The organism is Shewanella sp. NKUCC05_KAH, assembly GCF_019345585.1.
GTDB lineage: Bacteria > Pseudomonadota > Gammaproteobacteria > Enterobacterales > Shewanellaceae > Shewanella > Shewanella oncorhynchi.
Genome location: NZ_JAHKQZ010000013.1, coordinates 115344 through 156396, shown reverse-complemented (window position 1 = coordinate 156396; position 41053 = coordinate 115344). Strand labels below are relative to the sequence as shown.

28 protein-coding genes (1 of these 28 running past the window's edge) are annotated in these 41053 nt (G+C 45.0%); 11 read left to right on the top strand and 17 right to left on the bottom strand.

Features of this window, described 5'->3' with window-relative positions; all coding sequences use genetic code 11:
* Positions 1-226: 226 nt before the first annotated feature.
* The 5 genes from KO533_RS13310 to fkpA form a co-directional block, all read right to left on the bottom strand.
* Positions 227-469 carry a YgjV family protein gene (locus KO533_RS13310; protein WP_028761593.1) on the bottom strand — a complete coding sequence of 81 codons (243 nt, stop codon included), beginning with the start codon at positions 467-469 and terminating at the stop codon, positions 227-229.
* A gap of 82 nt (positions 470-551) precedes the next feature.
* Positions 552-989, bottom strand: a complete 438-nt coding sequence (locus KO533_RS13305) for a PaaI family thioesterase (protein WP_028761594.1) — start codon at positions 987-989, stop codon at positions 552-554.
* 105 nt (positions 990-1094) lie between these two features.
* A complete protein-coding gene (locus KO533_RS13300) occupies positions 1095-1550 on the bottom strand; it encodes a hypothetical protein (protein ID WP_173497347.1) in 456 nt (151 codons plus the stop codon).
* Between the two features lie 110 nt (positions 1551-1660).
* Positions 1661-4273 carry an extracellular exonuclease ExeM gene (gene exeM / locus KO533_RS13295; RefSeq protein ID WP_219250324.1) on the bottom strand — a complete coding sequence of 871 codons (2613 nt, stop codon included), beginning with the start codon at positions 4271-4273 and terminating at the stop codon, positions 1661-1663.
* A gap of 624 nt (positions 4274-4897) precedes the next feature.
* Positions 4898-5665 (bottom strand): FKBP-type peptidyl-prolyl cis-trans isomerase, encoded by a 768-nt coding sequence (gene fkpA, locus KO533_RS13290; protein ID WP_131524662.1) that lies wholly within the window; start codon positions 5663-5665, stop codon positions 4898-4900.
* A gap of 154 nt (positions 5666-5819) precedes the next feature.
* Here fkpA and KO533_RS13285 point away from each other — a divergent pair, with 154 nt between their 5' ends.
* The 7 genes from KO533_RS13285 (at position 5820) to KO533_RS13255 (ending at position 14960) form a co-directional block, all read left to right on the top strand.
* Positions 5820-6770 (top strand): hypothetical protein, encoded by a 951-nt coding sequence (locus KO533_RS13285; protein ID WP_173246498.1) that lies wholly within the window; start codon positions 5820-5822, stop codon positions 6768-6770.
* Between the two features lie 9 nt (positions 6771-6779).
* A complete protein-coding gene (locus KO533_RS13280) occupies positions 6780-6992 on the top strand; it encodes a SlyX family protein (RefSeq protein WP_006080410.1) in 213 nt (70 codons plus the stop codon).
* A gap of 65 nt (positions 6993-7057) precedes the next feature.
* Positions 7058-7615, top strand: coding sequence for a peptide deformylase (def, locus tag KO533_RS13275; protein ID WP_173246501.1), 558 nt, complete (start codon positions 7058-7060; stop codon positions 7613-7615).
* The gene (locus tag KO533_RS13270) at positions 7615-9018 is read left to right on the top strand and encodes a hypothetical protein (protein WP_113939848.1); all 1404 of its coding nucleotides are present in this window, start codon (positions 7615-7617) and stop codon (positions 9016-9018) included. The genes def and KO533_RS13270 overlap by 1 nt, the downstream gene beginning before the upstream one ends.
* 69 nt (positions 9019-9087) lie before the next feature.
* Positions 9088-9681: a penicillin-binding protein activator LpoB gene (lpoB, locus tag KO533_RS13265; RefSeq protein WP_173246506.1), complete on the top strand. Its 594-nt coding sequence runs from the start codon at positions 9088-9090 to the stop codon at positions 9679-9681.
* Between the two features lie 256 nt (positions 9682-9937).
* On the top strand, positions 9938-12571 hold the full coding sequence (gene pepN / locus KO533_RS13260; RefSeq protein ID WP_219254575.1) for an aminopeptidase N: 2634 nt from the start codon (positions 9938-9940) through the stop codon (positions 12569-12571).
* Positions 12572-13067: 496 nt separating this feature from the next.
* Entirely contained in the window at positions 13068-14960 is a 1893-nt protein-coding gene (locus KO533_RS13255; RefSeq protein WP_173246509.1) for a methyl-accepting chemotaxis protein, read from the top strand.
* Between the two features lie 134 nt (positions 14961-15094).
* Here the strand turns inward: KO533_RS13255 and KO533_RS13250 are convergent, their stop codons facing one another.
* Complete coding sequence (locus tag KO533_RS13250) at positions 15095-16522, bottom strand: diguanylate cyclase (RefSeq protein WP_173246513.1); 1428 nt, start codon at positions 16520-16522, stop codon at positions 15095-15097.
* A 291-nt stretch (positions 16523-16813) separates the two neighbouring features.
* On the opposite strand from KO533_RS13250, the gene KO533_RS13245 reads away from it, so the two are divergent.
* Positions 16814-17767, top strand: a complete 954-nt coding sequence (locus KO533_RS13245) for a DUF72 domain-containing protein (RefSeq protein WP_219254573.1) — start codon at positions 16814-16816, stop codon at positions 17765-17767.
* Between the two features lie 337 nt (positions 17768-18104).
* On the opposite strand, the gene KO533_RS13240 is transcribed toward KO533_RS13245, so the two are convergent.
* The 3 genes from KO533_RS13240 to KO533_RS13230 form a co-directional block, all read right to left on the bottom strand.
* Entirely contained in the window at positions 18105-18953 is an 849-nt protein-coding gene (locus KO533_RS13240; RefSeq protein ID WP_219254571.1) for an isocitrate lyase/phosphoenolpyruvate mutase family protein, read from the bottom strand.
* 134 nt (positions 18954-19087) lie between these two features.
* Positions 19088-20557, bottom strand: a complete 1470-nt coding sequence (locus KO533_RS13235) for an inorganic phosphate transporter (RefSeq protein WP_105252986.1) — start codon at positions 20555-20557, stop codon at positions 19088-19090.
* A 248-nt stretch (positions 20558-20805) separates the two neighbouring features.
* On the bottom strand, positions 20806-21621 hold the full coding sequence (locus tag KO533_RS13230) for a helix-turn-helix transcriptional regulator (protein ID WP_173248684.1): 816 nt from the start codon (positions 21619-21621) through the stop codon (positions 20806-20808).
* Positions 21622-21705: 84 nt separating this feature from the next.
* Between KO533_RS13230 and KO533_RS13225 the strand changes: the two genes are divergently transcribed.
* Positions 21706-22422 carry a type 1 glutamine amidotransferase gene (locus KO533_RS13225; RefSeq protein WP_219254569.1) on the top strand — a complete coding sequence of 239 codons (717 nt, stop codon included), beginning with the start codon at positions 21706-21708 and terminating at the stop codon, positions 22420-22422.
* 77 nt (positions 22423-22499) lie between these two features.
* On the opposite strand, the gene KO533_RS13220 is transcribed toward KO533_RS13225, so the two are convergent.
* The 4 genes from KO533_RS13220 to KO533_RS13205 form a co-directional block, all read right to left on the bottom strand.
* A complete protein-coding gene (locus KO533_RS13220; protein ID WP_219254567.1) occupies positions 22500-24188 on the bottom strand; it encodes a glucan biosynthesis protein D in 1689 nt (562 codons plus the stop codon).
* A 376-nt stretch (positions 24189-24564) separates the two neighbouring features.
* Positions 24565-24999, bottom strand: a complete 435-nt coding sequence (locus KO533_RS13215) for a PaaI family thioesterase (protein ID WP_028761608.1) — start codon at positions 24997-24999, stop codon at positions 24565-24567.
* 170 nt (positions 25000-25169) lie between these two features.
* Positions 25170-27335: a catalase/peroxidase HPI gene (katG, locus tag KO533_RS13210; protein ID WP_219254565.1), complete on the bottom strand. Its 2166-nt coding sequence runs from the start codon at positions 27333-27335 to the stop codon at positions 25170-25172.
* Positions 27336-27648: 313 nt separating this feature from the next.
* On the bottom strand, positions 27649-29121 hold the full coding sequence (locus tag KO533_RS13205) for a carbon starvation CstA family protein (protein ID WP_105250058.1): 1473 nt from the start codon (positions 29119-29121) through the stop codon (positions 27649-27651).
* Between the two features lie 954 nt (positions 29122-30075).
* Here KO533_RS13205 and KO533_RS13200 point away from each other — a divergent pair.
* A complete protein-coding gene (locus KO533_RS13200) occupies positions 30076-30516 on the top strand; it encodes a DUF2846 domain-containing protein (protein WP_105250059.1) in 441 nt (146 codons plus the stop codon).
* 243 nt (positions 30517-30759) lie between these two features.
* Here the strand turns inward: KO533_RS13200 and lysS are convergent, their stop codons facing one another.
* Both lysS and prfB read right to left on the bottom strand, forming a co-directional pair.
* Positions 30760-32262, bottom strand: a complete 1503-nt coding sequence (gene lysS, locus KO533_RS13195; protein ID WP_168824901.1) for a lysine--tRNA ligase — start codon at positions 32260-32262, stop codon at positions 30760-30762.
* A 28-nt stretch (positions 32263-32290) separates the two neighbouring features.
* A protein-coding gene (gene prfB / locus KO533_RS13190; RefSeq protein ID WP_168824900.1) for a peptide chain release factor 2 occupies positions 32291-33389 on the bottom strand; the annotation gives its coding sequence in 2 pieces (ribosomal slippage) (positions 32291-33313 and positions 33315-33389; 1098 coding nt in all).
* 549 nt (positions 33390-33938) lie between these two features.
* Here prfB and fdhF point away from each other — a divergent pair.
* Positions 33939-38204 (top strand): formate dehydrogenase subunit alpha, encoded by a 4266-nt coding sequence (fdhF, locus tag KO533_RS13185; protein ID WP_219254563.1) that lies wholly within the window; start codon positions 33939-33941, stop codon positions 38202-38204.
* A 140-nt stretch (positions 38205-38344) separates the two neighbouring features.
* Here fdhF and KO533_RS13180 read toward each other — a convergent pair whose 3' ends face one another.
* On the bottom strand, positions 38345-40009 hold the full coding sequence (locus KO533_RS13180) for a methyl-accepting chemotaxis protein (RefSeq protein ID WP_105250062.1): 1665 nt from the start codon (positions 40007-40009) through the stop codon (positions 38345-38347).
* Positions 40010-40136: 127 nt separating this feature from the next.
* Positions 40137-41053 carry the 3' portion of a chromate efflux transporter gene (chrA, locus tag KO533_RS13175; protein WP_219254561.1) on the bottom strand. It continues 232 nt past the right edge of the window, so 917 of the gene's 1149 nt are visible here — the last part of the coding sequence; its start codon lies off the right edge, out of view; the stop codon is at positions 40137-40139.

The following is a 41053-nucleotide window of genomic DNA, read 5'->3' as shown; positions in this document are numbered from 1 at the left end:
AAGCATTCCAGCGAAACAGAAAAGAGCTTGGATGAAACCTGAATATTTAGAATCGGTTCTATTAGCAGGGTTGCAGCTGGACGAATTTTAAACACTCATGCGGTTGCCCTGCACAGCCAATGGTCCGCTCACATCACTTAAGATGCTGTTGAAAAACCAAATAGCTGCTCAGGACAATGGAGCGAAGTGCGGTGCGAGAAAGCGGAGTTAAGCTGATACACTGCCATTAACTGCTGGATAAGTCGGCTTCACGATAAAGCTTAACCAAGTAATAAGTGTCAATCAGCACGATAAAAAAGTTAACTAAGGCAACAGGATAAGCCCCAATTGCCACACCGTAGGCCACAAATAAAGCCGCACCAATGAGATTCCACCAGCGCAGTTTCTTAATGTTTGACATCATCAGTGATATTGCAACGACCACTGAAGCTAAATAACCAACCCATTCCCAAATTGTAGCGTTATCCATATCCAATCCTTATCTATATATTATTTAAATCAAACGATTGATACGCCAATCACACCACAGGTAATAAGCTGGCTCATTGCATTTAGCGTTTAACGACAGCCGCCGTCATCCGTGAAATACAAGTCAGTTCACCCGCACTGTTGTGGATTAAAATCTCCCATACAGAGCTGCGCTTCCCTAAGTGGATAGGCTTAGCCGTGGCGGTTAATACCCCATTACGGGAAGCCCGTAAGTGGTTAGCGTTAATTTCTTGACCGACACAATAGTACTGCTCAAAATCCACCGCGAAATTTGCCGCATAGCTAGCAACGGTTTCAGCAAGCGCGACATTCGCGCCACCATGCACTATGCCCAAAGGGTTATGCACCGCCGGACTGGCTGGCATAGTGGCCTTCATGTAATCGTCGCCAATCTCACTGATCTCAATTCCTAAAGTCTGCATCAAGGTGCCTTTGCCACCCATACCGGCGTCTAAACGCGCGCAATCCTCTAACGTTACAGCTCTAAACCAAATACTCATTGCAACTTCCTAGTCAATAAAACCAATCAGCAGTTTACTGTGAAGTGGATGAAGTTCAACTAGTTTACTCTCAGCTAGTCACATCTATATCGGCAAAAATAAGGCTCAAACTAACCAAGATTTAGTGGTACTTAGCTGACTAAACCAGACAAGAAATAATCCCCACACCACGACTACACTTGGCATAATTAACGCGTCGGCTCCTAGCACCACAGCCGCTTGCTGAATGCAAAATACATAGGTCATTTGCAACAAAATAGCGATAAGCGAGGCGACCAACACTTTATAAGCAATTAATTTTCTGAATAACAATAATAGACATCCTAGAACCCCTGAAACTACGGCAAAGCCAAACACAGCATCAACCCAAATTGGCGTTGTTTCATAGAGTGTAATTTGATCTGGGCTCATCTGTGCCAGTGCATCTGGCGTCATAGTCATTTGCATAACAAAAGCCATCAGCCCCATGATATTCCACAACAAACTGAGCGTTGCGACAAAGTAAAACCACAGTGGCGCCTTGATATTCATGGTTTTCAGCGGATTTGAGGTGGTATCCATACTCACTCCTAATAAAAACTGAAAAAAAGAGATAAAAAAGGGATGGTTAACCATCCCTTTGTTTCAGTCTAGCTCACAAATTGCACTTGTGAGTTAACCCCATATACAGGTTAACGGCGACGACGCTGCAAACCAAACAAGGACATCAGTGCTAAACCTAAATAACCTAAAGCACCGCCATCATCTTTAGGCTTTGGCTCAGGTTTTGGCGGCACTACTGGCGCAGGATAACTTAAAGCAACAATCACAGGATCATGATCCGATGCAGAAAAAGCATTTTCAGATTTAGCCAGATCACCAGAGAACTTCTTACCGTATTCAAACAAGCTAGATTCCACTGAGTTGATATGCCAATCTTCAATATCCACTAAACGTTTGGCTAAGCTAGCATTGGCTAAAGCATGATCTAAGTTACCTAACTCGCCGTTATAGCTATAAGAGAAAGTGCTTGCACCGTGGGCTTTCGTGTTCAAGTTGATAAAGCCATAACCTTTTTCAATCTTGCTGCCTTGGCGCTCAAACACTTTGCCGTCGAGCGTCGTCCACGAAGCGGTCAGGATGTCACGCTCTGACTTGCTCGCATCGAAGTCGGTTAGTACACGGATAGGATCCTCCATACCATAGGCATTCATATCACCGATGATCAGTAAGTCGCCTTTCACGTCTTTTAGCGTTTCACCCAAGACTTTGGCTGCAGATACGCGGAAAGCATTACACTTGCCCTGTTGATCGGCAGGATCAACTGACTCTTCGAAGTTAGCCCAATCTTCTAAACAGCCTGAGCCTTTAGATTTCAAATGGTTAACGACTACGGTCAGAGACTCATCATGGATTTTAAAGGTTTGCGCTAAGCTGTGACGTTGATAAGCATCATTGCCAGGGTTAGTCTCAGTTTTGCCATCTTTTGTGCGAGTCACGCTGCCAGCACTGGCGTGCTGTTCTGGAGTACCGATAACTTGTGCTGCCCCCGCTAAAGCCACTTTACCACCACGGTATAACATGCCGACAGTAATCGCATCTGTGCCAAAGTACTTGCCGTCATACTTATCAGCATCGGTGATTTCAACAAAGCTATAGGCGTTTTCAGGCGTCTGCTTGTCATTTAGTGCATCGACTAAATCCTTAATCGCACTCTTCTCACCAAAACCGTTGTTAGCAATTTCCATCAAACCGACGATATCGGCGTTCATGGCGGTAATAGCGCTAACGATTTTAGTACGTTGTAGCACCATTTCTTCCAGCGTTAGGGCGCCACGGTTACTGCCTGATGGATTGGTATCGCCACCATCAACATCGTTAAAGAAGTTCAGCACGTTAAAGCTAGCCACGCGCAGATCTCCCTTAGTTGCAACACTTGGGGCTTCGGTTCTATCGTCACCACGGATAAAATCACCCGCTGTAATAGTATTAGTCGCCACTAAACGATAAGCGCCGTAGCTGTAACCAATCACACCTTGCAGGTTAGTCAGTTGATCGCCAACACGGATGTAACCCGTTTCCACATTGAAATCAGGGAAGTATGGAATAACACCATTGGCAGGCTTGTAATCGGATTCGATAAAGAGTTGGTTTTCGCGGTTAGATTTAACTAATGCCGTTGCTTCAGCAGAAAGCGCTGGATACAGCTGTGTAGGCTTCATCAAAGGTGCTTGATATGACACTAGCATGTTATTGCGACTACCCGCATAGTCGAAGCTGAAGGTGCGGCTGATTTTAAGATCGCTGCCCGCATCTAAGGCCACATTCATGCCTTCATAGCGCTCTAATGCTTGCGCTAAGGTTTCGCCATCGGCCACATAGAAAGGTGCGGCAACAGGGACTTCACCCTTAGCACCAACATCAAATTTCTTATCGGCTTTAATATCGATTTGAGTTAGGCCAAAGTATTCTTTCACTTTACCCTGCACACACACTTCAACCCCTGGTTGAATCGCTTCAGGTGCAGCTTCACCTAAGAATACAAATACACCATCAGAGGTATACGGTGAGTTATCACCCTTAACTTCTTGTAAGTAAAAACCTTTAAACAAGCTTTCACCACGGGAAGTCACTACGCCACGCACAGTCACTTCGGCTTCAGATTCGAATGCCCCTGCTGGTACAAATGGGCTCGACTCGCCCGCACCTTGTACTTGATAAATAGGCACAATTTTAGCGCCAGTACAGCTAAAGAGCGGCACTTCTGGCTCAGCAGGCGTTTCTAGTGAACCTAAACCAGAGAAGGTATCTTTAGGTAATTGTTCCCACTGGGCGGCATTAAATACAGTATTCGCCACTAACGCATCTAATTTACGTTTTAAGGTAACGTCTAATCCCCAACCCGTTGGCGTCGGCACATCACCAATAATATCGATGACGGCATCATCTTTCATTAAGGCAACCGCATCACCGCCATTAAAACTTAAACTACCAGAGTAACTATCAACTCCTTGAGCAACAGTAATAGTACCGCTAGTATTTAAAATAACTTTTGTCGATTTTGCCGCAATAGTTTGACCACCTAAAGCCACCATATCCGACGCAACAGTAGCACCATCTTTATAACGAACCAGTTTATAACCCGCGAGATCAATTGCCGTATCGCCGCTGTTATACAGTTCAATCGCTTTATTATTTGAGCTACCTTCAACATATTCGGTGATCATCACATCTGCGCTTGCCATCATAGGCAAAGCCGCTGCAACAGCTAAAGAAATAGCCGTTAATTTATTAACATTATCCATATCATCAACCCCATTATTATAATATTGCCGCTAACTTCTATTAACGTGCGAGCGGATTATTTCAGAGTTGAATGCGTAAAAAAAGAGGGCAAGATCGCACATTGCCAATGTAACACATTGATGAGTAACTAATTATAGACATCTCACTGTTCACCTAACAGAACAGGATGGTAAATCAAAAGTATTAGCCATGTAAAAACAAACAGTAAGAGCAATACACATAAGCTCAAAGCACTTAGTACTCTGCTTAAATAATAATCAATATTTTAATGTGATATTTTGATGATATTATTCGGTATGCAATACCCAATAAAATATAAGGAACACGGGTCCTTAAAAGGTAATGGATATAATTAAAACTTAATTTAGCATTCATTATTTTGAAATAAACATAACAGTCAAACTGCTAAAGTGGATGATTTATACCCTTGGTTATTGCAGCAGATTAATGTTGATAATGGGTATAAAAATGAAACATAGAGCCAGTCTGAGAACCAACGGCTGTAAGATAGTGAGCTAAATATTAAAACAATAATGCGAATTTTACAGACAAAAAAATACCGCTCATTTAGGAGTAGGAGCGGTATTTTCAATCGCGGCGTATTACACGTCGCAGCTAATCAATTACTTTTTAGCAGGTTCAGCTACTGGCGCCGCAGAAGCTTTCTCGATTGATTTCAACTCAACTTCGAAAATCAACGTAGAGTTTGGTGGAATAGTACCAGTATCACGTACGCCATAGGCTAATTCCGATGGGATCACAAACTTGAACTTAGCGCCAACAGGCATTAATTGCACGCCTTCAGTCCAACCTGGAATAACGCGATTCAAAGGGAACTTAGCCGCTTCGCCGCGTTTATAAGAACTATCAAACTCAGTACCGTCAAGTAAAGTACCAACATAATCCACTTCTACAGTGTCTTCTGCGGCAGGCTTTTCACCCGTGCCAGGAGTTAATACTTCATATTGTAAGCCAGACTCAGTTGTCACTACACCAGGCTTAACCTTGTTTTCTTCAAGGAATTTTTTACCATCTTCGATATTTTTCGCAGAAATCGCTGTTGCTTGTTCCTGACGTTTATCGTTTAACTTTTTATCTAGACCTTGAAGAATGGTTTGCATTTCTTCTTCGGTTAAACTTAATTGGTCATTCAGACCATTAGTGAAACCAGTGACGATCAGAGTGCGATCAACTGGCAGGCCTAATTCTTCTTGCTCTTTGATATGGCCAGACATATAACGACCGATTGAAGCGCCTACACTGTAAGCTTCTTTTTGAGCTTCAGTCGTTAATTCAACATTTGTACTCGTAGCTGCTTTTTCTTCTTGATTACAAGCAGATAGGCCAATAATAGCCAATGCAACTAACGATAATTTATAAATCGATTTCATTAAAGCTTCCTCAGCATCCTCAAGCGGTTACAATAACCTAAGCGTGACAACTTTATACTAGTTATCTCGGTTATACCAACTAGATTCTTTATGGGTTAACAGTGATTAATGTCACTTGATCAAGTCTAAAGACAACAACTTAGGGAGCAAGTTCATGAAGAAAAATCTACTGCTGGTAATTTGCACAGTTTTTCTAATCGCTTGCCACCCCAAAGCAGAAGATATCAGTGTTCTCACGACAGAACCCAGCTATAGCGCGAGCCTATCAAGTAATGGGCAATTCGCCTTAGTTGCCACTCAAAGTAGTGGAGTTCAATGCTGGGATCTCAGCACCCATACCCTCAAATACCAATGGATACATGGCGATATTAATACTGGCGTCACAGGTACGGCGATTTCTCCCAACGGGATATTTGCCGCATCGTTAAGCCGAGATTCAGTTGCTATGTGGAAAATAGCCGACGGTAAGCCTTTGGGCTGGTGGTCCTTACCTTCATCCGGTGAAAGTGTCGCGGTAGCCGATAATGGCGCACTACTTATTGGTTTAAATGATGGTTCAGTCATGTCGCTTAATGCCGAAAAATCTGCCTTAATCAAATTTCTTGGACATAAAGAGCGCGTCAATAGTGTTGCCCTCTCTGCTGATGGCCGATTAGCATTAACGGGGTCAAATGATATGCAGGCGATTCTCTGGCAGGCACAAACTGGCCAACCGCTTCATACGTGGACACTCGGCAGCCGTATAACCAAAGTGGCACTCAACGACAGTGGTAGTTTAAGTTTTACCAATGGCAGCACAGATGAAGCAAAAATCTGGGATAACACAAGCGGTAAGCTATTAAACAAGCTGGATATTACCCGTCGCCAAATGAACTTTTCAGCGGTGAGGTTTATCAAACAAGACAGCCAGCTATTAACAGGTACGCCAGCGCGGGAAGTTATACTCTGGCAACGTGACTCGGGTAAACAAATTGAAAAATGGCAGGTTGCACTCACTAAAAACAGCCAAAATCGAGGAGCCGTTGTATACTCTGTGGCAATTCGAGATACCAATAAAGTCGTTAGTATCAGTAGCCAAGGCTTAGTTGAAACTTGGCAGAAATAGAGGTTAGCCATGCAAGGCGTACAAGCACAGATTGAAGATCTAGAAACCAAATTGGCTTTTCAAGAGCTCACAGTCGAAGAATTAAACCAAGAGGTCATCAAATTAAATCGACTGGTGGCTCACCAGCAACACCAAATTCACATGTTAATTGGTAAGTTGCAGGACATGGAACCGAGTAATATGGCGACTCAGGCTGAAGAAACGCCACCACCACATTATTAACACTGACGCTTTAGATGTTAACTTTGATTAAAAAAACAGTTACTGCAAAATATCCAGGGAATGCGATGTTTAAACATTTAATGCCAAAAGAAACCCCAACTCTATTACCCATAGCGTTAGTGGATGAACCCATTCTAAGGCAGACTGCAATCACAGTGCACCATTTCGATGCAGAGCTCGTGCATCTTGCCGAGCAAATGTCTGCCAGCATGGACGCTGCCAATGGCGTTGGTATCGCAGCCCCCCAAGTTCACAGCCCTTTAGCCTTATTTATTATGGCTTCTCGCCCTAATGAGCGTTATCCCGACGCGCCTAATATGGCGCCTGTGGTCGTGGTTAATCCGCAAATCATTAATGCATCAAGCGAGTTGGTCAGCGGAGAAGAAGGCTGCTTATCTGTACCGGGGCAAAGATTTACGATACAAAGACATCAAGCCATTGAAGTACGCTATCAAAATTTACAAGGCGAGTGGCAAAAAACCGAATTAACGGGCTTTATTGCACGGATTTTTCAACATGAATTTGATCACCTTCAAGGGATCACATTACTCGAGCGTTCACTTATGCCAGAACAGACTCAGGCGATTTCAGCCCAATCCATCAAAAAAGGTGAAGCGCAATAATGAAACTGTCCTTCGTTACACCTTTTTCTCGCGCATTTATTGCACCAACCTTGGCAATGGGATTGGTTTTAAACTTATCGGGCTGCGCTTATAACAGTATTTTCATTAATTATCCTGCGCAGATCGAACCACTCAAACAAGAGCTTAATAGTGCGACTCCCATGGCCGATATCGACAAACTTGCCAGTAATATCAATGGCAATGACGGCTTACTCTATGCCCAAGAAGCGGGACGTATTGCTCAAGTCGCCGGCGATTTTGCTGCCAGTAAAAAATATTATCAGCAAGCAGTAGATGCTTATACCGCCTTTGATGATAAGGCCAAAGTCAGCGTTAGTGACATTGGCGCAACAGCCAGCAGCTTAGTGTTAAACGACAATGCGATTCCGTACAGAGGCCCTGGGTATGAACGCATTATGCTGCACCAATACCAAGCTCTTAACTATTTGTTTAGTGGCGACTATCAGGGGGCTCTCGTCGAAGTTCGTCGCAGTAACGAACTACAGAGCAGCGAGCAAGAACGCTATCAAAAATCACAAAAGTCAGTTCAAGCCATGGCAAACGGCACCATAGATGCCGAGGTTAACAAACTAGGACAAGCCGCGGGCACAGTCACCAGTTCTTTCTTAAACGCTTACAGTTATTACACCACTGGCGTACTGCACGAAGTGCTGGGTGAGCCGAACGATGCCTATATCGATTATCGTAAAGCAGCACAAATCACTCCAGATAACACCTATTTACAGCAAGATCTGGTCCGCCTCGCCAAGCAACTCGGCATGCCACAGTATGATGAGTTTAAGCGCCGTTGGGGCGATGCTAAATTGCCCAACCCCAAAGATGGCCAAGTAATTTTGATGGTCGAGCGCGGCTTTGTGCCAGCAAAACAAGCTCTCACGGTACCTTTTACTATCCATGGTAACTGGCAGACAGTGTCACTCGCTACCTACATGCCAAACAATACTTTTGTGCCAGAGACGCAAGTGCAAGGTTTAGGTACAGTGCTGAAAACTGAACCTATTGCCAATATCGATGCCTTAGCCATCACAGCACTCAAGGAAGATCTGCCCGCGACGCTAGTTCGCCAAGTCGCTAGGGTCTATGCTAAATCTGAGATGGCCTATCAGATTGAGAAGAGTGGTAAACCAGGGAACAATGCTGCCGATATTGGCAGTATAGCGATGCAGATTTTTAACGTAGTAACAGAACAAGCGGATCGTCGTAGTTGGCTGACGCTCCCTAAACAAGCACAGATCGGGCGGCGTTATTTGAGTGCAGGTGAATACACTTTGCAGTTAGACAAAGCGCCACCGGCTAAAATTGATGTTGCAGCAGGCAAAACCACCTTAGTCTGGGCAATTGATACTGGTAATTACACCCGAATTTATTCAATAATCATTTAGCCTAGCGGTTGTGGTATTTGAATAAGACGTGTGTCATTAAGTTTATACAATCACAAAATGGAACTGACTATGAAACAATTTAAACTGATTTTTGTACTGGCTGCCGTTATGGGTCTAGCTGCATGTCAATCTAAAGTCGAATATGGCGATGCCACAGAAGTTGAAACCGTCAATGAGAACTTTGGCTCGACGGATCTACAAGCTATTGCAGCCAAGATGGTGGATAGCATGATGACTTTCCCTCCTATCGTGGCAATAACAGCCAATGACCGCCCGATTTTATTTGTTGATAGCATCAAAAACAAAACCTCAGAACATATCGACACTGAGTCTGTCACTGACTCTATCAGTAACAAATTATTGCGCTCAGGCAAGTTCCGTTTTATCGACATGACTAAAGTAGATTCAGTCCGTAAACAACTGGATTACCAAAACAACACTGGCATGGTTGACCCATCAACCGCCATCAAGTTTGGTCGTCAAATTGGCGCTCAATACATGTTATATGGCAATTTATCTAGCATAGTGAAGCAAGACGGTAGCACTAAAGACGTCTACTATAAGATGACAATGCGTTTAATGGATTTAGAAACAGGCCTTATCGAATGGTCTGATGAAAAAGAAATCCGTAAGATGAAGTCTAAGTCTTTCTTAGGCATGTAATTGTCCTATTGGCACTTAATTCTGCCAAACAGTAATCTCAAGAAGCCAGCGTTAACGCTGGCTTTTTTTTACATTTTTAACATTGGTAATCCAAGGTAAATAAGGTAGTGTACTCGGCCAAAATACACTGCGATGATGATGCTCAAAATTGGCGCTGGCGCGAGGGATAATTTGCCACAAAGGCAAACCTACACACACGATATTGAATGCAAACATCCAAGCAGAAAACAAAACAAATCGTTGAAGGATTTAAGTTGTGAACTTGTTTAAAGCCAGTCTCGTTGCCCTTACCTGCGGCACATTAATGTCGTGTGCAACCCAAAGTACACTCAATACGGGTCCACGTGATGCTAGCGCTTATATTAGCCAATATCAGGCTGCGCTTCGCTCGCAGGTCATCTCCGATATTCACTATGACTTGGATTTTCAGCTCACAGGGGACGCCGAGTTTTCCGCCACCTCCAAAGTGACATTTCAATTAAGTGAAGTGCCAAAACAACTGAGCTTAGATTTAAACAAGGCGCAGATAAAACGCTTTATCATCAACGGTACCGCCGTATACCCCAATTACAATGGCGCTTACATCAGCTTAAATACGCGTTTGCTCACCTCAGGTGAAAATACCATAGAAGTGCAATTTAGCCGTGCCCACAGCACCAATGGTGAAGGTTTACACCGTTTTAAAGATCCAATCGATGGCAAGGTCTACCTCTACTCTCATTTTGAACCCGCTGCAGCTCAGCAGATGTTCGCAGTGTTCGACCAACCGGATCTCAAGGCTAACTATCAAATTACGGTAACAGCGCCCAAAGACTGGCAAGTCATTAGCTCGATGCGTGAAAGCCAAATCACCCCAGCGGGTGCTTACAATCGTTGGACTTTTCCACAAACACCTAAGCTAAGCCCATATAACTTTTCGATGCACGCGGGCCCTTATCACATGTGGCAAGACAACTCAGGCCGCTATCCTATGCGCCTGTTCGCCCGTCAATCCGTTGCTAACCAAGTCACGGAGCAGGATTGGTTTACCTATACAAAACAAGGGTTAACTTTTTTCGATAATTACTTTGGTATTCCTTACCCCTTTAAGAAATACGATCAAATTCTAGTGCCAGACTTCCTTTATGGCGCGATGGAAAACGCGGGCGCAGTGACCTTTTCCGAAGATATCTTCCTTCATAAAGCAGCTATGACAGCAGATCAGAAGCAAAATCTTGCGGGCGTGATCATGCACGAAATGGCGCACCAGTGGTTTGGCGATCTCGTCACCATGAAATGGTGGAATGGCTTGTGGTTAAATGAAAGTTTTGCTTCATTTATGGGCACACTTGCGACTCAAGAAGCCACAGAGTTCACCAATGCTTGGCGTACCTTCTACGCTAAAGGCAAGCAAAAAGCCTATGAGCAAGACAGCTTAGTCACCACGCACCCCATTGAAGTACCAGTAGCAACAACCCAGAACGCCTTCGACAATATCGATGCTATCACTTACCAAAAAGGCGCATCAACGCTGAAACAATTACGCCATTTACTCGGGGACATGGTGTTTCGTCGTGGCGTCAGTAACTATTTAAAACAATACAGTTATCAAAACGCTGAGTTAGACGATTTTATCAATAGCCTAGGGAAAGCCGCTGGCCGCGATTTAAGTGCATGGACTCAAGAATGGCTCTACAGCGCGGGCGTTAACACCATCAAGGCGGAATATCGTTGTGAGGGCAACCGAATCAGCGAATTTAGCCTACGACAGCTCCCTGCAAGCGCAGAGCTACCCACATTACGTGAACAAAAAGTCCAAGTGGCTTTATTTACCCAAGGTCGCTTTGATCTGCGAAATGACATTACAGTGCCAGTGACTTACAAAGGCGAGCGTACTGAAGTTAAACAACTGATTGGTGAGCGCTGCCCTGACCTAGTCTATCCAAACTTTGATGATTGGGGCTTTGTGAAAGTCGAGCTTGATGACAAGTCATTTAATACCGCAAAACAACAACTGAGTAATATTTCCGATCCACTACTGCGATCTATGCTGTGGCAAAGTCTGTGGGACAGCGTCCGCGAAGGTAAATTGAGCTTAGATCAATACCTAAGCACAGTGTTTGTTAACGCGCCTGCTGAGACGGACTACACGATTGTTGGTCAGATCATCGATAGCATGTTGCGCTCGAAGGAATATCTCGCGCAGATCGCCCCTATTCAGCAAAACTACGCTGAAAATGCAATTAAAGGCTTAAGCCAAATGAGTCTGAGAAAAGCAATGGAAAATAAAGGCGATAATGATTTCCAACGGATCTGGTTCAATGCCTATGTCAGTATAGCAAGCGACAGAGATTCACTGCGTCATTTAGCACAACTCATTGATGGTGAAACAAAAATTAAGGGGTTAACTTTAGATCAAGATTTACGATGGGCAATCATCACCCAGCTTAATCGCTATGATTTTCCTAACGCGCTGCAGCGCTTAACCAAAGAAGCTGCCAAGGATAATTCAGACTCTGGTGAAAAAGCGGCACTTGCGGCACAAGTGATCCGCCCTGAAGCGGCCGCAAAACGTCGTTGGTTAAGTAAAGTACATCTAGACAGCCTACCTTTCTCCAAACAGCGGATTATTATGCAAAATCTTTATCCTGCTGAGCAAAAACTATTAAGCGCGGCTACAGCGGAAGAGCGTCTGGCGAGCTTAATGGATATGGACAAAAAAGGGCCTGTATTTATGCGTAATTATAGCCATTTCCTCATCCCAACCGATTGTAATTACACTAGCATAGCGGCATTGGACAAAGTACTTGATCGCCAAACTGGGCTATCTAACCTTACCCGCCGTAATCTACTGGAAACCCGTCAAATAGAGCAGCGTTGTGTGCTGATCAAAAATAAGATGACCCACTAATATTTAGGTCATTTTAAAATTAACAAGGGGCTCCTAGGAGTCCCTTTTTTATGTTCTATTACAGATGAGTCTTAAACTTGAACCAGCACACAAGATGCTACCTGCGCAAAATTAAGCTCACTAACCTTTGATATAAACAAGCCAGCATTCTGAATAATGAATTAATCACACTCACAACCAGTGACATATTTAATTAAATTGTTAGCTTGAGCTTATGTATTTTAACGGCTTACTGACGATAACTAATGTTATTTATCACCTGTAAAATATTATTCATCTCTTCAGTTTAGTCTGCTAAGTTCCATCAGCTCATCAAATAAACAACCGCTGACGCAATCGTTATTGATATAAAAATCTGTAATTATTAAATTCATAAATTATGGGCGTCACTTCTAAATTTATTACTATAATTCTTCAATGATTTAATGTTTTGCCCCGTACTGCCGCTATACTAAAACAACGTTAGAGAGCTAACGGAATATAAAGGATATAGATTATGCGATCGACACTCAAAACGCGGCTGCTGTTTAGCAGTCTTTCCGCTGTACTGATCACTATTGCTGTACTCGTGAGTATCTCTAGTTATTTCATTAGAAATAATGCGTTAGAAAACACCCAACATGAAATTGACCAACTGGCGAAGACTTTTTCATCCGGCATAGGTCAGTGGATACAAGACAGAAAAATGGCCATTACGAGCCTAAAGCAAACCATTGAAGCCGATCCTAGTACCAACGTTACCCCTCATTTGTTGCAAGCGCATACTGCGGTTGACTTTGCCCTCACCTACTATGGTGACGAGCAAGGCAACATGTATCGTCAAGATCCGTCGCTGAATACCGCAAATTATGATCCCCGCGTTCGCCCTTGGTATATGGATGCTAAAACGGCGGGTAAAATGATCATGACGGCGCCCTACGTCAGCGCCACATTGAAAAAACAAGTCGTAACTATAGCAGAACCTGTGATGAGCTCAGGCCAGCTCATAGGCGTAGCGGCTGCGAACTTAACCATAGATCAGTTAACAGATGCAGTGCAGCGCCTCCAAGTACCAGGCAAAGGTTACACTCTGATGGTCGATAATGCAGGGCTCATTATTAGTCATCCCAATAGCCAGCTAAATACTCAACAACTCACTAAAATCGATAGTAATTTTAGTAATAACTGGTTATCACAGCGCACTAATGCCAATACGATGGAAGAGCGAAACCTCGATGGTGCCACTAAGTTAGTCTATGTTGCGGCAATACCCTCAACAGACTGGGCGCTGATTTTCGTAATGGATAAGCAAGAAATCATGTCACAGGCAACCGATCTCGCTTGGTGGATGTCTGCCGTAGGTGTTGCACTATTGGTGCTGTTTGGTTTGATTTTAATCGCCATCTTTAAAATTCAATTCAAAGATCTCGAACGCGTTGCCCAAGCACTCAATGATATTGCCGAGGGAGATGGCGATCTCACTGTGCGCATTCATACTGCCAACAGTCACGATGAAATTGGTATGTTAGCTTCGGGTTTTAACCGCTTTGTAGAACGTCTACACGGTATGATTTCCCGCATGCACAAAATTGCGGGTCAATTGGAATATCAAGCCAAAGGAAGTAGTGCGTCGGCAACGGATAACAGCCAACGCATTGAAGTACAGCAAGATGAAGTGACTATGGTTGCCACTGCGGTGACCGAAATGGCCAGCGCCACCGAGGAAATTGCCAGTAATGCTGAGCATACAGCGCAGACAGCTCAAAATGCGGTCGGACTTTCAAACCATGGCCATAAACAGGTAATGCAAAGCCAGCAATCTATCCGTAATTTAGCCAGTGAAGTCGAAACTGCAGGGCGAATTATCGGTGAACTGAACGAGCACTCACAAAAGATCAACAGCATTTTGTTGACCATTAGTGGCATCGCAGAGCAAACCAACTTACTTGCACTCAATGCAGCCATTGAGGCGGCACGTGCCGGAGAACAAGGTCGCGGCTTCGCTGTAGTTGCTGACGAGGTGCGTGTACTGTCACAACGTACGCATTCATCGACACAAGAAATTCAAGCGATGATCGAAACCCTACAACAAACCGCAGGCAAAGCCGTTAAGTCTATGACTCAAAGTCATGAAATGGCAGAAACCAGTGTGGCCGATGCTAATTCAGCCAGCGAAAGTCTGTTGCAAATCAGCAAAGCCATTAATGATATTTCAGATATGGCGAGCCAAATTGCCACAGCAGCCGAGGAGCAAACCTCAGTCACCAGCGAAATCAACCGTAATACAGAGTCGATTCGTGAAGTGTCAGAGAATCTCTCGATTGAGGCACAAACGTCTATGGTCCAAGCTCAAGAGCTCGCCCATTTAGCCGCATCATTGCAGCAGGAAGTTAATCGCTTCAAACTGTAATCAAAAGCCTTATTTTATATAAAGATTACATCAACAATTCCATACAATAATGCCCGCAAGTGTCAGTGACATTTGCGGGCATTTCTTTACATATTATTTCTTCAAAGACTTACAATGGCTTACCTAAAGCAAGCTTAAATAATCTTCATCGCTTTATTTTCAGGAATATTGGCCTCAGGCCGAAGCTCAGCATGTAAGTTTCTTAATCCTTGATAACCCATTTCAATTCGATTTCCGCCATTCTTTTTAGCTTTATACATAGCAGTATCGGCACAGGAAATAAGCTGTTTCTCATCTTCACCGTGCTCTGGATACAGAGCAATACCGATACTCGGCAGAATATAGATCTGCTGTTCGGCAAGCTCGAAGGGTTGCTCGAATACTTGCAATATTTTTTGTGCGGCCAGCAGGGTATTATGTGCTGAATCGACTCGTTCAAGTAAGATGACAAACTCATCCCCCCCAAAACGCGCAACGGTATCTGAGCCCCTCACACAACTGACTATTCGCTGCGCTGTCACTTGCAGTAATAAATCGCCCACGCTATGACCAAAAGTATCGTTAACCCACTTAAATTTATCTAAATCTAAATAAAGCAAAGAGAAATAACTTGATTCCCTATGGGCTCGAGATAGCGCCTTTTGAAATCTATCGTAAAAAAGCTCACGATTGGGTAACAAGGTTAACTGATCATAAAGTGCAATATGCTCTAATCGCGCGAGCATTTGTCGGCGCTCAATCGCAAAGGCTATTTGCGTAGAAACAAACTCCAATAACTCACGGTCTTGGTGTGTATATGAAGCCGAAGTGGGCAAGCTATGCATAATCAAAGCGCCGATAACGCCTTTCTGTAGCTTTAGCGGCACACCCAGCCAACTTAAACTACCATTACCCAAATCTTCACGAATCGCTTGGGGATAATCAGTTAAGGTCACGGGACACAGGAGTAAAGACTCAGCACTGCGGATCACTTGGTCAGTGAACACACTGAAACTTGCGATATCGATAAGCGAATCCTCGCCAGTAGCGGCTTTATAAGGAAAACTTAATTCATTTAAATCTTGATCGTACAATGCAATAGCAAAGTTTGCTGCAGGCAATAATTTAGCAATAATTTCATGAATTCGACGATATAGGGCTAGCAAGTCCTCAGCGACATGCACAGCCTCTGAAATCTCATATAAGGCTGCTTGTCTACGTTCGGCATTTTTGCTCTTAGAAATATCTCTAGCGACTGCGACACGCTGTTGATAAGCATCGGACCAACGTGCAGACCAAAGAATATCGACGATAACACCATCTTTACGCACATAACGGTTTTCAAAATCGACTTTAAAGCGACCTGCCATAATTTCATTGGCCGTTGCGAGAGTGCGTTCCCTATCCTCTGGAATGACAAGATCTAGCATCTGCATACCCATCATTTCTTCTGGGGTATAGCCAAAAATACGTTCTGCCCCAGCACTGACAAATTCAAACCTCCCCGCTTTATCGACGACACAAATAGCATCCAAGAGAAGGTCGATAAAATTGCTTAAGGAAGTGTAGCCATCATTATTCACGTAATTCTCCAATAAACGTCCGTCTTTGGCTAAGTCCTAAGTTTGATCATAAGCATAAAAATAATAATAACGCACTATTAGAGTAGGTTAATTTTCAATGTCATTCCAGAGTTGGCTAAGTTAAGTCCGACTTTTACAGAGTTAAATTCAAACAAAATCAAACACAATACTTAAGGCCATCGGTGGCACTATTTGACTCTGGACGACAGATATCGGCACAATGCCCTAAAATGTTGGTCAACATCAGGGCGCGGCTTTGGTACGCGCAAATCGCATTAAAGGAATTTATTTTTGGACCGATTGTGCTCTCCGTTACATCAACCCAACCATTTTCGCCTTGGGCTTGCCATGTGGTCGCACTCGAATTGGCAAGAAAGTGTGTATGGTCACGGAACTAAACAAGCGGAGCGACTCGCCCGTTACGCGACAATATTCAATACTGTCGAAGGGAACACCAGCTTCTACGCAACGCCTGCACAGCAAACGGTAATGAATTGGCACAGTGCCACGCCCGATAGCTTTCGTTTTACCTTCAAACTACCGCAAACCATCACTCACCAAAGATTATTGCAACACTGCGGCCAAGAATTGAAAGATTTTTTCCAGATAATGACACCATTAATCGATAAAACAGGGATCTGGAAAATTCAACTGCCCGCCCATTTCGGCCCAGAAAGCTTGCCTGCGTTAGCGCAATTTCTAGATCAAATCCCCCAAGGGTTAACCTATGGCGTCGAAGTCAGGCATGCTGCGTTTTTTGCTAAGGGAGATGCCGAGCGTGCGCTTAATCGATTACTCATCGATAAAAAAGTGAATCGCATCATCATGGACAGCAGGCCCTTGTTTGCACTGCCGCCCTGCAATGTCGCGATTATCGACGCTCACAAGAAAAAACCTCGAGTGCCAGTGCATGCGATTGCCACCGCCAATAATCCAGTGGTGCGCTTTATCGGCCAACCAGACGATGCCGTCGCACAACTCGCACAGCAAGGCGTTGCTGTTTTACCTAAGGATAACGATACCTTTTTTGATAATTGGCTCACCCAACTCCCGCAATGGCTCGCAGAAGGTCGAGAGCCCTATCTATTTATTCATACTCCCGACAATGAAGCCGCGCCTGAACTAGCCATCCGTCTCTATCAAAAATTGCGCAGCCAAATTGCAGCGCACATTCAACTCGCCGAGCTAAGACTACTTGATAAGAAACCTGAGGAGACAAGCACGCAGATGGGACTTTCTTGGTAAAACGGGCGCTAAGTAAAATGGACGTAAGAAGAAACCCACGGCAAACTCGCCGTGGGTATATACCCAAACAACCTGAAGATGCAGGATTCAGCGGGAATTTAACGCACTTTAGGCAAGGCGGTTATTTGCAGGCCTAGCGGGCTAAGTTAAAAATAACCAACGCAGCATAAAGTGCGTTAAAACCCGCCGGGACGGAGCGCCCAGGGCACTCCACTTCCGTGTTGCATCAATTCAAAAGGTGGCCGACATTCTGTCATTAATGCGCCTTGAATTGAAGCACCCTGGGCGCTCTGAAACTCGTATCTTCAGGTAGCTTGGGTATAGATGAAAAACAGCTTTAACTCAGGATAAATAAGTTATTCATTTGCTCAAAACCAAGGGAAATGGCTTTAGGTATTGAATCCTTATCAACGGCAATAACCGCATCTTTTGACTCTCGCTGAAACGGTTTTGCCTTAATTGAATTTAACAAAATTGGATTAAGCAAAGTGCTATAGGCCTGTAAAAATGAAGCTGGGCCAGTGGAAAAACGCTGCACACCTGCGGCAAATAACTCGCCGATATCCATCTGCTCATTCAATAGCATAAAATTCAGTGGCATATCCACAGCGGCAGACAAGCGCTTAGCGGTCTCGACCTGATTCGCGCTAGGGATAAAGCCACCATCAGCACCCGCAGCCTGATATTGAGTTAACCTATCGATAGTCATAACAACAGCGGCCTCACCACTGGCTAAACCCAGTAAATACACATCAGTTCGCGCATTAATAAATAATCCTTGGCAACGAGGATGAGCACGAATAGCTTTAATTTTGGCCACCATCTCAGCAACACCTGCACTGCCATCCTCAATATTAATTCCTGCTACGCCAAGCTCAGCGAGCTTTGCAACAAAAGCAGCAACCTCATCGGGATCTTGGCTATAACCAGATTCAATATCTATCGTCACGGGCACTCGGCTCAGCCGTAGAATATTGTTCACTACGTCCAATAAAGCCGCTTTAGGTAGCACTTGCCCATCAGGATAACCGAGCGACCAAGCCAATGCCGCGCTACTGGTCGCAATCGCACGGGCGCCCGATGCTTGGATGATGGCCGCACTGGCGGCATCCCAAACGTTAGTTAATATCAGCGGCTCTGATTGTTGATGTAGTGCTTTGAAAAGTATTCTAGATTGCTCAGCCATCTTATGTCCTTGTTGGTGTTGAAGGCTCAACTCTAACAAGATGGCTTAGGTAATTATCGCGGGAAACGGCACTGAACCGAAAAGCCAAGCCCTCAAGGCTTGGCTATGTGAGCATTCAACTTGAGTATTCTTGGCTAACCCCAAAGTGCATTGGCAAGGATAAACACACTCGCGGAGAGCAACATAGTAATAGGTAGTGTCAGCAGCCAAGCGAGCATGATTTGCTTAATGGTTTGGATCTGAAGCCCTGAACGATTAGCCACCATAGTACCCGCTACAGCGGAAGACAAAATATGAGTTGTCGATACCGGCATCCCCGTCATACTGGCAATCCCAATAGAGACGGCAGCGGTGACCTGCGCGGCAATGCCCTGGCTGTAAGTCATACTCGATGAACCAATTTTTTCCCCCACGGTATATACAATCCGTCGCCACCCCACCAACGTGCCGCAACCCAGCGCAGTAGCAATGGCAATAATCACCCAAATGGGCGCATACTCAGTAGTTCTAGTGAGATCTTTTCGCCATTTAGCCAATGAACTCAAATCCTTAGCAGGAAGATCCAATTTAGCCACTTGGCGAGCAGTATCATCGATGCACAACAATAAACGTCGTACCTCGCGTCGCTCTTCTACATCCATATCTTTGTAAGTTGAGACTTTTGCTAAGCGACGGTCAAGCAACGACATCGCCGGTAATACATTGGCAGATGAGCAATGGGCCAGCATATATTCGGGAACGTTGACTAAGGCTTTAAAGTCGATAACATCCGCGATAACGGCTTGGTTACGGTCATAAATCGCCATAATGCGACGATTAGCATCTTGAGTTCTTTCTAAATCATAGGGTTGACTGCCCATGTCCAAGGCAAAATAAGCCGGTGCCATACAAATCAGCACTAGCATCACTAAACCTATCCCCTTCTGTCCATCGTTAGAACCATGGGCGAAACTCACCCCCATAGCGGAGATAATTAAACTCGCCCTTGCCCAAAATGGAGGGTGTTTTTTACCATTAATCTGCATCTGCTCATCTGGGGTACGGTGAATTTTATGTTTCTGCCAAACATATTTCATAATGAGCAAAAAAATCCCTGCCATCACAAACCCTAAGGTCGGCGAAATAATCAAGGACAGCATGATCTGCGTTGCTTTAGAGACATTAATGCCCTGTAGGATAGGCTGATGATTTATCCAAGCGAAAGCGCCACCCACGCCCATTATCGAACCAATCAAGGTATGGGAGCTCGATGCCGGAATACCAAAATACCAAGTACCTAAGTTCCAGATAATTGCCGAAAATAGCAGGGAAAACACCATCAACAAGCCTTGGATTGAGTCCATACCGAGCAAGGAGTCTACAGGTAATAAATGCACTATCGCATAGGCCACCCCTAACCCCCCTAACAGCACACCCGCAAAATTAAATAGTGCGGAGGTAACGACCGCCAGATTTGCCGGCATTGCCTTGGTATAGATCACCGTCGCCACCGCATTTGCCGTGTCGTGGAAGCCATTAATAAATTCGTATGCCAGTACAAAAAGTACGGCAAGGACTAAACCCACCGACCACGCAAAGCCTAACGTTGTGAACATTTCAAACATAAAATACTTACCCATGGCGAGAACGCCCACAGGTTACGCCCAAGTTTGGGGTCTTTTACAGTGAAAAATTGTTTAGATTGTCAAAAAGTGAATTAGCCCCCAATAACTCAGTAGCATGCTTGCAATTACAACTGGCTTGATTCTATTCGGCCAAATGAATATTTGTGCCACAAAAAGGTGCAATATATTGATTCAATATTAAATAAGCCAACTAGAAATAGTGTTCATGACCATACGTCGTAACAGGGTTATATCCCATGATCACCTAACCGAAATCGCTGTGGCGTCATCCCAAAACGCTCCTTGAAGGCTTTGATATAGGATGAATCATTTTGATAACCAATTTGGTGGGCCACATTCTGTATTGATAGGTCAGTGGCCAATAACGACAGCGAATAGATCAGCCGCAAATGTTGACGCCATAATACGAATGAAGAACCAAACTCCCTCACAAATAGCCTCGACAATGTTCGTTCCGATGCCCCAACCATCTCACCCCATTTCACTAAAGAGAAATCTAAAGCTGGCGTTTGGGTTAAATGCTCAAAAATCAATTTTAGGCGCCTGTCTTGCGGTATCAGTAACTTGAAAGTCTGTCCTTCCGCACTATTAATTTGATCATATAACACCTCAAGCAAACGCAGTATTGGCGCCTGAACCATTGGATCAACATTCGTTGGGGTATTAAAAGCACATTGTTTTCTGAGCGTTAGCACTAACTCCCTTATAAAAGCACTCATGGCGACGGGCTTAACCATGGCACCATAATCTCGACCATACATAGGATTCAAATAGACACCAATAAAGCAGGTATCTGTAATCGCAACAGACTCATGCATGACACCTGCAGGCACAAAAAGCGCTGTGGTATGGGGGACCAAAAAAAGTGCCTCATTTGCCTCTGTCTGTAACAGGCCTTGAAGCGGAAAAATAAGCTGATGCCAACAGTGCTGGTGTAAAACATCCACATAACCCTTCTGCATCTCAATCGTTTTGACAAAAGAAGGCATATTAGGCGCTTGCTCAATAATGGCGTTAATCGAATCGAGTTGGCGACTTAGCATCATTACTTGTCCATATAACGTTATTCAGCCAAATAAAAAGGATTGTAGCATAGCGTTATCCCATAAAAGACACAGGAAAACTCGATGCGCATTCATTGCATTATCCATGAAAGCTATGAAGGTCCAGGCTATTTTAGCGATTGGGCTGCAAGCAAAAACTACAGTATGAGCTTTAGCAGAATCTATCTAGATGAAGCTTTACCCGACAATAGTGATGGTTTTGATCTATTAATTATCCTCGGTGGCCCTCAGTCTCCCGCGACATGCCAAAGTGATTGTCCATATTTTGATAGCCAAGCAGAACAAAGGTTTATCAGACAAGCTATCCAAAAAAATAAAGCCGTTGTGGGGGTTTGTCTTGGGGCACAGTTAATCGGAGAGGCATTAGGTGCCCGTTATCAAAAGAGCCCGCATACCGAGATTGGTTACTTCCTCATTGAACTGACTGCGGCAGGAAAAAGTGATATTAACCTTAAGACATTTTCGACCACTGAAGTGGTCGGCCACTGGCATAATGATATGCCAGGCCTCACTCCCGATTGCGAAGTGCTCGCCACAAGTGCAGCCTGCCCGCGGCAAATTGTACGTTACACAAATTTAGTTTTTGGATTTCAATGCCATCTTGAATTTATCAGTAGCCAATTAGCGCCATTAATTGCTCAAGAAAATGCTTTTTCTAGCACACAGAAAATGCCATATATTCAAAGCCCTGAGTTCATACTGGGGCAATCAACGGCTAGGATGAATCAGTTACTGGGGCATTTTTTAGATAATCTAGTCCTAACCTATCAAGCCGTATAAAGTAAAAAGTGGCTCAAGCCAAAACAAAAACGCCAGCTAAGTTAGCTGGCGTTTTAGATTAATGACTCACAAATCGCTTATTGCAAATGACCCGCATTGTGCAATTCACGATCATCCTTTGCAGGCGGATTCCACTGATACATCCAAGTCTCAGACAATGGCTGACCATCGACCTCCAAATAGACTCTCAGGTTAATCGGCTCAGTACCGTCTCCAGGTGGCACTACGTCAAACATAGCGCGGTAACCATTAATCGAGGCTAAAGGACGGGCTGATTCAATTTCCACTTTGCCTTCAGATGCTGTGATCACGGCTTTAACTTGGGTGTCTTTACCTATCATAGGTAAAGTTCCGCCCGCGAAATCAACCACAAAACGCTTACTGTAGTATTTGCGTTTCTGGCCAACTACGCCGCCAATCCCGGTGAAGGTATCGACAACCCGAGCACGGGGTGATTGAACCGGTGGAATGCCACCCCAGTACATGTTGTAGCTGTACAGCAGCTCTTGACCAGGAACAATCGGCTCAGCAGGATTCCAGAAAGCCACTATGTTATCAAAGGTTTCATCCAGTGTTGGAATTTCAACCAACTGCACTGAACCTTTACCCCAACTGCTGGTTGGTTCAATCCATAGGCTTGGGCGTTTATCATAAAACACGCCGTCGTCCTGATAATGATCAAAGTTACGATCACGTTGCAGTAAGCCAAAACCTTTCGGATTTTCATCGCTATAGGCGTTGAATCGCAGGTTTTCAGGGTTACCTAGCGGACGCCAAATCCATTCACCATTCCCCGTGTGCATGGCTAGACCATCGGTGTCATGGATTTCTGGACGCCAGTCATAACCGGTGCGGCGATCGTTCTCACCCACCATAAACATACTGGTCAGTGGCGCAACGCCTAAACGTTCAATCGCTTTACGTGGATAAACGGCCACATCCACCTTCATTTTTAAACGTTCACCCGGTTCGATATCAAAACGATAAGCACCCGTGACACTCGGAGAGTCTAGCAAGGCATACACAGTGGTGATATTCGATCCTGGTTTAGGTTTTTCTAACCAGAAATTGGTGAACATTGGAAACTCTTCGGGTTTTGGCAGTGCAGTATCCACCGCTAAGCCGCGAGCCGACAAACCGTACTGCATTTCTTGACCCACTGCGCGGAAATAACTAGCGCCAAGGAAGGCAACAATGTCACGCTGCCAATCGGTATTAAATTGCATACGGAAACCCGCAAAACCAAGATCCTTAGGCAACTGACTACCTTTAACCTTTGACTTGCCGTAATCGAACATTGAAGGTGAATATTCGATTAACTTAGCCTTACCCTCATTTAGCTCATAAATATGAATAGGGGTATCAAAAAACAGCCCAAGATGGAACAGTTCGGCACGAAACTCCGAATCTTGATCGCGCCATAGTGCGGCTTTTTTCTTGAAGTGGAATTGTTGGTAATCATCCCAACTCATGCCCTGAAGACTTTTAGGTAATTCGCCTTTATGACTCTCATAGGGTTGTGCCGCCATAGTACGGGCATAACCCTTTAGCCAAGCGTAACTAAACTCTTCACCTTCTTGTGGTGACGCCTGCTTACCTGCTGCACATGCTGAAAGACTCAGCAATACGCTACAGGTTAACAATACGCCGCCAACCATACGCTGCAAACGGCCGCGACGAGAGGAAGATTGGGCTTCAATCGAGGGTAGTGTCACCCCCGATTCTTGATAAACGTTTCTTTGTTCGGGAAATAAATTGGGTTGCATAAGCAGACTCTGAATTGGTGTAACTTCCTGACACTTCCCTGCAAATCTGACTCAATTGCAGCGATGGCCCTGTGGAGAACTGTTGATGACAGAGGTAACAATACAGCGATCAGCAACAATTCGCCAGAATCTAGCATACTTTCTGTCGAATGGAATATGGCATGCTAGCTATTTTCAATCTTGAGGCCTATTTATGAAAATATGATTAAAAAATTCCGTTATTTACTGAATTCACGCCCATAAAAACTTCACTGCCAGCAAGAAGGCCGTCGACTTAATATCTGAAGATAAAGTGCACCTTCGGCATAGGTTAAGGTTAATTATCTGCTCAGCGTGTTAACTCAAAGAAATAATATCGCCAGCCCGCAAAATCGGTTTATGGCCTTAAAATCATACAAGTCGCCGTAGCAGTGGCGAGCAGTTTTCCATCCTGCGTTTTCAGCGTACCTTCCGAAATACCTAAAGACTTAGATAAATTGATCACCTTGCCCTCAGCCACTAACACTTGATGTTTAGGCACAGGTCGAATCATTTTAATATTCAAATCGATAGTGCCGTAACCGACACCCGCTTCAAGCAATGTATGCACGGCGCAACCAGTAACCGAATCCAGTACAGTCGCGGCAAAACCACCATGAACACCGCCCAATGGGTTGAGGTGCTTATCATCGGCAGTCGCATGGAATGTCACCGTTCCTTCGTCGGCTTGAACCAGCGACATTGGCATAGTGAGAGAGATAGAAGGTGCGGGTAATTCACCCCTTGCCATCGCCTGTAAAATAGCTAAACCCGACATTTGCTGAATATTCATATTCCACCTAAATTGATGAGCGTCAAAGCACATGAATAAAAATGACCGCTTAACCACTTTGGATTAGGCGATCATTTAACTGAAAATCCACTTAAACGCTCGGTCCGCATTAACCCCAGCGGTGCCTAAATTGGATCCATATACCACTAAAAAGACTAATAAATATAAGCTCAGCAAAGATCGAATCTATCTAAGTTCATCACCTTAGTCCAAGCGTCGATAAAATCATCGACAAATCGCAGCTGTGCATCACTGCTCGCGTACACTTCTGCGAGTGCACGCAGCTGCGAATTAGAGCCAAAGATCAAATCAACACGACTTGCAGTCCACTTTTGATGGCCGCTGACACGATCAACACCCACAAACATATCCTCCGCTTTGGAAGTGGGTATCCACGTCGTCCCCATATCGAGCAAGTTAACAAAAAAGTCATTGGTCAAAAACTCAGGACGCGCAGTCAATACACCCGTTTTTGACTGATCAGAGTTCGTATCTAACACCCGCAGACCGCCAATAAGCACTGTCATTTCCGGTGCAGTTAAGGTTAGCAATTGTGCCCTATCGACCAATAACTCCTCCGCCGAAACAGAAAACGGAGTGGGATGATAATTTCTAAAGCCATCTGCGACAGGTTCAAGTACTGCAAAAGATTCCACATCAGTTTGTGCTTGCGTGGCATCCATACGACCCGGCGTAAATGGAATCGTCACTTCAACCCCCGCATTTCTAGCCGCTTGATCAATACCGACACAACCTGCTAGCACAATCAAGTCAGCAAGGGAGATTTTCTTACCTCCTTGATTGAACTCAGACTGAATACTCTCAAGCACTTTGAGCACCTTAGCGAGCTGCTCAGGCTGATTCACTGGCCAATCTTTTTGCGGTGCGAGCCGAATTCGAGCACCGTTCGCACCACCGCGCATATCAGAACCGCGATAGGTAGACGCCGAGGCCCAAGCAGTGGCAACGACTTCTGAAATCGTTAATCCAGAACCAATAATCTTCAATTTGAGATCAGTAACATCCTGCTCATTAACCAGAGGATGATCAACCGCTGGAATTGGGTCTTGCCAAAGAAACGTTTCTGCAGGCACTTCAGGACCCAAATAACGCGTGCATGGCCCCATATCTCTGTGTGTCAGCTTGTACCAAGCTTTTGCAAATACATCGGCAAACTCATCGGGATTTTCAAAGAATCGACGTGATATTTTCTCGTAATCAGGATCGAAGATCAGTGCAAGGTCGGTAGTCAACATGGTTGGCACATGACGTTTTGAAGCATCGTGCGCATCGGGGATCACCCCTTTACCCGCGCCATTTTTAGGTATCCACTGATGGGCACCCGCAGGGCTCTTAGTCAGTTCCCATTCATATCCGAATAGATTTTCAAAAAAATTGTTACTCCATTGGGTTGGTGTTGAAGTCCAAGTCACTTCGAGGCCACTGGAAATAGTATCGCCACCTTTACCGCTTTTATAGCGACTCTGCCAGCCTAGGCCTTGCTGCTCAATACCTGCGGCTTCTGGCTCAGGTCCGACTAATGCTGCGTCACCTGCACCATGGGTTTTACCAAAAGTATGACCACCAGCAATCAAGGCTACGGTTTCTTCATCATTCATCGCCATGCGGGCAAAGGTTTCGCGGATATCTACAGCGGCAGCGAAAGGATCTGGGTCGCCATTGGGTCCCTCAGGATTAACATAAATCAACCCCATTTGGACTGCGGCGAGGGGATCTTCAAGATCTCGCTCTCCCGAGTAACGCTTATCGTCTAACCATTTATTTTCCGCACCCCAGTAAATATCAGCTTCGGGTTCCCAAATATCGACTCGCCCACCAGCGAAACCTAAGGTTTTGAATCCCATAGATTCCAGCGCGACATTACCCGTGAGGATCATCAAATCGGCCCAAGAGATTTTATTGCCATATTTTTGTTTAATCGGCCAAAGGAGCCGGCGTGCTTTATCGAGGTTTACGTTATCTGGCCAGCTGTTTAACGGTGCAAAACGTTGATTACCGCTCCCCGCTCCGCCACGTCCATCACCGGTACGATAGGTGCCAGCACTGTGCCATGCCATACGAATAAATAGCGGCCCATAGTGGCCAAAATCTGCAGGCCACCAGTCCTGTGAATCCGTCATTAATGCGAGGAGATCTTGCTTTACAGCAGCTAAATTGAGGGATTTAAAGGCTTCAGCATAATTGAAGTCATCACCCAAAGGATTAGATAAGGAAGAGTGTTGGTGCAGAATATCGAGCCGGAGCTGTTTAGGCCACCAATCTCGATTCGAGGTGCCACCAGCAGAATGGTGCATAGGACATTTGTTCTCAGACATAACGTGCTCTCCTTCTGTTCGCAAAAAATATTCAAGTAAATAAAATCTAAATGACTTTTGCCGCAAGTTTGTACTGCTTAACGCTCTCTACCACAGACTAATCGTTTCAATAGAGAAATAAAAACCAGTCTAACGACCTTACCTTACCTCTAGATGAAACGCGATGAATCCGCTCATTAAAAAATATTCAGCAAAAATTACCCTTTCTAAAATAAGCTATTAAAGGATAGTAAAATGATACCAATCATAAAAAAACAAGGGCTGCAAAATGCAGCCCTTGTTTTTTTATTGGGTAAAACTATGGGATAACTGACTATTTAACTTCTGCCACAGGTTTGCGTCTATTGTGCGCAATGATCAGGGCAACTAAACAGATAACTCCGACAGCAATACCCACTGGCTGGCTCAAAGGTTGCGGTAAGCCTAAGCCAATACCCGCAGTCATAATATAAGACACAGTAACGCTGGTGCCGCCAATCGCTGGTAAGCTAACAATCCAATGGAAGGTCCCGCGATCGAACAAGTACTTAGTTGCTAACCACAATACACTGGTTGATAGCAGCATATTTGAGAAAGCAAAGTAACGCCAAATCAAAGAGAAATCGATCTTCGTCATAAAGTACGCAATGGTCAGAATAGGCACTGCAACTAATAAGCGATTACGCATACTTTGCGGAATATGGAAGGCATCGATAATAGTCAAACGCAGCGAACGAAATGCGGTATCGCCAGAAGTGATAGGGAAGATAGCCACGGCCACAATCGCCATAATACCGCCCGCAACACCTAAATACGTAGTTGCCACTTGATTAACCACTAAACCTGGGCCCCCTTGGTCGAGCAAACTCTTAAGCTCAACATAACCGCCAGGGAAAGCTGCAATACCCGCCGTTGCCCATACACAAGCAACGATACCTTCAGCAACCATAGCGCCATAATACACAGGGCGAACATACTTCTCATTCGTCAAGCAACGAGCCATGATGGGCGCTTGAGTTGAATGGAAACCGCTAATCGCACCACAGGTAATAGTCACAAATAACAGAGGCCAAACAGGTAGCCCATCAGGGTTTGGTTCGAGTAACTCATTGTTGTAATGGCTGTGGTCGAAATAGGCAAACACATCACCCATTTCAGGTAACTGCGGCGCATTGATCATTAGAGCAACGGCGATAGAAACTGTCATGACTATCATCAACAAACCAAATGCGGGATATAATTTAGTGATGATTTTATCAATCGGCAGCATAGTCGCTAAAAAGTAATAGACTAAAATCACTAACACCCAGAAGGTATTATTGCCAAAGATGGTGTCTTTAAAATAATCGAGATTACTCAGCAAACCTGCGGGGCTCATGATGAAGACCACGCCCACAAAAAACAGCAGCATAGCCGTAAACAGCAACATCACGCCTTTAAAGTAAATATTAAAGTAGTGGCCCGCAATCTCTGGCAGACTCTTACCGTCTTCTTTTATGCTGAGCACGCCAGAAAAATAATCATGTACTGCGCCGCCAATAATATTCCCCAGTACTATCCACACTAAGGCTATTGGGCCGTAAAGTGCACCGAGGATCGGGCCAAATATCGGCCCCACACCCGCGACATTGAGGAACTGGATCAGAAACGCTTTAGCCGGATGAACCGGAACGTAATCGACGCCATCTTCGAATCTCGCCTGTGGTGTTATCGCTTTAGGATCTATACCCGCTTGCCGCTCAACAAAGGGACTATAGAACTTGTATGCAAGCACTAAGAGTGCGATACAAATAAAGAAAATTAACATTATTTAATTATCCATACTTTAGTAGGAGGTGATTTAATGGAGAGTTTCATTGAGTTAGCGACTGAGGTCAAGCAACACACTATTAGACTAATGTCGGGTTGATTATCTGAAACAGCCGTACGAGTGGGTATAGATGAACAAACGCGTTTAAAAATAATCCCTATGAAGTATTCAATTTATCTGCAACAGTACTTATCATACTAAAACTGAGTTCCTCTCATCGTCCTTATTCCATTCCACGATTTAGTAGTACTAAGCTAGTCAGTCAACACCTACTAAGTTAACCATGGACATACAAGTAACCTTAAGTAGAATACTTAAATCATTGCTGATTTAAAACTTCTTTATAAATTGAGCTAAATATCAGACCACTTAACCCCTACCCAAGTAATAAACCTAATCCATTCTATAACTTCATATTGCGATAGAGTCTAATTTAGTTAATCAGCAACATAAACAAAACTACCTTAAGCGCTAGCGACTTATTACTTAATCATTTTACAATTTATAAAAATCGTAAAACCGCAAGAAAAAATCAAAGACCAAAAATAAAATATTCACTAGCTTTTAAAAATAACATCAAACAAAGAAAACTACTATTTGACATCACAAAATTTAAAATAAATCATTAGTAAACCAATAAAACTTAAGTTATATTTAGCAAAAATAAAAACACCATTAATCTGCTTTTTAATGACTTAATAATAACTTATTTTTGGCCGAGTGCTCTTGCGCAAAAATGATAATAGCTGACTTTACCAACATGACATTCCATACATTCTGCCAATGTTATGGCGTTCATGTTGAATGTTCAAACGATCCCAAAGGAGATAACACATTTAAAAACTTTAAAAGTTCAATAAACTAAAACGTTATAAATCAAGATAAATTTATCTAAATAACAAAAGCTTGTATTTTTACAATCAAAATAAGACACTTATTTAAGGACAAATCATGTTAAAAAAACTTCTAACGCCTATGCTGGCTATTTTCCTTCTACTCTCAGGTTGTGCCACAGTACCAATGGCTTCACAAGAGGAAGATGCAAAGCTTAAGACATTCCAGAAGCCAGCTGACAATAAAACAGGGATTTATATATACCGCAATAGTTTTGCGGGTCAGGCTCTAAAGAAAAATATCTATATTAATGGTGAGATGATTGGCGAATCTGCTAATAAAGTCTACTTCTACAAGGAAGTCGAACCAGGTGAGCAAACACTTTCTACCGAATCAGAATTCAGTGAAAATAATTTAAAACTATCGACAGAAGGTGGTAAAAACTACTTTATCGAGCAATATATAAAAATAGGTGTTTTTGTTGGCGGTGCGGGGTTGCAGTCAGTAACTGACGGTGAAGGCATGAAGAATGTTAAAGAATGTAAACTTGCCAAATAGTTTATAGCTAATTTGTGCTTTTATAAAAATTCAGCTGTAACAACATAGCTTATCCAGTTGTATCTTTAATAATCACACCTTTTAAAAAGTTCTAGAAAACAAAAAACCAGCCAAATGGCTGGTTTTTATGGTGCATTTTATCACTATGATTGTCAGCTAATGAGTAAACCTTTTACTGTTTAGCCAATTCCCACTCATTCATCGTCGATAAAATGACTAACCGAAATACCTTGTTCGACTGCATTACGCCTGTGGGCGCATGGCAGGGAACAGGATCACGTCACGGATAGTATGAGTGTTAGTGAACAACATCACTAAACGGTCGATACCAATACCTTGACCTGCCGTTGGTGGCAAACCGTGTTCCAGTGCAGTGATATAGTCTGCATCGTAGAACATAGCTTCATCGTCACCTGCATCTTTCGCGTCAACCTGTGCTTTAAAGCGGTTGTCTTGATCTTCAGCATCGTTCAGCTCGCTAAAGCCGTTAGCCACTTCGCGGCCACCGATGAAGAATTCGAAACGGTCAGTGATGAAATGGTTGTCATCATTACGACGTGCCAATGGTGAAATATCCGCTGGGTAGCCAGTGATGAACGTCGGTTGCATCAATTGCCATTCAGCAGTTTCACCGAAGATTTCTTCAAGCAGCTGACCACAAGTCCAGAATTTCTCAATCTTCATACCTAAGCTTTTCGCCAAATCGCGCATGAATTCAACATCTTTCACTTGCTCATAGGTCATAGCTTGGATAGTGGCGTTATCAGGATTGTACTTCTGAATCGCTTCTAACATGCTTAAACGTGCGTATGGGCCGCCGAAATCGACTGTGTGCTCGCCGTAGGGCATTTGCGCACTGCCGAGCAGTTCGATAGCAATCGAGCTGAGCATTTCTTCGGTGAGGTCCATCAGATCTTTGTAGTCTGCATAAGCCATATAGAATTCCATCATAGTGAATTCTGGGTTATGACGTGGCGACAGACCTTCGTTACGGAAGTTACGGTTGATTTCGAACACACGCTCAAAACCACCCACCACTAAACGCTTCAGATATAATTCTGGCGCGATACGCAGGTACATTGGCATGTCTAAGGCGTTGTGATGGGTGATAAAAGGACGCGCCGAAGCACCACCTGGGATCACATGCATCATAGGGGTTTCAACTTCCATGAACTCTTTTTTGATCATGAAGTTACGAATTGCAGAAACCACTTTAGAACGCATGATAAAGGCATTGCGCGAATCTTCGTTAACGATGAGATCCACGTAACGTTGACGATAGCGCATTTCTTGATCGGCTAGACCATAATAATCCGCAGGCAATGGACGCAGCGCCTTGGTCAGTAGCTCGTACTGTTCCATGTTGACGTATAAGTCGCCTTTGCCAGACAAATGCAGCTGGCCGGTTACACCTATGATGTCACCGATATCCAGACCTTGAAAACGCTCTTTCAAATCAGCTTGTACGCTTTTTTCAGCGTAAGCTTGAATACGGCCAGACACGTCTTGGATCACTAAGAAAGGACCACGCTTTGCCATGATGCGGCCAGCGATGCTGGTCTTAAAACCTAAGGCTTCGAGTTCTTCTTTAGTGCTTTGACCATACTGTGCTTGCAGTTCAGCCGCTTTATGGGTGCGACGGAAGGTATTTGGATGGGCATTAGCACTACAGTTTGGGCGGATGCTTTCTAGCTTGGCACGGCGCTCGGCGATCAGTTTGTTCTCATCAATTACTTGTTCAGTCATCTTATTTCTCGTCTATACCTTGAATTAATTACAGCCCAGATTTCAAACTGGCTTCGATAAACTTATCCAGATCGCCATCGAGTACCGCTTGAGTATTGCGGGTTTCAACGCCTGTGCGTAAGTCTTTAATGCGGGCATCGTCTAATACATAAGAGCGAATTTGACTGCCCCAGCCGATATCAGACTTAGCGTCTTCTGCGGCCTGTTTGTCGGCATTTTGCTTGAGCATTTCTAACTCAAACAGTTTTGCTTTCAGCTGCTTCATCGCAGCATCTTTATTTTTATGCTGTGAACGGTCGTTCTGGCACTGCACGACGGTATTCGTCGGTAAGTGGGTAATACGAATCGCCGATTCCGTTTTGTTAACGTGCTGACCACCCGCGCCCGATGCGCGGTAAGTGTCAATACGCAGATCCGATGGGTTGATATCAATCGTGATATCGTCATCGATTTCTGGATAAACGAACACAGAGCAGAATGACGTATGACGACGACCCGATGAATCGAATGGCGACTTACGCACTAAACGGTGCACGCCCGTTTCGGTACGTAACCAACCGAACGCATATTCGCCAGTGAATTTAATGGTCGCGCCTTTAATACCGGCCACGTCACCATCGGTCACCTCCATCAACTCAGGGCTAAAGCCATGGGCTTCGCCCCAACGTAGGTACATACGCAGCACCATGTTGGCCCAATCTTGGGCTTCGGTACCACCACTACCAGACTGAATGTCTAAATAACAGTTTGACGCATCTTGCGGGCCGGAGAACATACGACGGAATTCAAGATCGGCAAGGCGGCTTTCGAGATAATCCAGCTCTTTACTGGTTTCATTGAAGGTATCTTCGTCTTCCTCTTCAATAGCCAGCTCGAGTAAGCCTTCAACATCTTCAAGACCTGAGTCCATATCGTCTATGGTTTTGACCACAGCTTCTAGGCTGGCGCGCTCTTTGCCTAAGGCTTGGGCGCGCTCTGGGTCGTTCCACACTTCTGAACTTTCAAGCTCACGAGTAACTTCTTCTAGACGCTCATTTTTGGCATCGTAGTCAAAGATACCCCCTAAGAAGCTCCGTGCGCTCGGCAAGCTCCTTAATTTTGAATTTTACTGGATTAACTTCAAACATGAGTTTTCAACTTTCTTTATTTGGCCGCTTTAATTGATCTTCCACTAAAAGGGGCGGTGATTAACAGTATTTGCAACCGCGCATTTTAACCTAACCAGACTGGTAAACCTAGGGGTGCACTGTTCATTAAATGGGATAACAAGGATTATTTTCCAAGCTAAAAGACCACAGCACTAACGCCGAGACTAACAAAAAGCAATGAGTTAAGACTGTGATCTTACTTAAATTTAGCCAAGAATTTAGCCAAGATAGTGCTATGCGCGAGGCCAATGGCTGACACACAAGCGATCTCCTGCCTAAAAAATCCCCATAATATCAAAGGAAACACAACTAAAAAGGCCTGATAACGCCAACCCCATCACGACTAAATTAGAACAAACATTCACCAGCGCACAGTCTGGGCGGGTTTGTGATTCAAGCTGCAATTTTGCAGCAAACTTCACTCGCCCATAAGCGTCTTCTAAAGCTGTCTAGGTATACTCGAAACAACCTAAGCCTGCAGCCCCGCGCTATAGCAGCTAAGCACCCTACATATAAAAAGGCCATGGGATGATAGAACTTCAAATTGATGACCAAGTGTTGTCGGTTAATCCGACCGATAACCTACTGCAAGTGGCGCATGCTGCAGGCATAGCAATACCCAGCTTATGTGATCCCAGCGCAGCCTCGCAGCAATTAGGCATTCACGAACATGCAGACAAGCAAGCCTGCAATTTGTGTGTCGTCCAGATTGAGAACTCCGACGCCAGTTTGCGCTGCGTACGCGCCTGTGAAACGTCCGCCACCGTCGGCATGCGAGTCATAACTCAGTCTGAATTCTTAAGCCAAAAACGCAAACAAGCGCTGACTGAAATCTTGAGCGATCATTTTGCCGATTGCGAAGCCCCCTGCCAACAAGCATGCCCTGCGGGCGTCGATGTGCAGAGTTACCTGTATCACATCGCCCAAGGCAACCATACTGAAGCCGTTAAAGTCATTAAACAAACTTTGCCGCTGCCACTCTCCATTGGCCGTGTCTGCCCTGCTTTTTGTGAAACACAATGTCGCCGCGGGCTGGTCGATGAGCCCATTGCCATACGTCAATTAAAACGCCACGCCGCCGATCTCGACTTAGCTGATGGCGAAAATGGGGGCATGAGTTATGTGCCGCCACGCCAAGCCGACACGGGCAAAAAAGTCGCCATTATCGGTGCGGGTCCAGCAGGGTTAAGTGCCGGATATTACTTATCAAACCAAGGCCATAGCGTTGAGATATTCGAATCTATGCCACAGGCGGGTGGCTGGCTGCGCTATGGCATTCCTGAATATCGCTTACCTAAGGCGATACTCGATAAAGAAATCGAACTCTTGTGCCATAACGGGTTAACCATCCACACAGAAACGCGTCTCGGTCACGAGATACATTTAAATCAATTAGTTGAAGATTTCGATGCCGTTTGTCTTGCCATTGGCGCCCAAAAAGCTGTGCCAATGGATTATCCAGGTAGCACACTCGCAGGTTGCTACTTAGGTGTCGATTACTTAAAAGATCATTGTCTCGAAAAGACACTTATTTTAGGTAAGAAAGTCGCCGTCATTGGTGGTGGCAATACCGCTATTGATTGCGCCCGCACAGCGGTGCGTGAAGGCTGTGATGTCACCCTAATTTACCGTCGTACCCGCGCAGAAATGCCCGCCGAAGCTTACGAGGTACACGAGGCCGAAGTCGAAGGGGTGAAGTTTCATTTTTTAACCAATCCGCTTGAAAACCATAGCGATGCGCAAGGTAGAGTACATTCTGTCACCTTCGCTAAGATGGCACTCGGCGAAGCCGATGCCTCTGGCAGACGCGCTCCCGTTGATACTGGTGAAACCTTTACCCAAGATTTTGATACTGTGATAGCCGCAGTATCACAAACTCCCGATATGAGTTTTATGCAAGATCCCGCGAGCCACTTAAGTAATGGTGAACTCGCTCTCAGCCGCTGGAATACCTTTATTGGCTGCGAGCACACTATGTCATCAGGGGTTGAAAAACTCTTCGTGGTGGGGGATGCGCGCCGCGGTCCTGCCACCGCAGTCGCCGCCATAGGCGATGGCCATAAAGCCGCCATCGCCATAGATAAATTACTCAAACAAGGCCTAAGCTGTGAGCTGCATGCCACTGAATTTAATTCATCAAAAGCAGTCGGTAACACAATAAAACAAGGCTTGCCAACTACCGAGCTCTACCCCTCTGTCGCACGTAAAGCCCGTTTAACCATGCCCGAATTGAACGCGGTGCAACGTTTACTCAATTACGGCGAAGTCGAGCTAGGCTTTGCTCCCGATGCCGCCATGCAAGAAGCTGCGCGCTGCCTCGAATGCGCCTGCCAAGCCAATACGGATTGTAAATTAAGGGACTATGCGACCGACTACCATGTCGAACCTAAGTCACTCAGCACTCAAAGCGTGCGTAAGTTTTCGGTCGATAAATCGAGTCCGTTCATTCAATTTGATGCAAATCGTTGTATTAGCTGCGGTAAGTGCGTCGATGTGTGCCAGTTGCAGAGTGGCCATTGTGCGATTCAATTTGCCCATGATTCCTATCAAGCGCTGCCGCAAGACATAAGTGAAACCGCCACGCGCCGAGCACCGAGAGTCGGCTTTAGCGCTAGCATGGCCGACAGCAAATGTGTGCAATGCGGCAACTGTGTGCAGGTTTGCCCAACGGGTGCACTCGTCGATGCGCGGGATAAACGCCAAGGCGATGAAACGCCACTCAAAACCGCCTCAACGATTTGTACCTATTGCGGCGTAGGCTGTCGGCTTGACCTTAAAATCGATACCAGCACGAATCAAATCCGTCATATCGAGGGCAATAAAGAGTCTGTGGTAAACCAAGGCATGTTGTGTGTGAAAGGCCGGTTTGGTTTCGATTTTATTCACAGTGAAAAACGCCTCACCACGCCACTCATTCGTAAAAATGGCCAGCTCACGCCAAGTAGTTGGCCTGAAGCCATCGCCTATGTGGCCGAACATTTACAGCAAATAAAACAGCAACATGGCAGCAATGCACTGGCAAGCTTGGCCTCGGCAAAAGCCACCAATGAAGAAAACTTCCTCCTGCAAAAATTTGTCAGAAGCATACTCGGCACCAATAACATCGACCATTGCGCCCGTCTGTGCCATTCATCCACAGTCACTGGGCTACAGCAAAGTATCGGCAGTGGTGCAATGACCAATGACATTCCGAGCATTCAAGCATCGGATGTGATTTTTATCATAGGCTCAGACACCAGCAGTGCTCACCCGATCATCGCCTCGAAAATTAAGCAAGCCGTGGCTTTGCATGGCGCGAGACTAATGGTAGCAGACCCTAAACGTGTCGCCATTGCCGACAGTGCACAGCTTTATGTCGCCCACAGACCCGGCACAGACGTCATGCTACTCAATGCGATTATGGCGGAAATTATCCGCAACGACTGGCAGGATAAAAGCTACATTGCCGCACGCACCGAAGGCGTGGATGCTCTCTATGCTGAACTGGCAAAAACAGATTACAGCCTAGAAAACGCAGCCTTGATAACAGGCGTTAAAGCCGAAGATATCGCCCGCATCGCCCAAACCATAGGAACGGCCGATAAAACCGCAATCTACTATGCCATGGGCATTACCCAGCACACGACGGGACACGACAATGTCACCGCCATATCTAATCTACAACTTCTATGCGGCAATATTGGGGTTGAAGGTGCGGGGATTAACCCGCTGCGGGGACAAAGTAATGTGCAAGGTGCCTGTGATATGGGCGCACTGCCTAACTTCTTCAGTGGTTACCAAAAAGTCACCGACATTCACGCCAGAATGCGTTTCGAGGCACATTGGCAAACGCCGTTATCGGGAGAAATTGGCGTGACCGCCACCCATATGATGCATGATATTTCCAAAGGGAAAATCAAGGCTTTATATGTAATGGGCGAAAACCCCGTATTAAGCGACCCAGATCAAGCCCATGTGCTTAGGGCGCTTAATGCAATCGACTTTTTAGTGGTGCAGGACATCTTCCTCACCGAAACCGCCGAGCTTGCCGACGTGGTTCTGCCCGCCGCAGCCTTTGTCGAAAAACGCGGTCATTTCACTAATACTGAACGACGAGTGCAGCGACTCGAACAGGCCCTGCTACCGCCAGGTGAAGCCCTGCCCGATTGGCAGATTGTCCAAGCCATTGCCAATGCGATGGGTGCCGCTTGGGATTACCCTAATGAAGAAGCGATTTGGCAGGAAATCAATGAGCTGATACCACAATATCGCGGCATTACTTGGCAGCGATTAAGCACTGGAGTTGACGGTAAAATTCCCCAAGGTATTCAATGGCCTTGCCCAGATGAAGCTCATCCAGGTACTCCCATTATGCACCAAGGGCAATTCACCCGCGGCTTAGGTAAGTTCACGCCAGTGAGTTATCGCTTACCCGCAGAAATGCCCTGCAGTGAGTACCCGCTCACCCTCTCGACCGGACGTTTACTGGAACAGTTCCACACAGGCACCTTAACCCGTAAAACGGCTGGACTTGACTTACTCGGCTCGCCTAAAGTAATGATTTCAGTCTATGATGCCGAGCAACTCGGCATAGGCAATGGCGATAAAATCAAACTCACTACCCGTCGCGGTGAAATTGAAATCGACGCCTTTGTGACGAAAAGAGCCCAAGCTGGCGTACTATTCCTGCCCTTCCATTTTGTTGAAGCGGCGGCGAATAAACTCACCATCAATGCGCTCGATCCTGTCGCTTTTATCCCAGAATATAAGGTCTGCTCAGTAAGGGTTGAGCGGGTTGCCGAGAAAATTGATTAGAATGAACTAACTAGGCTGGATTGGCTAAAGTAGATGGATTAAGTGCTCTTCAAAAAGGTAAATAAGCCAAATAAAAACGGGAGACTTTAAGTCTCCCGTTTTTAATCAAGATTGCTGCAATTAAATCTTAAACTGTCCCACTAAATCTTAAACTGTCCCACTAACTTGCCCAAGTTAATGCCTTCTTCCGAGACTGTCATACTGATCCTAGCGGCATCTTCGCTGGAATGAAGCAGCTCGTTTACAATCTCTTGGATGGCATACACGTTACGGTTAATTTCTTCGGTTACTGAACTTTGCTCTGTCGCCGCGGCCGCAATTTGGGTACTCATATCATTAATAGCCGTTACCGCTGAAGTGACTGAACCTAAACTATCGGAAATTGTGCGAGAAGAATCCACCGAACGTACACAGCTTTGCTGACTCTCTTCCATGGCTTTCACGGCTTGGGTCACTAGCTTATGCAGTGCCGATAACATCTCGTTAATTTCCAACGTGCTAGCTTGAGTTCGACTGGCTAAATTACGCACCTCATCGGCGACCACAGCAAATCCACGACCCTGTTCACCAGCACGGGCCGCTTCGATGGCGGCGTTTAATGCCAATAGGTTAGTTTGCTCGGCAATACCGCCAATGACAGAAAGCACGCTGTTGATCTTCTGTGATTGCTCGCTGAGTGACTTTATACTGCCCGCCGCATTGTTGATTTGCGACATTAAAGACGCAATCTCCTCAAGCGAAGCATCAACACAGCGCTGAGCATTTGCCACATCACCAGTAGCAGCGTGAGTCGCTTCGGCTACTTGAGTAGTATTCTTAGCCACTTCGTTCGCAGTGGAGGACATCTCAGTGATTGCAGTCACCACCTGATCGGTTTCATTGTTATGACTCACCAACTGGCTCGACATGACTTTAGTTTGATCATGAATCGCATTGGCTGCCGTTTTTACTTTAGCCGTCGCAGTCGCGACATCGCCGATAATATGCTGAAGTTTATCGACAAAGAGGTTAAAGGAGCGCCCAAGTTGGGCAATTTCGTCTTCACCTTTTACGGTAAGTCGCTTGGTTAAATCCCCTTCGCCCTTAGCAATATCATTTAAGTTATCGGCCATATTCTTGATTGGCACGACCATACGGTGGGCGGCAATCATAATGATAAAGCCAGTAATACCCGTAAGGAAAAGCGCTATCAGCAAAATCGCGAAGGATTTTTCTGCCATTTGCTCAGTCACTGTCTCGCGATAATCTTCTACAACAGCTTCAATATCATCGATATATGCCCCAGTACCTAACATCCAGTCAGTACCTGGTATCATCATGGCGTAACTGATTTTTTCAATCTGTTCATTAGTATTAGGTTTTTGATAGTAATATGAAAAACTACCATCGCCACGTTTAGCGGCATCGAGCAGACCGACGATAATTTTAGTGCCGCGGGGATCTGTCATATCCATTTTATTTTGCCCTTCTAAACTCGGTATTAGGGCATGGAAAATATTTTTCCCTTGAGAATCATACATGAAGAAGTAACCCGCACTGCCAAAACGTATGTCTCTTAGCGCTTGATTCACATTCCCTTGTTCTTTTAACGATAATTGGTAATTCACTATACCAGCGGCAATTTCGGTAGCTTCTTTGATTTGTTGTTTACGTTCACCGACGAGCTTAGATCTAAAGGTAACCACCTCATCGGCAAGCGCATCTTGCTCAACATAATAAGAAACCGACATCAACACCAATAATGCGAGGATCAAAGGAAACAGCGACAGCAATAATAATTTATTGCGCAAACTCAACTTAGACATACTTGAATGCTCCAAAGGATTACAACTTGTATCTTCGGAGTATAGCTAAGATTGTTGTATTTCTATGCGCTTAAAGTAACAAAATCTTAATCTTGCTCAATAAACATTCGATTAATAACGACTCAGTTCAAAGCATATTAAGCAGCACACCACATACACTAAAGCCTAATACCAGTTGTAGCATAGGTGGTTTAAATAACTTTAATGCACCAAAACCGAGCAATACCAAGGCCATATCTTTACCTGAGAATACCGCCTGAGAAAACACGGGTTGATAAAGTGCTGCGGCAAGTAAGCCAACAACACAGGCATTCACTCCCGCTATCGCGCCAGCAATTTTTGGTCTTGCGGCAATCGCATGCCAACTTTTCAACCCCACCAGCATGAGTAAAAAACCGGGTAAGAAAATGGCTGCGGTTGCGATGCAAGCTCCCATGAAGGGCTTATCTAACATCACTTCAGCGCCTAAAAAGGTCGCAAAGGTAAACATAGGTCCTGGCACTGCTTGGGCAAAGGCATAACCTGTCAGAAAACGATCGCCACCTATAGTATCACCCACCGCAGTTTCCAACAGAGGTAGCACAACATGACCACCACCAAATACTAAGCTCCCTACGCGATAAAACTCACCGAAGATCCAAGCTTCAGAGCCTAAATCCACGATAAAAAAACTGCCGATGAGTAACACAAAAAAGAGCAGTAAATATATATAATTCAATCGAATCGGTGCAAGCGGTGCAGTGTCATCTTGCGTCGCACTCAATTTATAGATGCCGATAGTCGCAGCGCCGAGTAACAGCAGGATTTGCGTCCACATCGATGGCGCAATCAAAATTGCCGCGGCACTGACTAACATTAATAGGCGTGCGGATTTGCGTTGGCAGAACTGTTTAAACATGGCGAGAACGGCATCGGCAACCACAACGACGGCCATTAACTTAAGCCCATAAATCATCCCTTGAACATAATGATTGGCGAGCCATGCGGACGTTGTTACCGCCAGTAAGTACATCAAAATAAAGGAAGGTAGTGTAAAACCGGCAA

Coding starts and splice junctions, on each gene's coding strand:
- KO533_RS13310 (WP_028761593.1), bottom strand. CDS start 469: ATGGATAACGCTACAATTTGGGAATGGGTTGGTTATTTAGCTTCAGTG.
- KO533_RS13305 (WP_028761594.1), bottom strand. CDS start 989: ATGAGTATTTGGTTTAGAGCTGTAACGTTAGAGGATTGCGCGCGTTTA.
- KO533_RS13300 (WP_173497347.1), bottom strand. CDS start 1,550: ATGGATACCACCTCAAATCCGCTGAAAACCATGAATATCAAGGCGCCA.
- exeM (WP_219250324.1), bottom strand. CDS start 4,273: ATGGATAATGTTAATAAATTAACGGCTATTTCTTTAGCTGTTGCAGCG.
- fkpA (WP_131524662.1), bottom strand. CDS start 5,665: ATGAAATCGATTTATAAATTATCGTTAGTTGCATTGGCTATTATTGGC.
- KO533_RS13285 (WP_173246498.1), top strand. CDS start 5,820: ATGAAGAAAAATCTACTGCTGGTAATTTGCACAGTTTTTCTAATCGCT.
- KO533_RS13280 (WP_006080410.1), top strand. CDS start 6,780: ATGCAAGGCGTACAAGCACAGATTGAAGATCTAGAAACCAAATTGGCT.
- def (WP_173246501.1), top strand. CDS start 7,058: ATGTTTAAACATTTAATGCCAAAAGAAACCCCAACTCTATTACCCATA.
- KO533_RS13270 (WP_113939848.1), top strand. CDS start 7,615: ATGAAACTGTCCTTCGTTACACCTTTTTCTCGCGCATTTATTGCACCA.
- lpoB (WP_173246506.1), top strand. CDS start 9,088: ATGAAACAATTTAAACTGATTTTTGTACTGGCTGCCGTTATGGGTCTA.
- KO533_RS13255 (WP_173246509.1), top strand. CDS start 13,068: ATGCGATCGACACTCAAAACGCGGCTGCTGTTTAGCAGTCTTTCCGCT.
- KO533_RS13240 (WP_219254571.1), bottom strand. CDS start 18,953: ATGGCTGAGCAATCTAGAATACTTTTCAAAGCACTACATCAACAATCA.
- KO533_RS13235 (WP_105252986.1), bottom strand. CDS start 20,557: ATGTTTGAAATGTTCACAACGTTAGGCTTTGCGTGGTCGGTGGGTTTA.
- KO533_RS13230 (WP_173248684.1), bottom strand. CDS start 21,621: ATGCTAAGTCGCCAACTCGATTCGATTAACGCCATTATTGAGCAAGCG.
- KO533_RS13225 (WP_219254569.1), top strand. CDS start 21,706: ATGCGCATTCATTGCATTATCCATGAAAGCTATGAAGGTCCAGGCTAT.
- KO533_RS13220 (WP_219254567.1), bottom strand. CDS start 24,188: ATGCAACCCAATTTATTTCCCGAACAAAGAAACGTTTATCAAGAATCG.
- KO533_RS13215 (WP_028761608.1), bottom strand. CDS start 24,999: ATGAATATTCAGCAAATGTCGGGTTTAGCTATTTTACAGGCGATGGCA.
- katG (WP_219254565.1), bottom strand. CDS start 27,335: ATGTCTGAGAACAAATGTCCTATGCACCATTCTGCTGGTGGCACCTCG.
- KO533_RS13205 (WP_105250058.1), bottom strand. CDS start 29,121: ATGTTAATTTTCTTTATTTGTATCGCACTCTTAGTGCTTGCATACAAG.
- KO533_RS13200 (WP_105250059.1), top strand. CDS start 30,076: ATGTTAAAAAAACTTCTAACGCCTATGCTGGCTATTTTCCTTCTACTC.
- lysS (WP_168824901.1), bottom strand. CDS start 32,262: ATGACTGAACAAGTAATTGATGAGAACAAACTGATCGCCGAGCGCCGT.
- fdhF (WP_219254563.1), top strand. CDS start 33,939: ATGATAGAACTTCAAATTGATGACCAAGTGTTGTCGGTTAATCCGACC.
- KO533_RS13180 (WP_105250062.1), bottom strand. CDS start 40,009: ATGTCTAAGTTGAGTTTGCGCAATAAATTATTATTGCTGTCGCTGTTT.